At 60.9% G+C, this 53,373-nt stretch carries 48 protein-coding genes; 36 read left to right on the forward strand and 12 right to left on the reverse strand.

What is annotated here, in order from left to right; genetic code table 11:
• Window positions 1-204 precede the first annotated feature (204 nt).
• The 7 genes from AB5Y99_RS17850 (at window position 205) to AB5Y99_RS17880 (ending at window position 9,095) form a co-directional block, all read left to right on the forward strand.
• Window positions 205-711 (forward strand): NUDIX domain-containing protein, encoded by a 507-nt coding sequence (locus tag AB5Y99_RS17850; RefSeq protein WP_107683479.1) that lies wholly within the window; start codon window positions 205-207, stop codon window positions 709-711.
• A 132-nt stretch (window positions 712-843) separates the two neighbouring features.
• Window positions 844-3,006, forward strand: coding sequence for an AsmA family protein (locus AB5Y99_RS17855; protein ID WP_368210341.1), 2,163 nt, complete (start codon window positions 844-846; stop codon window positions 3,004-3,006).
• 145 nt (window positions 3,007-3,151) lie between these two features.
• A complete protein-coding gene (locus AB5Y99_RS17860) occupies window positions 3,152-4,534 on the forward strand; it encodes a DUF3404 domain-containing protein (protein ID WP_368210344.1) in 1,383 nt (460 codons plus the stop codon).
• Window positions 4,531-5,178 carry a response regulator transcription factor gene (locus AB5Y99_RS17865; protein WP_058058526.1) on the forward strand — a complete coding sequence of 216 codons (648 nt, stop codon included), beginning with the start codon at window positions 4,531-4,533 and terminating at the stop codon, window positions 5,176-5,178. The genes AB5Y99_RS17860 and AB5Y99_RS17865 overlap by 4 nt, the downstream gene beginning before the upstream one ends.
• Window positions 5,175-6,008, forward strand: a complete 834-nt coding sequence (locus AB5Y99_RS17870) for a DUF2861 family protein (protein WP_368210346.1) — start codon at window positions 5,175-5,177, stop codon at window positions 6,006-6,008. Before AB5Y99_RS17865 ends, AB5Y99_RS17870 begins: the two co-directional genes overlap by 4 nt.
• A gap of 259 nt (window positions 6,009-6,267) precedes the next feature.
• Window positions 6,268-8,469: a glycoside hydrolase gene (locus AB5Y99_RS17875; protein ID WP_368210349.1), complete on the forward strand. Its 2,202-nt coding sequence runs from the start codon at window positions 6,268-6,270 to the stop codon at window positions 8,467-8,469.
• A gap of 95 nt (window positions 8,470-8,564) precedes the next feature.
• Window positions 8,565-9,095: a GNAT family N-acetyltransferase gene (locus AB5Y99_RS17880; RefSeq protein ID WP_279505774.1), complete on the forward strand. Its 531-nt coding sequence runs from the start codon at window positions 8,565-8,567 to the stop codon at window positions 9,093-9,095.
• 88 nt (window positions 9,096-9,183) lie between these two features.
• Here the strand turns inward: AB5Y99_RS17880 and glnE are convergent, their stop codons facing one another.
• Window positions 9,184-12,057: a bifunctional [glutamate--ammonia ligase]-adenylyl-L-tyrosine phosphorylase/[glutamate--ammonia-ligase] adenylyltransferase gene (gene glnE / locus AB5Y99_RS17885; RefSeq protein ID WP_368210351.1), complete on the reverse strand. Its 2,874-nt coding sequence runs from the start codon at window positions 12,055-12,057 to the stop codon at window positions 9,184-9,186.
• 176 nt (window positions 12,058-12,233) lie between these two features.
• The gene (locus AB5Y99_RS17890; protein WP_368210353.1) at window positions 12,234-13,484 is read right to left on the reverse strand and encodes a methyl-accepting chemotaxis protein; all 1,251 of its coding nucleotides are present in this window, start codon (window positions 13,482-13,484) and stop codon (window positions 12,234-12,236) included.
• 101 nt (window positions 13,485-13,585) lie between these two features.
• Here AB5Y99_RS17890 and AB5Y99_RS17895 point away from each other — a divergent pair, with 101 nt between their 5' ends.
• The 11 genes from AB5Y99_RS17895 (at window position 13,586) to AB5Y99_RS17945 (ending at window position 27,639) form a co-directional block, all read left to right on the forward strand.
• A complete protein-coding gene (locus tag AB5Y99_RS17895; protein ID WP_005354446.1) occupies window positions 13,586-14,338 on the forward strand; it encodes a potassium channel family protein in 753 nt (250 codons plus the stop codon).
• Between the two features lie 146 nt (window positions 14,339-14,484).
• The gene (locus tag AB5Y99_RS17900; RefSeq protein ID WP_005335443.1) at window positions 14,485-15,090 is read left to right on the forward strand and encodes a TIGR04211 family SH3 domain-containing protein; all 606 of its coding nucleotides are present in this window, start codon (window positions 14,485-14,487) and stop codon (window positions 15,088-15,090) included.
• A gap of 313 nt (window positions 15,091-15,403) precedes the next feature.
• Window positions 15,404-18,568 carry a bifunctional proline dehydrogenase/L-glutamate gamma-semialdehyde dehydrogenase PutA gene (gene putA / locus AB5Y99_RS17905; protein WP_368210355.1) on the forward strand — a complete coding sequence of 1,055 codons (3,165 nt, stop codon included), beginning with the start codon at window positions 15,404-15,406 and terminating at the stop codon, window positions 18,566-18,568.
• Between the two features lie 220 nt (window positions 18,569-18,788).
• On the forward strand, window positions 18,789-19,568 hold the full coding sequence (nudC, locus tag AB5Y99_RS17910; protein ID WP_042053898.1) for an NAD(+) diphosphatase: 780 nt from the start codon (window positions 18,789-18,791) through the stop codon (window positions 19,566-19,568).
• 182 nt (window positions 19,569-19,750) lie between these two features.
• Complete coding sequence (gene hemE, locus AB5Y99_RS17915) at window positions 19,751-20,818, forward strand: uroporphyrinogen decarboxylase (RefSeq protein ID WP_368210357.1); 1,068 nt, start codon at window positions 19,751-19,753, stop codon at window positions 20,816-20,818.
• Between the two features lie 111 nt (window positions 20,819-20,929).
• The gene (locus tag AB5Y99_RS17920; protein WP_320545847.1) at window positions 20,930-21,859 is read left to right on the forward strand and encodes an ROK family protein; all 930 of its coding nucleotides are present in this window, start codon (window positions 20,930-20,932) and stop codon (window positions 21,857-21,859) included.
• A gap of 60 nt (window positions 21,860-21,919) precedes the next feature.
• Entirely contained in the window at window positions 21,920-22,930 is a 1,011-nt protein-coding gene (epd, locus tag AB5Y99_RS17925; RefSeq protein WP_368210359.1) for an erythrose-4-phosphate dehydrogenase, read from the forward strand.
• A gap of 61 nt (window positions 22,931-22,991) precedes the next feature.
• On the forward strand, window positions 22,992-24,155 hold the full coding sequence (locus tag AB5Y99_RS17930) for a phosphoglycerate kinase (protein WP_005335436.1): 1,164 nt from the start codon (window positions 22,992-22,994) through the stop codon (window positions 24,153-24,155).
• 115 nt (window positions 24,156-24,270) lie between these two features.
• On the forward strand, window positions 24,271-25,350 hold the full coding sequence (gene fbaA, locus AB5Y99_RS17935; protein ID WP_005335434.1) for a class II fructose-bisphosphate aldolase: 1,080 nt from the start codon (window positions 24,271-24,273) through the stop codon (window positions 25,348-25,350).
• 159 nt (window positions 25,351-25,509) lie between these two features.
• On the forward strand, window positions 25,510-26,814 hold the full coding sequence (locus AB5Y99_RS17940) for an NAD(P)/FAD-dependent oxidoreductase (protein ID WP_368210360.1): 1,305 nt from the start codon (window positions 25,510-25,512) through the stop codon (window positions 26,812-26,814).
• Between the two features lie 237 nt (window positions 26,815-27,051).
• On the forward strand, window positions 27,052-27,639 hold the full coding sequence (locus AB5Y99_RS17945; protein ID WP_368210361.1) for a hypothetical protein: 588 nt from the start codon (window positions 27,052-27,054) through the stop codon (window positions 27,637-27,639).
• Window positions 27,640-27,693: 54 nt separating this feature from the next.
• Here AB5Y99_RS17945 and AB5Y99_RS17950 read toward each other — a convergent pair whose 3' ends face one another.
• The 4 genes from AB5Y99_RS17950 to cutA form a co-directional block, all read right to left on the reverse strand.
• Window positions 27,694-28,107: a hypothetical protein gene (locus AB5Y99_RS17950; protein ID WP_204477674.1), complete on the reverse strand. Its 414-nt coding sequence runs from the start codon at window positions 28,105-28,107 to the stop codon at window positions 27,694-27,696.
• A gap of 70 nt (window positions 28,108-28,177) precedes the next feature.
• Window positions 28,178-28,669, reverse strand: a complete 492-nt coding sequence (locus tag AB5Y99_RS17955) for an N-acetyltransferase (protein WP_201991991.1) — start codon at window positions 28,667-28,669, stop codon at window positions 28,178-28,180.
• Complete coding sequence (locus tag AB5Y99_RS17960) at window positions 28,659-30,458, reverse strand: protein-disulfide reductase DsbD (protein WP_368210364.1); 1,800 nt, start codon at window positions 30,456-30,458, stop codon at window positions 28,659-28,661. The genes AB5Y99_RS17955 and AB5Y99_RS17960 overlap by 11 nt, the downstream gene beginning before the upstream one ends.
• The gene (gene cutA, locus AB5Y99_RS17965; RefSeq protein ID WP_127005989.1) at window positions 30,455-30,772 is read right to left on the reverse strand and encodes a divalent-cation tolerance protein CutA; all 318 of its coding nucleotides are present in this window, start codon (window positions 30,770-30,772) and stop codon (window positions 30,455-30,457) included. Before cutA ends, AB5Y99_RS17960 begins: the two co-directional genes overlap by 4 nt.
• A 244-nt stretch (window positions 30,773-31,016) precedes the next feature.
• On the opposite strand from cutA, the gene AB5Y99_RS17970 reads away from it, so the two are divergent.
• Window positions 31,017-31,373, forward strand: a complete 357-nt coding sequence (locus tag AB5Y99_RS17970; RefSeq protein ID WP_005362699.1) for a hypothetical protein — start codon at window positions 31,017-31,019, stop codon at window positions 31,371-31,373.
• Window positions 31,374-31,535: 162 nt separating this feature from the next.
• On the opposite strand, the gene AB5Y99_RS17975 is transcribed toward AB5Y99_RS17970, so the two are convergent.
• Window positions 31,536-31,982, reverse strand: a complete 447-nt coding sequence (locus AB5Y99_RS17975) for a PACE efflux transporter (RefSeq protein WP_201991994.1) — start codon at window positions 31,980-31,982, stop codon at window positions 31,536-31,538.
• Window positions 31,983-32,107: 125 nt separating this feature from the next.
• Between AB5Y99_RS17975 and AB5Y99_RS17980 the strand changes: the two genes are divergently transcribed.
• The gene (locus AB5Y99_RS17980) at window positions 32,108-32,989 is read left to right on the forward strand and encodes a LysR family transcriptional regulator (protein ID WP_368210366.1); all 882 of its coding nucleotides are present in this window, start codon (window positions 32,108-32,110) and stop codon (window positions 32,987-32,989) included.
• A 6-nt stretch (window positions 32,990-32,995) separates the two neighbouring features.
• Here the strand turns inward: AB5Y99_RS17980 and ygfZ are convergent, their stop codons facing one another.
• Window positions 32,996-33,904 carry a tRNA-modifying protein YgfZ gene (gene ygfZ / locus AB5Y99_RS17985; protein WP_204477671.1) on the reverse strand — a complete coding sequence of 303 codons (909 nt, stop codon included), beginning with the start codon at window positions 33,902-33,904 and terminating at the stop codon, window positions 32,996-32,998.
• A gap of 111 nt (window positions 33,905-34,015) precedes the next feature.
• On the opposite strand from ygfZ, the gene AB5Y99_RS17990 reads away from it, so the two are divergent.
• Both AB5Y99_RS17990 and AB5Y99_RS17995 read left to right on the forward strand, forming a co-directional pair.
• Window positions 34,016-34,285, forward strand: a complete 270-nt coding sequence (locus tag AB5Y99_RS17990) for a succinate dehydrogenase assembly factor 2 (RefSeq protein ID WP_064335569.1) — start codon at window positions 34,016-34,018, stop codon at window positions 34,283-34,285.
• 19 nt (window positions 34,286-34,304) lie between these two features.
• A complete protein-coding gene (locus tag AB5Y99_RS17995) occupies window positions 34,305-34,697 on the forward strand; it encodes a protein YgfX (protein WP_368210370.1) in 393 nt (130 codons plus the stop codon).
• 155 nt (window positions 34,698-34,852) lie between these two features.
• On the opposite strand, the gene nadB is transcribed toward AB5Y99_RS17995, so the two are convergent.
• A complete protein-coding gene (gene nadB, locus AB5Y99_RS18000) occupies window positions 34,853-36,460 on the reverse strand; it encodes an L-aspartate oxidase (RefSeq protein ID WP_005354382.1) in 1,608 nt (535 codons plus the stop codon).
• Between the two features lie 182 nt (window positions 36,461-36,642).
• On the opposite strand from nadB, the gene rpoE reads away from it, so the two are divergent.
• The 11 genes from rpoE to cysQ all read left to right on the forward strand — a co-directional run bounded on the left by rpoE (window position 36,643) and on the right by cysQ (window position 46,314).
• The gene (gene rpoE, locus AB5Y99_RS18005; protein ID WP_005335411.1) at window positions 36,643-37,224 is read left to right on the forward strand and encodes an RNA polymerase sigma factor RpoE; all 582 of its coding nucleotides are present in this window, start codon (window positions 36,643-36,645) and stop codon (window positions 37,222-37,224) included.
• A gap of 22 nt (window positions 37,225-37,246) precedes the next feature.
• Window positions 37,247-37,849 carry an RseA family anti-sigma factor gene (locus AB5Y99_RS18010; protein ID WP_005335409.1) on the forward strand — a complete coding sequence of 201 codons (603 nt, stop codon included), beginning with the start codon at window positions 37,247-37,249 and terminating at the stop codon, window positions 37,847-37,849.
• Window positions 37,850-37,870: 21 nt separating this feature from the next.
• Complete coding sequence (locus tag AB5Y99_RS18015) at window positions 37,871-38,851, forward strand: MucB/RseB C-terminal domain-containing protein (RefSeq protein WP_005335407.1); 981 nt, start codon at window positions 37,871-37,873, stop codon at window positions 38,849-38,851.
• A 93-nt stretch (window positions 38,852-38,944) separates the two neighbouring features.
• Entirely contained in the window at window positions 38,945-39,406 is a 462-nt protein-coding gene (locus tag AB5Y99_RS18020; RefSeq protein ID WP_368210376.1) for a SoxR reducing system RseC family protein, read from the forward strand.
• Window positions 39,407-39,522: 116 nt separating this feature from the next.
• Window positions 39,523-41,316, forward strand: a complete 1,794-nt coding sequence (gene lepA / locus AB5Y99_RS18025; protein WP_005335396.1) for a translation elongation factor 4 — start codon at window positions 39,523-39,525, stop codon at window positions 41,314-41,316.
• 3 nt (window positions 41,317-41,319) lie between these two features.
• Window positions 41,320-42,243, forward strand: a complete 924-nt coding sequence (gene lepB / locus AB5Y99_RS18030) for a signal peptidase I (RefSeq protein ID WP_005335395.1) — start codon at window positions 41,320-41,322, stop codon at window positions 42,241-42,243.
• A complete protein-coding gene (gene rnc / locus AB5Y99_RS18035) occupies window positions 42,244-42,915 on the forward strand; it encodes a ribonuclease III (protein WP_005335394.1) in 672 nt (223 codons plus the stop codon).
• Window positions 42,912-43,811: a GTPase Era gene (gene era, locus AB5Y99_RS18040; RefSeq protein ID WP_042053921.1), complete on the forward strand. Its 900-nt coding sequence runs from the start codon at window positions 42,912-42,914 to the stop codon at window positions 43,809-43,811. The genes rnc and era overlap by 4 nt, the downstream gene beginning before the upstream one ends.
• Entirely contained in the window at window positions 43,812-44,522 is a 711-nt protein-coding gene (gene recO / locus AB5Y99_RS18045) for a DNA repair protein RecO (RefSeq protein ID WP_005335391.1), read from the forward strand. It abuts the gene before it with no gap.
• A gap of 84 nt (window positions 44,523-44,606) precedes the next feature.
• Complete coding sequence (gene pdxJ, locus AB5Y99_RS18050) at window positions 44,607-45,344, forward strand: pyridoxine 5'-phosphate synthase (RefSeq protein WP_005340919.1); 738 nt, start codon at window positions 44,607-44,609, stop codon at window positions 45,342-45,344.
• Window positions 45,345-45,558: 214 nt separating this feature from the next.
• Window positions 45,559-46,314, forward strand: a complete 756-nt coding sequence (cysQ, locus tag AB5Y99_RS18055; RefSeq protein WP_368210378.1) for a 3'(2'),5'-bisphosphate nucleotidase CysQ — start codon at window positions 45,559-45,561, stop codon at window positions 46,312-46,314.
• A gap of 79 nt (window positions 46,315-46,393) precedes the next feature.
• On the opposite strand, the gene AB5Y99_RS18060 is transcribed toward cysQ, so the two are convergent.
• The 3 genes from AB5Y99_RS18060 to AB5Y99_RS18070 all read right to left on the reverse strand — a co-directional run bounded on the left by AB5Y99_RS18060 (window position 46,394) and on the right by AB5Y99_RS18070 (window position 48,887).
• A complete protein-coding gene (locus AB5Y99_RS18060; RefSeq protein WP_323889972.1) occupies window positions 46,394-46,690 on the reverse strand; it encodes a YciI family protein in 297 nt (98 codons plus the stop codon).
• 24 nt (window positions 46,691-46,714) lie between these two features.
• Window positions 46,715-47,266, reverse strand: a complete 552-nt coding sequence (locus tag AB5Y99_RS18065; RefSeq protein ID WP_279488322.1) for a septation protein A — start codon at window positions 47,264-47,266, stop codon at window positions 46,715-46,717.
• Between the two features lie 115 nt (window positions 47,267-47,381).
• Window positions 47,382-48,887 carry an aminotransferase class V-fold PLP-dependent enzyme gene (locus AB5Y99_RS18070; RefSeq protein ID WP_368210371.1) on the reverse strand — a complete coding sequence of 502 codons (1,506 nt, stop codon included), beginning with the start codon at window positions 48,885-48,887 and terminating at the stop codon, window positions 47,382-47,384.
• Window positions 48,888-49,062: 175 nt separating this feature from the next.
• Here AB5Y99_RS18070 and AB5Y99_RS18075 point away from each other — a divergent pair, with 175 nt between their 5' ends.
• The 3 genes from AB5Y99_RS18075 to AB5Y99_RS18085 all read left to right on the forward strand — a co-directional run.
• Window positions 49,063-49,698, forward strand: a complete 636-nt coding sequence (locus tag AB5Y99_RS18075; protein ID WP_323889981.1) for a hemolysin III family protein — start codon at window positions 49,063-49,065, stop codon at window positions 49,696-49,698.
• Window positions 49,699-49,825: 127 nt separating this feature from the next.
• Entirely contained in the window at window positions 49,826-51,487 is a 1,662-nt protein-coding gene (locus AB5Y99_RS18080) for a putative transporter (protein ID WP_005335335.1), read from the forward strand.
• A gap of 231 nt (window positions 51,488-51,718) precedes the next feature.
• A partial coding sequence (locus tag AB5Y99_RS18085) for a retention module-containing protein (RefSeq protein ID WP_368210374.1) occupies window positions 51,719-53,373 on the forward strand: 1,655 nt, incomplete at its 3' end.

The following is a 53,373-nucleotide window of genomic DNA, read 5'->3' on the forward strand; positions in this document are numbered from 1 at the left end:
CGAGAGTAGGACACTGCCAGGCACCAAATTTAAGAACCCCGCTCATCGAGCGGGGTTTTTTATTGTCTGAAAATCAGCAAATAGCCTGATAATTGCCCCGTTTTATTACTATCCCTTTGAATTCCTCGTCTTCCCCGTCTGTTTTACTCATAAAAAACGGTCGCAACAGCTTAAAATGGCGCTTTATTTCGTCGGAGATAGCCCATGTTTTGTCCAAAATGCGGCGGTCAAACCCTGCAGAGCGTCAGCCCCAAAGAGCTTCGTTGTGGCTGCGGTTTTCATTTTTTCCAGAATGTGGCGACGGCGGTAATGGTGGCGCTTTGCTGGCAGGATGAGGTGCTGGTTGCGGGGCGTGCCCGCAATCCGGGCAAGGGGTTGCTGGATCTGCCGGGAGGATTTGTCGATCCCGGCGAGTCGCTGGAGGTAGCGCTGGTGCGCGAGTTGCAGGAGGAGCTGGGACTCGATGTCAGCGCTCAACCTTTTACCTATCTTGGTTCCTTCCCCAATATCTATCCCTACGATGGCATTACCTATCACACCTGTGACACCTTCTTTGCCATCAGGCTGAGTGAAAAACCGGTCATCCAGCCGGCTGACGATGTGGCCGCCTGTCAGTGGTTGAAGATCAGCGATATCCCCTTGTCCCGCTTTGCTTTCGAGTCGACGCGCACCGCTATGGCGCGGCTGCAGCAATCCTCTTTGCAAGCCTGATCCCTGCTGATGACGATGGGGATTGGCAGCGACCATCCCTGTCTCATCCTTGTCCGCTTTTGTCTCGTAGACGCCATTCGTCAGACGGTGAGTGGTATAGTCAGCAGTGGATCCGGATTCAAGGAGCATATCGTGAAGAAGATAGTTCTCATCTTGCTCGGCATCGCCGTGGCGGCCTTGCTGGCCATAGTGACGTTGATAAGCCTTATCGACCCCAATCAATTCAAGCCCCAACTGGCTGAACAGGTGCGCAAGAGCACGGGCCGGGAACTGGTGATGGCGGGGGAGATTGACTGGCGTTTCTGGCCGAGTCTCGGCCTCTCGCTGGAGAAGGTTGCTCTGCGCAATCCGGCCGGTTTTGCCGAGCCGGATCTGGTTCGTTTCGAACAGGGGGAGGCCTCGGTTGCCCTGTTGCCGCTGCTCTCCCATCGCCTGGAGATCGGCAAGGTGACCCTGAGTGACGCCCATCTCTTTATCCAGACCAAGGCGGATGGCAGCTCCAATCTGAGCGGACTGATCAAGGATGCCACTGCTGATGCAAGCGAACCAGTCGTCCCCGCAACTCCTGCGCCAACCGCTGATAGCAAGCCCTGGCAGATCAGCTTGCAGGGTGTCGCGCTCTCCCAGGCCAGTGCGCTGGTACAGGATGATCGCAGCGGCACCTCGCTGCGACTGGATCGCCTCGATCTCGATATGGGGCAGCTGGCCACCGATCAGTGGGTACCCGTGACGCTGGCCGCCAAGGGGAGTGCCGACAAGCTCGCTTTCGACGTTAAAGGGCAGACCCAGATCAAGCTGGCGCAGGAGGTGATGGCCAGTGAACTGAAAGATCTGAGCCTCAGTGGCAGCCTGAGTGACCGGTCCCTGCGACTCGACAGTTTCTCCATCAAGGCAGACCGTCTGGCCTTGGGTGAGTGGAGCAACCTCACGTTGGCGCTGAAGGGGGCCAAGGTAGAGGGGCTGCAAGCTTCACTGGCTGGTTCGCTGGAAGGAGCACTCAAGGGACGGCTCGATAAAGAGATGAAGCTTGCCGAACTCTCCGATATGGTGCTGACCGCAGCGCTGGAAGGTGATGCGCTGCCGCGCCCGCAGATGAAGCTGAAACTGGCCGGTTTTGCCCGTGCCGAGCTCGACAAGCAATTGATTACCCTGAGCAAGCTGGTGATGAGTGCTGATGAGGCGCTGTTGAGTGGTGATGGAACCGTGCAGCTTGGCGCTGTTCCGGCAATCACCTTCGATCTCAAGGGGGAGAAGCTGGATCTCGACAAGTGGCTCGCCAAATCGGTACCGACCACGACCGCACAGGCGAAAGAGGACAAACTGGCGGTCGGTGCTTCCAATACCGCTGCAAGTGACAATAAAGCGGCAATCGGCAAGAGCGAATCTCTCTCCTCGGTTGAACCGGATCTGGGTGCGCTCAAAGGTGTGGATCTGGATGGTCGGTTGCAACTTGGCAGCCTGCGCCTGAAAGGGCTGGATCTCGGTGCTGTCGATCTGCAGGTGGTTTTGGCCAAGGGACTGCTGACGCTCAAACAGTTCAGCGCGACCGTGGCGGGCGGTCAGGTAAGCACGAAAGGGGTTCTCGACGCACGCCAGCAACCCGCCACCTACAAGGTGCACAAGCAGGTCGCCGGAGTGAACATTCGTCCCTTGCTGCAGACTCTGGCCCAGAGCGATCTGCTGGAGGGCAAGGGCGATCTCGATGTGCAGGTGCAGGGGCGCGGTCTCTCTGCGTTGGCACTGCGCAACGGGATGCGGGGCAAGGTGACCTTGAAGCTGAGCGACGGCGCCCTGCATGGCATCAACCTGCCGGAGATGATCCGCGAGGCGCGGGCCACCCTCACCGGCAAGGGGGCCGAGCAGGTGAAGGAGGCGCGCAAGACCGACTTCAGCGCCCTCACCGCCAGCTTCCAGATTGCCGATGGCATCGCCCGCAGCAAGGATATCCAGCTCTTTGCCCCCGCCTTGCGGGTCAAGGGGGAGGGGCAGACGGCGCTGGTGCCGGAGAGCCTCGACTTCCTGTTCCTCACCTCCATTGTCGAGAGCAGCAAGGGGCAGGGGGGCAAGGATGTGGACGAGCTCAAAGAGATCACCATTCCGGTGCGGATCGGCGGCCACTGGCAGGCCCCCAGCTATCAGCTCGACGTGAAGGCGCTGCTCAGCAACAACAAGCTGCTGGAGGATAAGGCGCGCAAGGAGGCTGAGCGCGGCCTCAAGAAGCTGCTGGGTGATAAGGCCGACAACGAGGCTGTCAAAGGGGTGGCTGACCAGCTGCTCAAGGGATTGTTCAAATAGGTGGCGGTTCATATGGGCTGGCGGGAGCCGCGCCAATGCCGTTAGCGGTTGACCGGATGTCAGCACCATTGAAAAATGGCGCTGACATTTTTTATGGCGCAGTGACCTGCTGCGCCTTGATCCGGAGTCCTCTCGAGTTGAACCCATGCGCCTGATCCTGCTGCTCTGCTCCCTGATCTGCTACGGCATGGCTTCTCCCGTGCTGGCCGGGCCGCTGGCAGAGCGCCTGGCGGGCGAGCTGGCCAGACAGGCTCCCGAGCAGGCGCTGCCTCTTGACGAGGTGCAGCGGCTCGACCGTCGCCTGATTGCTCCTGACTCCCTTCATCCTGCCTGGCAGCGTTATCCGCTGCGCCAGTTGCAGGCCATCTATCGCTATCAGCAGGAGTGCGGGACAGAGAAAGACTTGCCCGCCGAGTGGCTGCCACTGCTGCGGGCGCTTTGTGGCCAAGGGGCTACGCCCTCGACCCGCTGGTTTGCCGCTCACCCCATCTATCCGTTTGGTGGCTCCAGCGCTGCCCGCTGGCTGGCAGGTCATCCGGCGGCCGGGCTCGATGCTCTGCTCCATGTGCGGGAGCGGCGCGACCGGTTGGGGCTGCTTGGGGAGCTCGGCGATGACAACCTCGATGCCCTGCTGCGGGGTGAGCGCTGGCTGCTGCAATCGGGTCAGCTCTGGCTGCTTGGCGATGGGCATTGGCGCCGTTATGGCGCCGGGCAGTGGCAGCCGCTGGCCGAGCGGCTTGGTGTGACGCTGGATAGCCGGGTCGATGGCTCCTGCCAGGAGCGGATTGGGGGGATCTGCCTCAACGAGCGCCCCACGCTTGGCTGGCAGTGGTTGGCGCTGGCCAGTTCCCTTGGTTTCATCCTGCTGCTGGGGTGGGCCAGCTGGCAGCGCTGGCGCCTGCTGCGGGAGCGGCGCGTCGCGTTGCAGATGCTGACCCACGAGCTGCGTACCCCCATCATGGCGCTCTCCGGCATCAGCGAGGAGCTGCGCCACGATTTCGACCGGTTGCCCCCTTCCGCCCAGCAGAGCGTGGGGCAACTGCTGGGCAGTGTCGCCCGCCTGCATCAGCTGGCGCAGGCCAGTCGCCACTATCTGGCGGCTGAGACTCTGGAAGATGAGCGGGTGGCGGTTAGTCTCACCGAGTGGCTCACCCTGGCTTGCGAGCGGCATGACGCCATCTTCTGCCTTGAGCGGGAGATGACTCTGGCGCTCCCCTTCTACTGGCTCGATCTCGCCCTCGACAACCTGCTGCGTAACGCCAGCCAGTATGGCCGCGCGCCGGTTCGGATCTGTGCCAGCTGGCAGGCGGGGCGTTTGATCCTTGCGGTCAGCGATGGCGGCGAGCTGCCAAATTACCGGCTCGCCACCTTGCTGCACCGCGGTGCCCGCGCCGATGGTCTGGGGCTGGGGCTTGCCATCGTGCGCCATCTGCTGCGCCGTCTTGGCGGGCGCCTCACCCTATCCGGCCCGCCCACTACCTTTACCCTGACGCTGCCCTGCCAACTCTGGAGCGACCCCGAATCATGAAGACCATCTTGCTTGTCGAAGACGAGGCGCTGCTGGCGGAGAACCTGCAACGCTATCTGACCCGCGAAGGGTATCGCTGCCTCTGGTGCGACACTCTGGCTGCTGCGGAGCAGCAGTGGCTGGCGGCGGATCTGGTGCTGCTGGATCGCACCATGCCGGAGGGGGATGCCCTCGACTGGCTACCCCTGTGGCTGGCGCGCAAGGCGCTGCCGGTGATCGTGCTGACCGCCCGGGTGGAGGTGAGCGACCGGGTGGCCGGGCTCGATGCAGGGGCGCGCGACTACCTGACCAAACCCTTCTCCCACGACGAGTTGCTGGCGCGGATCCGGGCCCAGCTGCGTCAGTTGGGGGATGGCACACAGGCGGTGGGCGGCTTGCAGCTTCATCCCGCCCGGATGCAGGCGAGCTGGCAGGATGCTGAGGTGAGCTTTACCCCCACCGAGTTTGCCCTGCTCACCCTGCTGGTGCGGATGGCGGGGCGGGTGCTGAGCCGGGAGGAGATCCTCAACCGGGTGTGGGGCTATCAGGCGTTTCCCTCCACCCGCACCGTCGATACCCATATTCTGCAACTGCGCCAGAAGCTGCCCGGACTGGCCATCGAGACGGTGCGCGGCATCGGCTACCGGCTGGAGGTGCCAGCGTGAAGCGTGCAACGCTGGCTGGACAGCTGCTGGCTCTAAGCGTCGGCTTGCTGAACGCAAGCTGCGTGATGGCAACCGAACGCCTCTTGGAAACCGAACGCGCCGACCCGCTGCAACCGGCTACCTTGGCACTGTTGCAGGGGGATAACCGGCACGCCTGGCAATCTTTGCAGCAGGCGTGGCCCGCACTCAACAGCGATGCCGAGCGCCGCAACTGGCAGGGAATGCTGACTGCGCTGAGTGCCCAGCACTGCGGTAAGGATTTCCCGCTCACTCTGCCTGATGGGGTGAGCGAGCTGCGCCTTGAGCTGATCCAGCGCGATGCGCCGCTGCTGCGGGACCATCGGGTGCAGCTGACCGGGGAGGGGCCCATCACCGCCGCTGAACTTGTCGATCCCGCTGGTAGTGACCGACTGGCTGGCGCCCAGTGGGAGGCGGAAGAGAATAAAGGGGTCAGGGTCGTGGGGGCCGATCTACCGATGCCTTTACCAGTCGGGCTCTATCAGCTGCGGCTGACGGTGGCGGGCAAAGCGTGGCAGATGGCGCTGCCGCTGCCTGCAGTGCAGGATCTGGACTGGCTCTCCCGCTCGCCGCTGGCGGTGGCCAATCCCCCCGCCAATCCCGCTTCGTGCACCCCGCTCTGGCTCGATCAGGCTGTGCTGGCCCGCCCGCAATACTCCCTGCTGTGGTGGAACCGTCTGCCTCTCGATGGCAAGGTGGATTGGCCTGCCGCCACGCCCGACAGTTGGCGCACCCTCTCGCTGGTGCAAACCAGCCAGCGCGGCCAGCTGGTGTTGCAGCTGAGTCACAGTCAGGCGGGGCCGGTGGAGTGATGCCGGGGGATTGAGTCGCGGCTGGCAGCGATGGATGGGCAGCCTCAGTCACAGATTGTTTCGCTGGTGCAATAACTGTTACTTTTTGCTGATGTTATTTGCAACAATCATCCAGTGGATGGTGGTGGCTATTAAACGGGACATGGCTGAGAGGAGCCTCCGCCGCCAATCTGTGTTTAATCCTGACATTAGCCTGACAATCGCAGGCTGTTGATCTGCTGAAATGGCGATTCCCGTGTGTTATCAGGAATAACCGACCATGACTTTTCTGCCTGTGCTAACGAGCCGGATCCGCCCGCTGCTGCTGTTGATGCCGCTGTTCTCTCTGCCTGCCGAGGCGCTGACCCTGGCCAACGATCAGTGGCGTATCGAGCTGGATCCCGCCACCCTGGCGGCCGAGGCTGTGCTGCCATCTGGTAAGAACCTTGCCATCTCTGCCCCCGGCCCGCGCCAGCCGGTCACCGCCTTGCAGCAGGAGGGGGAGCGTGTCAGCTGGCTGACTCGTGCCGATGGTGAGGTGCGAGCCTCGGCCCGTCTCGAGGGCAATCGCCTGATCCTCACCCTGAGCCGTGCGAGTGCAGGCGACTTGGTGTGGCCGCGAGTGCCGGCAGGGGCGCAGGCGCTGATGCTGCCGATCCACGAGGGTTTTCGCATCCCGGTTGATCATCCCGCGTGGTGCCAGGCGCTGGCGCAGGAGTATCAGGGGATCAACACCACCGAAAACCTTACCCTGCCGCTGGTCGGGCTGGATTACGGTGATCAGCAGCTGGCGATCCTCTTTGCCAACCCCTTCAACAACCGGCTCACCTTTGCGCCCAGGAAAGATGGCATTGCCCTGACGGCGACCCATAGCGTCAATCGCCTCAATCTGGCCGACCCCTATGAGGTGGTGGTGACGCTGCAGCCGGGCAACGACTGGCTGGCGGCGGCCAAGGCCTATCGCAACTGGCTGCAGGAGCGGGGCGAGCTGGTCTCGCTCGAGAGCAAGCTGGCGGCAGTACCGGATGGCAAGCGGCTGATCGGCGCCTCTCACCTCTATCTCTGGGGCGAGCGACTGCTGGTGCCACAGGATGTGAAGAGCTGGCCCGCGCTGCGCCGCCTGATCCCCGCCGACTGGCTCAAGGGGGAGAGCAAAACGGCGCTGCAAGCTGCGGATCTCGAGCGCAACCGCTATCTGCAAAATCTGGTGCTGGCCGGAGTGGAGCAGGCGTTGGTGCTGCGCCATCCGGGTCAGCAACCGGCCGATTTCGCCGCCCGGCGCACGCTGGCGGCCACGCAACTGGGCGCTGCGCTCAACGAGCCGCAGAGCTGGGGTGATGGCAGCTCTGCCAAGATGATCGCTGCTCTCAAGCAGGCTGGACTACCCAAACTCTGGCTGGGTCTGCCCCAGTGGACCGCCGGTTTTGCTGCGCCAGAGGGGATTGAATTTGCCAAACAGGCGGGCTATCTCATCGCCCCTTACGACTCTTACGATACCGCGCTGCCGGAGGGGAATAGCCAACAGAGCTGGCTCACCGCCCAGATGGGGCAGGATAGCTATCTGCGCTGCGGCATCATGCAGGAGAACGGCCGGCGCAAGAGCGGCTTTCAAAACAGTGGCGTCTATACCAATCAGGCCTGTGTGCGCCCGGTGATGGAACAGCGCGTACCCTGGTTGCAGCAGGCGAGCCACTACAACAGCTGGTTCCTCGATGTGGCGGCGACCGGCATGGTGTTTGACGACTTCGATCCTGCCAAGCCGACCAGCCAGGCGCAGGATGCGCAAAATCGGATGGCCGGGATGGCCTGGATTGCCAAGAGTCAGGGTGTGCTGGTGGGCTCCGAGGAGGGCGGCGCGGTTGCCAACCGCACCGCGGCCTTTGCCCACGGCCCCCAGACCAGCGGTTTTGGCTGGCAGGATCCCGATATGCGCCGCAACAAGCGCTCTCCCTACTATCTGGGAGCCTGGTATCCCGACTATCAGCCCGCGTTCTTCTTTCGCCAGAGCCACCTCAAGCCCTGGTATCAGGGGCTCTACTTCGATCCGGCGCTGCGGTTGCCGCTGTTCCAGAGCGTCTTTCACGACAACATAGTGACCACCCACCACTGGACGATGGATAGCCTCAAATTCAGGGAGAGCCGTCAGGTGACCGAACTGTTGCAGCAGCTCTACAACGTGCCGCCGCTGCTCAACCTCAGTCTGGATAGTGCCAGCGTGCGTATTCCCTATCTCAAGGGGCTCGATGCCTTCTTCCGCCCGCTGCATGAGCGGCTCTACAACCAGCCGCTCACCGGTTTTCGCTGGCTCGATAAAAGAGGAGTTGTGCAGCAGAGCGAGTTTGCCGATGGTACTCGACTGATTGCCAACTTCGGTTCGGCCACCGAGCTGGCAGGGATCAAACTGGCCGCTCAAAGCGTGCTGGCGCTGCTGCCCGATGGCGGCCAGCAGCAGTTTGTCTCGCAACCGGATGGCGCCCGCTAATCTAGCGCTCTGGCTTTTATTTCATCAGAGGATGATGTGGCAGAACTTTTCATGTATAGATGAACGTTCTGCAAAATAAACGAGAGGCAGTTCTGATGATTGAGAGTGAAGTGATTAGAGAGGTAAACCATCCGGCGTGGCCGCTGGTCTGGCAGATCTATGGCGAGAGTTTTCCCCGCTACGAGCAGCGCCAGTCACAGCATCAGCCACAGAAGATGCGGGATCCTCGCTATCACTGCCAAATCTTTTATCAGGACGGCCTGCTGCTCGGTTTCATCTTCTGGTGGGCGTGCGGTGAGCAGATCTATATCGAGCATCTGGCCATCAATCCGGCGCTGCGCGGCCGCAACTACGGCAGCCGCCTGCTGGCCGAATTTTGCGAGCGGGCAGGCAAAACCGTCATTCTCGAGATCGATCCGCCAGAAGATGAGATTGCCATTCGCCGTCTGCGCTTCTATCAGGGGCTGGGTTTTTGTCTCAACGACTATGCCCATGTCCACCCGCCCTATCATCCTGACTATCAAGGTCATGCCCTGCGGGTGTTGAGCTATCCGGGGCTTCTTGAGGAAGAGGCCTATCAGCGTTTCAACCAGATGCTGGTGGAGACGGTGATGGATCACGGCTGAGCAACCGTAAGGATGCTGATTTGCCGATAAGAGCTGGGCCCGCCTGAAGCAATTCAGGCGGGCCCTTTTTCATTGCCGCTGGCGGTAATTACTCCCCCAGCAGCTTGTGCCAGACGGCGAGCACATGGCTGCGTTCGTTTTGCAGCTGATCGTCGCTCACCTTGCGGGAGATCTCCGAGAGGTTGAGGCGATGGCCGAGGTTGCGGATCTCCAGATAGGCCTGCTTCAGTCCCTCCGCCTGCTCCAGGGTCAGCACCCCCGCCATCACGCACTCGTCGAAGATGCGCACGTTATCGGACCAGCGGGTGAGGGCATCGGGCTCGCCGCAGGCGTGGGCCAACACCAGATACTGGGCGATAAACTCGATATCCACCATGCCGCCGGGGGACTGCTTGAGGTCGAACTCGTCAGCCCCCGCTTTCAGCAGGTGATCCCGCATCTTGTGGCGCATCTCGCGCACCTCGCGGGCCAGAGTCGGCAGCTCCCGCTCCCTGGCCAGCACATCGCGGCGGATGCGGGCAAACTCGGCAACGATGGCATCATCGCCATAGATGGGGCGGGCCCGCACCAGCGCCTGATGCTCCCATGTCCATGCCTCGTTTTGCTGGTACTGCTCGTAGGCCGACAGCGACGAGACCAGCAGGCCGGAGTCGCCGGAGGGGCGCAGCCGCATATCGATCTCGTAGAGAATGCCGGAGGGGGTGCGGGTGCTGAACAGGTGCAGGATCCGCTGGGCGAGGCGCAGGTAGAACTGGCGGCTGTCGATGGGCTTGCGCCCATCGGTGTAGCTGTTGGGGTCGCCGCTGTGCAGGAACACCAGATCGAGATCCGAGCCGTAACCGAGCTCGATACCGCCCAGCTTGCCATAGGCCACCACCGCAAAGCCGCGCTGGCCGCTTAACGCCACCTCGGGCGGCACCCCGTAGCGTTCGCTCATCTGGGCCCACGCCTGATTGACCACCTCTTCGGTGATCGCCTCCGCGAGCCAGGTGAGGTGGTCGCTCACCTTCATCAGCGGCAGGGCGCCGGCGATGTCGGCCGCCACGATGCGCAGCAACTGCACCTGCTTGAACTGGCGCAGCGCCTCCATCTGCTGCTCCACATCCTCCTCGGGGATGCGCAGCAGGAACTGGCGCAGCTGGGGCTTGTACTGGTCGAGCGGGGTGGGGTGGTAGAGGTGCTGGGGATCGAGCAGCTCATCCAGCAGGATGGGGTAGCGGGCCAGCTGTTCGCTCACCAGATGGCTGGCATCGCACAGCCGCACCAGCTGACGCAGGGCGCCCGGGTTTTCCGCCAGCAGTTGCAGATAGGCGCTGCGGGTGAAGATGCGGGTCAGCAGCTCACAGACCCGCTCGAACAGCCGGGCGGGCTGCTCGCTGGCGACCACCAGTCGCAGCAGCTCAGGCATCAGCCAGTCCAGCGCGATGCGCCCCTGCGGCCCCACCTGACGGCGCTTGTACTCCTCCTTGAAACGCAGCAGCGCAGCGCAGAGCGGGGCGGGCTCGGCCACCCCCTGCGCGGTCAGCAATTTTTCCAGCTCGGCGGCGTCGAGCTCGGTGCGCCACAGATCGAGCCAGAGCTGCTCCAGATGGGCGGGTGCCTCTTTCTCTTCCCCCACCACGGCGGCGAACTCTTGGTGGACGGCGGCCATCTCCTCATCCAGATAAGCCATAAAGGCGCCCCAGTCGGCAAAGCCGAGGGCCGCGATCAGCCGCTGGCGATCCCGCTCTTCGGTGGGCAGGGTCTGGGTCTGCTGATCGCCGATCTCCTGCAAGATGTTCTCGACCCGACGCAGGACGCGATAGGCCGCCAGCAGGCGATCGCAATGGGCAGATTCGAGGGCGCCACATTGGGCGATGGCGGCCAGCGCTTCGGGCAGGTGGCGCACCCGCAGCGCCGGTTCACGACCGCCGCGAATAAGCTGCAGCGCCTGGGCGATAAACTCCACTTCACGGATGCCGCCAGCCCCCAGCTTGATGTTGCCCTCCAGCCCCTTGCGGCGCACCTCGGCGGCGATCATCGCCTTCATCTGGCGCAGGCCGTCGATGACGCCAAAGTCGATATAGCGGCGAAACACAAAGGGGCGCAACATCTCGGCCAGCTCCACAGCGTGTTCGCACTGGGGCCCCAGTACCCGCGCCTTGACCATGGCGTAGCGCTCCCAGTTGCGACCGTGATGCTGGTAGTAATCCTCCATGGCTGCGAAGGAGATGGCGAGCGGCCCCGCATCGCCAAAGGGGCGTAAGCGCATATCGACCCGGAACACCTGACCATCCTGGGTGGGCTGGTGGAGGGCGTTGATGATGCGCTGGCCCAGCTTGATAAAGAACTGCTGGTTGGCGAGCTCGCGCCGTCCGCCGACCGTGTAACCGTTCTCGGGGAAGGTGAAGATAAGGTCGATATCCGAGGAGAAGTTGAGCTCGCCACCGCCGAGCTTGCCCATGCCGAGAATGAGTAGCGGCTGCGGGTTGCCATTGCCATCCATCGGGGTGCCCAGCTCGCTGCACTGTTTGGCGTAGAGCCAGTCGCGAGCGGAGCAGATGAGGGCATCCGCCAGTTTGGTGAGGTGGATAAAGCTCTCTTCCACCGCCGCATGGCCCAGCAGTTCGCGCCAGGCGATCACCAGCATGCGGCTGCGGCGGAACTGGCGCAGGATACGCTTGAGCGCCTCTTCATCGCTTACCTCGGCGAGCAGGGCGGTCAGATCGCGCTGGTAGGCGGGCCAGCGTTCGGAGCGCTCCAGATCTCCGGAGGCGAGTAGTTCGGTCAGCAACTCCGGCTGTTTGAAGAGGGAGTCGGCGACAAAATCGGAGAGGCCGAGCAGGGTCAGCAGGGTCTGGCGAACGGGCTCGGGCAGCGAGCCATAGTCGGGGGCCAGCTCGACCAGTCGCTGCCACTGGCGCTCGGCCTGTTCTTGCAGCAGGGGGGAGAGGGCGGAGAAAGAGGGAGAGTGCTGGGCCACGGTTGCCGTCCTTGTGGTTAACGAAACTGCCGGATAAAAAGCTGGCTGCCAATCTAGCACTGTCAGGCCCCCGCGTCACAGCGCAGGGGCGAGAAGCATGATCCAGAAAGGAAAATGGGTTGCTGGTGGGGATATGAAGAAAGGCCCCGCAGGGCCTTTCTGTCTATGCGCTGTGGTCACGCCAGCTTGAAGGACTGGATCTGGCTGTCGAGCTCCTTGCTGTGCTGCTCGACCAGTTCGGAGGCCTCTTGCAGTTCGCGCAGCACCACGACGGAGCCTTCGGCGATCTGCTTGACCTGCTCCAGATTGCCGCGCATCTCTTCGGCGACCGAGCTCTGCTGCTCGGAGGCCGCGGCGATGTGGCGGTTCATGTCGGCGACACCCTGTACCCGCTGCACTATGGTGGCGAGCTGGGTACCGGCCTGGGTCACCTGTTCCACCCCCTTGTCGGCCTGCTGTACGCTTTGGGCCATCAGCTCGCCAGCCTGATGGGCATTGCCCTGCAGCTGTTCGATCATCTTCTGGATTTCGACGGTGGCGGCCTGAGCCCGGTTGGCCAGTTCACGCACTTCGGAGGCCACCACGGCAAAGCCACGACCCGCTTCACCGGCGCGAGCCGCTTCGATGGCGGCGTTCAGTGCCAGCAGGTTGGTCTGCTCCGAGATGCCGCGAATGGTGTCGACCACAGAGCCAATGCGCTCGACCCCCTGCTCCACCTCGTTGACCACGGTGGCGGAGCGCTGGATGTTGCCGGAGAGGGTGTCTATGGTGCTGACGGTGTCGGCGACGCAGCGGCTCCCCTCTTCCGCCAGTTGGCTGGTTTCGGCGGTGGCGTGAGAGGCCTGATCCGCATGGGCGGCCACTTCGCGAATGGCACCGACCATCTGGCTCATGGCGCTGGCCAGCTGTTCGATCTGGGTGAACTCTTCGTTGATCGCTTCGTTGGCCTCTTCCATGCAAAGGGTCACCTGGGAGGCGATGTCGTTGAGCTCCTTGCAGGCGGCACGCTGGTTGCCAAACACCTCTTTGAGGTTCTCCTGGGAGTGGGCCACCGCCTTGGCGATGTCACCGAATTCGTCACGAGACTTGAGCAGTACCTTGTGGCTTAGGTCCCGCTTGGCGAAGCGCTCCAGCAGGCCCACCAGATAGTGCACCTGCTTGACCATCAGGCGGGAGCCGGTGAGCAGCAGGATCACGAACAGCAACCCCATGATGGCGGTCTCCATCAGGCCAGTCCAGAGCAGGCGATTGGAGATCGCATCCGCCTTGGCGGGATCGAGCCCTTCGCTGAGCAGGGTCGCTTCCAGATTGTTGGCGTCAAACCAGAGTTTTGTCAGTAGCAGGAGGGTACTGAACACCATCAGCAGCACCACTTTGGGTACCAACCGGATGTTGCTCATTCTTTTCTCCAGCAGGTTCAGCTGCATTGTCATTCTCCTTTTAAAAGCCGTTTTTTCCTTTGCCCTCAGGACTATCGGCATTATCTTCTCTTTTATTAATTTGCACTGTGCTTAAAGTTGGAAAATGTATGCGACATCACTTAACTCATCTGCGGGCGATGGATCTGCTGATGGCATTTCTGTCGATTATCTCGGTTGTGCTGGTGACGGCCCGCTGGTGGGGCCATGAGAGCCTGACACCACAGACTCTGCAGCTCTTCTATGACCTCGACAGTCTGATCTGCTACTTCTTCCTCGCGCACTTTGCTTATGGCTGGATCCGGGCCTCCGATCGCAAGGCCTATTTCAAGGCCAACTGGATCTATCTGCCGGGTAGCCTGCCGATGGCGGAGCAACTGCGCTGGGCGCGGTTGATCCAGCTGTGGCGGGTCTATCAGCTGTTCAAGGAGCACCCGGATCTCTGGGCCATGTTCCGTCGCGAGCGCAACGAGACCACCCTCTCCGGCATCCTGTTTCTGTTCTTCCTGCTGCTGGGGGTGGGCTCCGGCGTCATGTACTGGATTGAGTCAGGCCAGCCCGGCAGCCAGATTGAGACACCCTATGACGCGTTCTGGTGGACGCTGGTGACCCTCTCGACAGTGGGTTACGGGGATCTGGTGCCCAAGACCGAGGAGGGGCGCTTTGTCGCCAGCCTGCTGATCCTGTTCGGAGTGGGTCTGTTCGGTGCCATCAGCGGTTTTATGGCCAGCCTGTTTTTGCAGCCCAACAAGGGGGATGGCGAGACCGACAAGTGGCGTCATCACTACAACAACCAGCAAGAGGAGCTGCTGCGGGAGATCCGCGCCCTGCGCAGCGAGGTGCAGGAGCTGAAAAACAAGTGAGACCGCAGACGGGCAAGTTGCGAGGTGACTCGCAACTCTGCGCTCTTTATCTGGGGGGAGGTGCTTTTTCTTTGCTTGTCCTTTAACCTGCTGGCGGCTTAACATTCAACCTCTTGTCCAAACCTGAAAAAGAGAACCGATCGACCATGCGCGCCCTTCTCGGGATTTTGATCTGCTTGTGTGCCCAACAGGCACTGGCCGATACCCGTTATGTTTCAGACAACATCTTTACCTATATCCACAATGGCCCGGGTACCCAGTACCGGATCCTTGGCAGCGTCAAGGCTGGTGAACCGCTGGAGGTAAAGGCGGTGAACAGCGAGGCCGGTTTCACCCAGGTGGTGGACGGTCGTGGCCGCGAGGGGTGGATCAAAAACAGCGAACTGCAGAGCCAGATCAGCCTACGCGAGCGTCTGCCCCAGGTGGAAAAAGAGCGCGATGAGCTTAAAGATCGCCTGCAGAACCTTAACGGTGACAACGAGAAACGCTTCACCGAGAAGGATGGCCAGATCGCTGCCCAGAGCAAGGAGATCGCCGCTCTCAAGGCCCAGCTGGTCAGTCAGGGTGAGGAGATGAGCAATCTCAAAGAGCAGAATGATGCCCTGACCCAGAGCTACGACAACCAGGAGCACGACATGCAGATGGACTGGTTTATTCGTGGTGGCGCCATGGTGGGTGCCGGTATCCTGCTTGGCATCCTGCTGCCCATGCTGCCCCGTCGTCGCAGCCGCGGCGATCGCTGGATGAACTGACAGCATCTGGCTGAATGAATTGCTGAGAAGGGTCGCCGTGGCGGCCCTTCTTTTTTTGGGCGCATTGGGCGGAATGCGTGGCTGCTTTGCGATAGAGCGGCGGAGAATCGTATACAAAATGAAGTCAGATGACCCTCACGCTTGCTGGCGTATTGGCTTCAAAAGGGAATTCATGGGGGGAATGAGCGATCTTTGTTAAAGAGTGGCAACAAATTCATTTCATATAGGGTGCAACATTGTATACATTATCGGCGTTTCGGCGGCGCGTCCGCCTTTGTCGATATCAGCCCTAGGGCGTACAGGAAGACCCCATATGTTCAAAGCTACTCAAGTGCTTGCCGCTGACTATATCCCCTCCGATCTGGCCGCCCTGCGCGAAGCCATCACCCAGAACTACGTGGTGGATGAAAATGCCTATCTGGCCGAACTGTCGGCCATGCTGCCGGGGGATGGCGCCTCGCTGGAGCAGGTGACCCAGCGTGCCCGTACTCTGGTGACCAAGGTGCGCAAGGAGAGCGGCTCCGGTGACGGTATCGACGCCTTCCTGCAGGAGTACAGCCTGGATACCCAGGAGGGGATCATCCTGATGTGTCTGGCCGAGGCGCTGCTTCGGATTCCCGATGCCGAGACCGCCGACGCCCTGATCAAGGACAAGCTCTCCGGCGCCAACTGGTCATCCCATTTCCGCAAGAGCGACTCCACTCTGGTCAACGCCTCCACCTGGGGGCTGATGCTGACCGGCAAGATCATCAAGCTCGACAAAAAGCTCGACGGCAACCCGGCCAACCTGCTGGGGCGGATGGTCAACAAGCTGGGGGAGCCGGTGGTGCGCTCTGCCATGTATGCCGCCATGAAGATCATGGGCAAGCAGTTCGTACTGGGGCGTGACATGAAAGAGGCGCTCAAGGCGAGCCGCAAATCCCGCGAGCTGGGCTACACCCACACCTACGACATGCTGGGCGAGTCGGCGCTGACCATGCAGGATGCCGACAAGTATCTGACCGATTACCGCAACGCCATCGAGGCGGTGGGCAACGAGCGGATCAGCGACGGCGGCCCGGCCCCTTCCATCTCCATCAAACTCTCGGCGCTTCATCCGCGCTATGACGTGGCCAACCGCGAACGGGTGCTCGGCGAAATGTGCGAGCGGCTGGTGGGGCTGGTGCGTCTCGCCCGCGACAAGGATGTGGCCATCAGCATTGATGCCGAGGAGATGGACCGCCTCGAGCTGTCGCTGGATCTGTTCGAGCAGCTCTATCGCTCCGACGCCAACCTTGGCTGGGGCAAGCTCGGCATGGTAGTGCAGGCCTACTCCAAACGCGCCCTGCCGGTACTCTGCTGGCTCACCGCCCTGGCCCGCGAACAGGGTGACCTCATTCCGGTTCGCTTGGTAAAAGGCGCCTACTGGGACAGCGAACTGAAATATGCCCAGCAGGCGGGCCTGCCCGGCTACCCGCTCTTTACCCGCAAGGCGGGCACCGATATCTCCTACCTCGCCTGCGCCCGCTACCTGCTGAGCGAGCCGACTCGCGGTTTTATCGCCCCCCAGTTTGCCACCCACAATGCCAATACCGTGGTCAGCATTCTGGAGATGGCCGGTGATCGCCAGTTTGAATTCCAGCGTCTGCACGGCATGGGGGAGGAGCTGCACAACGCCGTGCTGAACGACAATCCCGGCCTGCACTGCCGCATCTATGCGCCGGTCGGTGCGCACAAGGATCTGCTGCCCTATCTGGTGCGCCGCCTGCTGGAGAACGGGGCCAACACCTCCTTCGTTCACAAGCTGGTGGATCCCAACACCCCGGTGGACTCGCTGGCCGAGCATCCGCTGCGCACCCTCAAGCGCTACTCCGGCTTTGCCAACGACCGCATTCCGCAGCCGGTGAACCTCTTCAGCGACCGCAAGAACTCCAGCGGCGTCAACATGAACATCCTCTCCATCCAGCGCCCCTTCTTCGCCCGCTTGAAAGAGCTGGAGAGCAAGCAGTGGCTGGCAGGGCCCATCGTCGATGGCGAGACCCTCAAGCGCAGCGAGGCACGCACCGTGTTGAGCCCGCAGGATGTGAGCCTCACCGTCGGCAAGATCCACTGGGCCGACGAGCAGGCGGTGGAACAGGCTTTGGCATCCGCCCACGCCGCCTTCCCGCGCTGGCGCGAAACCCCGGTGAGCGAGCGGGCCGCCGCGCTGGAGAAGCTGGCGGATCTGCTGGAAGCGAACCGCGAGCAGTTTGTCTCTCTCTGTACCCGCGAGGCGGGCAAGCTGCTGCAAGATGGCATCGACGAGGTGCGTGAAGCGGTGGATTTCTGCCGCTACTACGCGGTGCAGGCCCGCAGCCTGATGGGGCAGGCGACCCTGCTGCCCGGTTACACCGGTGAGCAGAACGAGCTGTTCCTGCAGGGGCGCGGCGTCTTTGTCTGCATCAGCCCGTGGAACTTCCCGTTGGCGATTTTCCTCGGCCAAATCGCTGCGGCGCTGGCCACCGGCAACACCGTCATCGCCAAACCGGCGGAGCAGACCGGCCTTATCGCCCATCTGGCGGTGACTCTGGCCCATCAGGCCGGTATTCCGGGCGACGTGCTGCAACTGTTGCCCGGTGACGGCGCCACCGTGGGGGCCAAGCTGACGGCGGATCCGCGCATCGGCGGCGTCTGCTTCACCGGCTCCACCGAGACCGCCAAGCTCATCAACATGACCCTGGCCCAGCGCGATGGCGCCATCTTGCCGCTCATCGCCGAAACCGGCGGTCAGAACGCCATGATCGTCGACTCCACCGCGCTGCCGGAGCAGGTGGTGCGCGACGTGGTAAGCGCCGCCTTCCAGAGCGCCGGTCAGCGCTGCTCGGCCCTGCGGGTGCTCTACCTGCAGGAGGAGATCGCAGAGCGGGTGCTGGAGATCCTCACCGGCGCCATGCAGGAGCTGAAAGTGGGCAACCCGGCCGAGCACAACACCGATGTCGGCCCGGTGATCGATGCCGATGCCAAGGCGGGGCTGGATGCCCACCTCGCCTACATGATCCCGCGTGCTCGCCTGATTGCCCAGGCGCCGATGCCCGCCGCGACCATGGAGGGACACTTCGTCCAGCCGACCGCGCTGGAGATCGGCTCCATCCGCGAGCTGGCCAAGGAGCAGTTCGGCCCCATCCTGCACGTGGTGCGCTACGCCACCCGGGATCTGGACAAGGTGATCAGCGACATCAACGGCACCGGCTACGGCCTGACGCTGGGGATCCACAGCCGCAACGAATCCCACGCCGAGGAGCTGGCGAGCCGCATCAACGTGGGTAACGTTTACATCAACCGCAACCAGATCGGCGCCATGGTCGGGGTGCAGCCGTTCGGCGGGCAGGGGCTCTCCGGCACCGGCCCCAAGGCGGGTGGCCCTCACTATCTCGGGCGGTTTGTTACCGAGAAGACCCGTACCATCAACACCACTGCAGTGGGCGGCAACGCCTCCCTGTTGGCGATGGGCGATGCCTGATCCGCTTCGATAGAGGCCGGATACGGGATGCCGGATAACAGCGGGCCGCCTCAGGGCGGCCCCTTTATTTGCGCCATCCGTTTTTACGAATGGGACAATCGGCCACAGCGGGGTCGTCAGCGACCCGTGCTGGTCGTAAGATGGGAGCCATTCGCGCGGCGTTTGCCCCTTGGTCGGCCAGCCGTGGTCAGGGTTCTGTTTTAACGAGAGTGTTTATCCGATGTCATTAACTGAACAAGCCCGCTGGTTCGTGCTGGGGGGCGATCATCTGGTACTGCTCGATCAGCAAGGTCAGGTGCCACAGGGCAGTAAAGCGTGTCTGCCCGCAGCGCTGGCTGACGCCCCTTTCGAGCATTTCGACGAGTGGCAGGGACTGCCCTGTTATCTGCTGGATCTGGGGGACGAGGCCGACACGAGCGCCATGAGCCCTCTGCGCCAGCTGATGGTGGCGGGGGACGAAGAGGGCTTTCGTCTCGCGGGCCGCGCCTGGCAGCTCGCCACCTTCCGCCGCACCCACCGTTTCTGCGGTGAGTGCGGCGCCCCCATGACCCCGAAGGCAGGGGAGTGGGCGCAGGTGTGCCACCATGGCCACACGGCCTATCCGCGCATCTCCCCCTGCATTATCGTGGCGGTGCGCAAGGGGCCGGAGATCCTCTTGGCGGCCCATCGCCGTCACTATCAGGCGGATGATCCCATGTATACCGTGCTGGCCGGGTTTGTGGAGGTGGGGGAGAACCTCGAGCAGTGCGTGGCACGGGAGGTGTTCGAGGAGAGCGGCATCCGGGTGCGCAATGTGCGCTATGTGGCGAGCCAGCCCTGGCCATTCCCCCACAGCCTGATGATGGGCTTTACCGCCGACTACGAGAGCGGCGAGATCCGGGTGCAGGATGACGAACTGGTGGCCGCCGCTTTCTTTGCTGCTGACCGCTTGCCGCGTTTGCCGCCCCACGGCACCATCGCCCGGCGGCTGATCGAGTGTTCGCTGGCGGGCGAGGGGTAACGAGGCGCTTATCTTTTCGCCAATCTTTTTGCACTTCTTGTTACAAGCGGGGCGGTCAGGTTTGCGCCCCTTCACATCTTTGCAACCGCGCGCCCATTTGCCACGTTTTGGGCAGTCCGCTCCGGTGGGCAAAGTGGTATTATGGCCGCCATTTTATGCATGATACGAACTCGGGAACTGGGATGAAAGAGCTGAAGAACGATCGATACCTGCGCGCTTTGCTGCGTCAGGATGTGGACATGACCCCGGTATGGATGATGCGCCAGGCTGGCCGTTATCTGCCGGAATACAAGGCGACTCGTGCCCAGGCGGGGGATTTCATGTCCCTGTGCCGCAATGCCGAGCTGGCCTGTGAAGTCACCCTGCAGCCGCTGCGCCGCTACCCGCTCGATGCCGCCATCCTCTTCTCCGACATCCTGACCGTGCCCGATGCCATGGGGCTCGGTCTCTACTTCGAGCAGGGTGAAGGCCCGCGCTTCGAGCGTCCGATCACCTCCATGGCCGACGTGCAGGCGCTGCCCATTCCGGATCCGGAAGATGAGCTGGGCTACGTGATGAACGCTGTGCGCACCATCCGCCGCGAGCTGAAGGGGGAAGTGCCGCTGATCGGCTTCTCCGGCAGCCCATGGACCCTGGCCACCTACATGGTGGAGGGGGGCAGCTCCAAGGCGTTCACCAAGATCAAGCAGATGATGTACGCGGAGCCGCAAACCCTGCACCTGCTGCTCGACAAGCTGGCCGACAGCGTGATTGCTTACCTCAACGCCCAGATCAAGGCGGGTGTGCAGGCTGTCATGGTGTTCGACACCTGGGGCGGCGTGCTCACCCCCCGCGATTACCGCGACTTCTCCCTGCAGTACATGCACAAGATTGTCGATGGCCTGATCCGCGAGCACGACGGTCGCCGCGTGCCGGTCACCCTGTTCACCAAGAACGGCGGTCAGTGGCTGGAGCAGATTGCCGCCACCGGTTGCGATGCGCTGGGTCTGGACTGGACCACCGACATCGCCGATGCCAAGCGCCGGGTCGGTGACAAGGTGGCGCTGCAGGGCAACATGGATCCCTCCATGCTCTACGCCACGCCCGCTCGCATCCGTGAAGAGGTCGCCTCCATTTTGGCCGGTTTCGGCCACGGCAATGGCCATGTATTCAACCTCGGCCACGGCATCCATCAGGATGTGAACCCGGAACACGCTGGCGTGTTCGTCAACGCGGTACACGAGCTCTCCGCCCAGTACCACGGTCGCTAAGGCCGGGGCGAGAGAAGAAGAGTGTGTTTGAAATCCGGGGCCGTCAGGCCCCGTTTTACATTGAAATAGGCGCTGCAACGACGAGAACGTGGCGCCAGTGCAGGAGGCAAGATGAGCAGCAAGTCACTGGATTGGGGTATCGATCTTGGTGGTACCAAGTGTGAATGCGTGGTGCTGGATGGCGACGAGGTGCTGCTGCGCCACCGCATCCCCACCGAGCGGGCTGGCGGTTATGAGCACATGATCGGCCAGATCGCCAAGCTGGTGGCAGAGTGCGCCGAGAAGATTGGCCAGCGCCCGGCCCTCATCGGCATGGGGACGCCGGGGGCGCGGGATCCGCAGACCGGCCTGATGAAGAACTGCAACACCACCGAGCTCAACGGCAAGCCGTTCAAGGAGGATCTGGAGCGCAAGCTGGGCGTGCCGGTGCTGATCGCCAACGACGCCAACTGCTTCGCGCTGGCAGAAACCCATCTCGGTGCAGTGCGCCAGCACCATCCCGATGCGAAAGTGGTGTTCGGCATCATCATGGGCACCGGGGTCGGCTCCGGCATCGTCATCAACGGCCGCATTCTCAATGGTCATCACGGCATCGCCGGCGAGTGGGGCCACAATGTGCTCTCCCCCGATGGCCCCGAGTGCTATTGCGGCAAGCGTGGCTGCGTCGAGACCCTGATCAGCGGCCCGGCGCTGGAGGCCTGGTACGAGGCCAAGGCCAAGCGTCGCCTCTCGCTTGCTCAAATCGCGGCCGCCACCGCCCACGATCATGTGGCCAGGCTCACCATCGACCGGCTGCATTTGCTGTTTGGTCAGGCGCTGGCCAATGTGGTCAACATTCTCGACCCGGATGTTATTGTCATCGGCGGCGGGGTGGGTAATGTGCAGAGCCTTTACAGCGCCGGACGGCAGACAATTTTGCCCTTCCTCTTTAATCCCCGCTTCAGAGCCCCCATTATTGCTCCTGCCCTTGGTGACAGTGCCGGGGTATTCGGGGCCGCACTGCTGGCCCGCGGTGAATTCAAGGAGGCCCTGCTGTCGTAGCCGGGGCTCCCGGGCGGCCGGTGCGCCGCCCTGTTGCTGGTTCAAGGAAACGGATTCTCGATGATCAAGATTGCCATCAATGGTTACGGGCGGATCGGTCGCAACGTGTTGCGAGCCCTCTATGAAAGCGGGCGCGACAAGACCATCAAGAACGTCGCCATCAACGAGCTGGCGGCCCCCGAGGCCATGGTGCACCTGACCCGTTACGATACCAGTCACGGTCGCTTCCACCATCCGGTGCAACTGGCGGGCAACAGCATGCTGGTGGGGGAGGATCTCATCTCCCTGTTTGCCGAGCGGGATCCGTCAAAGCTGCCGTGGCGGGCGCTGGGAGTCGATGTGGTGCTCGATTGCACCGGGGTGTTCGGCTCGCGGGCCGATGCCGAGCTGCATCTGGCGGCGGGGGCGGGCAAGGTGCTCTTCTCCCACCCGGCGGATGCCGATGTGGATGCCACCGTGGTCTACGGGGTCAACCATCATACCCTCACCGGAGCGGAGCGGATCGTCTCCAACGCCTCCTGTACCACCAACTGCGTGGTACCGGTGATTGAAACATTGCATCGAGAATTCGAGATAAATTGTGGTACTATTACGACAATTCATTCGGCCATGCATGATCAGCAAGTCATCGATGCCTACCACAGTGACTTGCGCCGAACCCGCGCTGCCAGTCAGTCCATCATTCCGGTGGACACCAAGCTGGCAAAGGGGCTGGAGCGTATCTTGCCCCACTTCGCCGGCAAGTTTGAGGCGATCGCGGTGCGGGTGCCGACCATCAATGTAACAGCGATGGATCTCAGTATTACTGTTCGTAAAAAAGTGACAGTTACTGACGTAAATCAAGCCCTGCAACGGGCATCCAGAGGTACATTACACGGTATTCTGGATTACACGGAAGAACCGCTGGTCTCCGTAGACTTCAATCATGATGCACACTCCTGCATCATTGATGGTACCCAGACCCGGGTGAGCGATGCCAACCTCGTCAAGATGTTGATGTGGTGCGATAACGAATGGGGCTTCGCGAACCGGATGCTGGATACCACCCGGGCCATGATGGCCGCAGGCTGAGCCTGCCCCGGGCGAAAGGTTACTGTTTTTAACATTACCTGGAAAATATAGAGGACTGAATATGTCTGTTATCAAGATGACTGACCTGGATCTGGCGGGTAAACGCGTTCTGATCCGTGCTGACCTGAACGTACCGGTAAAAGACGGCAAGGTCACCTCCGATGCACGTATCGTTGCGACTCTGCCGACCATCAAGCTGGCTCTGGAAAAGGGTGCCAAGCTGATGATCACCTCCCACCTGGGTCGTCCGACCGAGGGTGAATACAACGAAGAATTCTCCCTGGCTCCGGTTGTCAACTATCTGAAAGACGCTCTGTCCTGCCCGGTTCGCCTGGCCAAGGATTACCTGGATGGCGTAGAAGTCGCTGCCGGTGAGCTGGTTGTACTGGAAAACTGCCGTTTCAACAAAGGCGAGAAGAAGAACACCGAAGAGCTGGCCAAAAAATACGCCGCCCTGTGTGACGTCTTTGTAATGGATGCGTTCGGTACTGCTCACCGCGCCGAAGGTTCCACCTACGGTGTGGCTCAGTTCGCTCCGGTCGCCTGTGCCGGTCCGCTGCTGGCGGGTGAACTGGAAGCGCTGGGCAAAGCCATGCTGAAGCCCGAGCGCCCGATGGTTGCCATCGTTGGCGGCTCCAAGGTCTCCACCAAGCTGACCGTTCTGGAATCCCTCTCCAAAATCGCTGACCAGCTGGTTGTCGGTGGTGGCATCGCCAACACCTTCATCGCTGCTGCCGGTCACAACGTCGGCAAGTCCCTGTGCGAGCACGATCTGATCGACACCGCCAAGAAACTGGCTGCCGAGACCAACATTCCTGTGACCACCGACGTGGTTGTAGGTGCCGAGTTCTCCGAATCCACTCCGGCGACCATCAAGTCCGTCTCTGACGTGACCGACGGCGACATGATCTTCGACATCGGCCCGGATTCTGCCAAGGCCCTGGCTGACATCATCATGAACGCCAAGACCATCCTGTGGAACGGCCCGGTTGGTGTATTCGAGTTTGACCAGTTTGCTGAAGGCACCAAGGTTATCGCTGAAGCCATCGCTGCTTCTCCGGCCTTCTCCATCGCTGGCGGTGGTGACACCCTGGCTGCCATCGACAAGTTCGGCATCGCTGACAAAGTCTCCTACATCTCCACTGGCGGCGGCGCCTTCCTGGAGTTCGTAGAAGGCAAGGTACTGCCGGCTGTTGCGATTCTGGAACAGCGCGCCAAAGCCTAATTGACCCGGAACGGGGGGCAAAAGCCTCCCGTTTCGTTTATCATGTGCCCGCTGTGCCGGTTCATGATGAACCCCCCATTTTTTATTAACGGCATACGAGACAGGACGATTAAACATGTCTAAGAAAATTTTCGACTTCGTAAAACCCGGCGTGATCACTGGTGATGACGTTCAGAAAGTGTTCGCCATCGCTAAAGAGAACGGCTTTGCTCTGCCGGCCGTAAACTGCGTTGGTACCGACTCCGTGAACGCCGTACTGGAAGCTGCCGCCAAGGTTAAAGCGCCGGTTATCGTTCAGTTCTCCAACGGTGGTGCCGTGTTCACCGCCGGTAAGGGTCTGAAGCTGGAAGGTCAGAAAGCTGCCATCCTGGGTGCCATCTCCGGTGCCAAGCACGTTCACGCTGTTGCCGAAGCTTACGGCGTGCCGGTAATCCTGCACACCGACCACGCTGCCAAGAAGCTGCTGCCGTGGATCGACGGTCTGCTGGAAGCGGGCGAGAAGCACTTTGCTGAAACTGGCAAGCCGCTGTTCTCCTCCCACATGCTGGATCTGTCCGAAGAGTCTCTGGAAGAGAACATCGACATCTGCTGCGAGTACCTGACCCGCATGGCCAAGATGAACATGACTCTGGAGCTGGAACTGGGTTGCACCGGTGGCGAAGAAGACGGCGTCGACAACAGCCACATGGATCAGTCCGCTCTGTACACCCAGCCGGAAGATGTTGCTTACGCTTACGAGCGTCTGTCCAAGATCAGCCCGCGTTTCACCATCGCTGCCTCCTTCGGTAACGTACACGGTGTATACAAGCCGGGTAACGTCAAGCTGACCCCGTCCATCCTGGACGCTTCCCAGAAGTACGTTTCCGAGAAGTTCGGCATCCCTGCCAAGTCTCTGGACTTCGTATTCCACGGTGGTTCTGGTTCCACTCTGGAAGAGATCCGCGAGTCCATCTCCTACGGCGTAGTGAAGATGAACATCGACACCGACACCCAGTGGGCAACCTGGGAAGGTCTGCTGAACTTCTACAAGAAGAACGAAGCTTACCTGCAAGGCCAGCTGGGCAACCCGGAAGGCGCCGACAAGCCGAACAAGAAGTACTACGATCCGCGCGTATGGCTGCGTGAAGGTCAGACTTCCATGATCGCTCGTCTGGAGAAAGCATTCTCCGACCTGAACGCCATCGACGTACTGTAATTCGTTACAGCACCTTGATTGCATGAAAAGGCGCCCTTCGGGGCGCCTTTTGCATTTCTGTGATCCGCACCGGTTGGTGAGTGGAGGGGGAACTGGGTATTATCGAAACAACTTTGCTTATTTTATTAAACAATTTGCAACCAAGGCAGGATGCTGAGTATGCAGGCAGGAAAGCACAACGGATATCAGGAGCACGTCGCCTCCTACTACGCGGCCACCCGCAACGACTCGCAACAGTGGCCCGAGCTGGAGGGGGAGCACAAGGCTGACGTCTGCATCATCGGCGGTGGTTTTACCGGTCTCAACACCGCCATCAACCTGGCTGATGCAGGCTACAAGGTGGTGCTGTTGGAGGCCAACCGCATCGGCTGGGGCGCCTCCGGGCGTAACGGCGGCCAGCTTATTCGCGGTATCGGCCACGATACCAGCCAGTTCGCCCGCTGGATTGGTGAGGAAGGGGTACGCGAGCTCGACCTGATGGGGCTGGAGGCGGTGCAGCTGGTACGCGAGCGGGTTGAGCGTTTCAATATCGAGTGTGACCTCACCTGGGGTTACTGCGATCTGGCCACCCGTCAGCGCCATCTGGCCGGCTTCGAGGAGGATCTCGACCATCTGGCGAGCCTTGGCTATGAGCACGAACTCAAACTGGTGCCGCGGGAAGATATCCATAGCGTGGTGGGGTCGGATCGCTATATCGGCGGCCTCATCGACATGGGCTCCGGCCATCTCCATCCCCTCAATCTGGCGCTCGGCGAGGCGCGCGCCGCAGCCAGCCTCGGGGTTTCCCTGTTTGAACACTCCCGGGTGACCCATATCGATTACGGCAAGCAGGTGGAGGTGACCACCGCCCACGGCCGGGTCACTGCCGACTATCTGGTGATCGGCTGCAACGCTTACCTCAATGACCTCAATCCGGAGCTGGGAGGGCGGGTGCTGCCGGCCGGCTCCTATATCCTCGCTACCGAGGTGCTGGATCGCCGCTTGCGCCAGCGTTTGCTGCCGCAAAATATGGCGGTGTGCGATCAGAACGTGGCGCTCGACTACTACCGCCTCTCCGCCGACGGTCGCCTGCTGTTTGGCGGGGCCTGCAACTACTCGGGAAGGGATCCCCGCGACATCAAGGCCTTCATGTTGCCCAAGATGCTGCGGGTCTTCCCCGAGCTGGCTGGCACTGCCATCGAGTTTCAGTGGGGCGGGATGATCGGGATCGGTGCCAACCGGCTGCCGCAGATTGGCCGCTTGAAGGAATACCCAAACGTGCTCTACGCCCAGGCCTATTCGGGTCACGGTCTCAATGCTACCCATATGGCGGGCAAGCTGGTGGCCGAGGCGATCCGCGGCGAAAGTCGGGGTTTCGATCTCTTTGCCAGTGTGCCCCATATCACCTTCCCCGGCGGCCCGGCGCTGCGCTCCCCGCTGCTGGCACTGGGAATGTTGTGGCACCGGATGAAGGATATCTTCTGACCCCCATTGTCAGCCGGCGCAGTGCTGGCTGAACGAAGCCCCCTTGCCATCCCTTGTTTATAGCGGGTTAGCACTATCGTTCCGCCTGATAGACCAAAAGATGCATTCGCGCCAATCTCGTCTGGTTGGCGCTATCTTTTAGGTGTGAGTGCGGTTATCTGCCAAGGGGCAAGAGTTTGTCTGATTACCGGAATATTTGCCGAAAAAGGGCCAGAGGGCGGGGAGAGGAGGGCCAAGATGGAGATAAATGTGGTCGCGTCAGGCGGGCTCAGCCCGCTGGCGCAACGGCAGGGTTCTCCCGCTGTGCAGGCACAGGAGCGGGCTGCAACTTCACCATCAACGGGCAGTGACAGCCTGGTGCGCGACCTTGGCGCTGTGCTGGATGAGCTGGGGCTGTCACCGCAAGGGGAGAGCAGCGGCGGTGGCACTGTTTCAATCAGGGATTCGCTGGAGGCGTTCATCAACACCATGATGGGCTCCCTGCAACAGCAGCAGGAGCAACAGTTGGCATTGCAGCAACAACAGCGGCAAGAGCAGGAACAGCGCAAACTCGCCATCGCCGACAGCAGCGAAAACCCGCTCAAGCGGGATCTGGAGCGCCTGCTGGAGACGCTGGATCAGCAGGGCGGACAGGAAAAAGAGAGCGAGCAAGGAGCCGAGCGTGAAGCGGTCAACCCCTTGCAGAGCCAGCTGACCGAGCTGTTGGAGAGCAGTGGTGCGGCAGAGAGCGGGGTCACCCTCAAGGAGGTACTCTCAGGGTTGGCCAGCAAGCTGCCGAGCGAACCTGCCGAGCGAAAAGGGTATCGGGTCGATACCCAGGTTTGAGCTGGTTGGCAACGGTAGTCCAGTCGTTGCAGAGCATAAGGAGCGGAAAGCTCTTTATTGGGCCGGTTCCGCCAGCCGCCACCCCTGTTCGTCCTTCATCATCCACACCTTGGCCTCTTGTGGCAGCACCTGGCCCGCCTCGAACTCGCCATATTTGCGCTCGAGCTCCATCAGCCCCATCTCCTGCTGGAAGGGGCCAACCCGGTCGTAGACCAGATCCTCGTCGTGCAACACCTGCAACTGATCGAGCCCCTGCTTGAAGTGGAGCTGGTAACTCACCTTGACCAGATAGACCCCCTCCATCCGCTCCTCCTTGCCGAGGATGGTGAAGTCGCTGATATCGAACAGGTTGGCGTCTGTCTCGGCCAGTAGCTTGGCGGTGACCTGCTGGCGGATATCCTCTTCACCGGGCCCTGCACTGCAGCCATAAAGCCAGAGGGCTAGCAGGGGGATGAACCACTTTTTCATCAAAACTCCGGACAAGTGCAAAACGAGAGGGGCGATTGTGCCACGCGAATGCGCGGCGGCAAACCTCGGCTCACGGTTCCAGTGAACGTTCCAGCACGATGGCCTCGGCCCGATAACCAGCCAGCTCGCGGCGATAGCACTCGGTGAAGCCTCTGCGCAGCCAGAAGGATAGAGCACTCTCATTGCTGGCAATCACTGACAGGCGAAGCCGGGTAGCCCCCCATGAGCTTGCCAGCGTGCAGGCGTGAAGATAGAGCGACTGACCACGGCCACTCCCTTGCCAGGGTTCCCCCACCAGTAACAGACCCAGATAGGCGGTGTCTGGATTGGGGTAGCCGCGCAGCAGATCAATGACAGCGGTGAGTTCTCCCTGCTCCCAGCGGCCGATGAGATGTTTGTCGGAGAGAGGCAGGCCGGATGGGCAGGCGACAAGCTCCTCTTCTCCTGCCTGTGCAGAGAGAGGGTCATTGCTCACCGTCGCCTGATAGGAGGGGGCCTGCTCGAACAGCCGCTGCAAGGCAGGTGCATCGCTTGTCTGCAGCCGACGCAACTCAGTGTGCATCACTTACCATCTCGAGATGTTTGGCAAAGGGGATAGGCCCCATAAAACCGGTGACCCGCTGGCCTGTCAGCTCCTTGCCCTCGCGGTCGAAGAAGATGAGGGTCGGCAGTCCCAGCACATTGAGGGTGTTGAGCAGCTCGACATCGGCATCGTCGTTGGCAGTGACGTCTGCCTGCAGCAGCACCATCTGGCCGAAGCGCTCCCTCACCGCGGGATCGCTGAAGGTCTTGTGCTCGAACTCCTTGCAGGCGACGCACCAGTCGGCGTAGAGGTCGAGCAGCACCGGCTTGCCGCGAGCGGCGGCCAGCTGCACCTTGAGATCATCCAGCGTCTTGATGCGGATAAACTGCGGCGCCGTTTGACTGGCATCCGCCGTGATGGCAGCAGGGGGGGCCGGTTGCAGCAGATCCTTGCCCACAACCACGGCGCTGATCATCGCCAGCAACAGCACGAAGCCGCGCACGCTTCTGGCCACCGAGTGGGGCTGGTGCTGGTTGTGGTGATAGAGGTAGCCGCACAGCAGCAGCCCCCAGCCAAGCCAGGCGAGGGTAGTAACTTGATCGCTCCAGAGCCGTGACAGCAGCAGGATCGGCACTGCCAGCAGGGCGAAGCCAAACAGCTGCTTGATCACATCCATCCAGGCGCCCGCCTTGGGCAGCAGCTTGCCACCCGAGGTGCCGAGCAGCAGCAGCGGCAGACCCATCCCCAGTGACAGCGCATAGAGCGCCGCGCCGCCGAGCCAGAGATCGCCGCTCTGGGCCACGTAGATCAGCGCCCCCGAGAGCGGCGCCGTGGTGCAGGGGGAGCAGACCAGCCCGGAGATCATCCCCATGATGGCGACCCCGACTACCGAGCCGCCCTGCTGGCGGTTGGAGAGACCGGAGAGCCGGGTTTGCAAACTGCTCGGCAGTTGCAGGGTGTAGAGGCCGAACATGGAGAGGGCCAGCAGCACGAACATCACCGAGAGACCGATCAGCACATAGGGGTGTTGCAGCGCAGCCTGGAATTTCAGGCCCGCCGAGGCCACTACCAGCCCCAGCAGGGTGTAGGTGACCGCCATCCCCTGCACATAGACAAAGGAGAGCAGGAAGGCGCGACCGGTAGAGAGGCGATGGCCGGCACCGGCGATGATGCCGGTCAGGATTGGGTACATGGGGAAGACGCAGGGGGTGAAGGCGAGCCCCAGCCCCAGTGCGAAGAAGGCGACGATGCTGAGCCAGAACCCCTGATTGCCGAGGGCAGCGGCCAGCTGATCTTGCTGGCTAACCGGTGCGACGCTTTGTGCCGTTTCAGCAGTGGGTGCTGTGGTTGCCGTGACCAGCGGGGCCACATCGATCAGCTTGTCGGTCGGCGGGTAGCAGAGGCCGTCGGTACAGCCCTGATAGCGCACCCGCAGGGTGGCATTTTCCCCCACCTCTTTTAGCGGCACCGCGATGCTCACCTGCTGGTAGTAGACCCGGGTCTTGCCGAAGAAGTCATCCTCGTGCTCGGTGCCTTCCGGCAGGGGCGGCTCGCTGAAGGTGAGGTTGTTCCCCTTGAAACGCAGGCTGTGGCGATAGAGGTAGTAGTTGTCGGCGATGTGGAGGGTCAGCAGCAGCTGATCGCCACGCTGGTCGCTCTCGATCTGAAAGGCCTCATCGACCTGCAAAAATTTGGGCTTGGCGTTGGCTTCAATACCCAGCGAGCTGAGCAGGTCGGCGCCGCTGGCGTGGGCTGGGGCGCTGCCCACCGCTGTCATCAACAGGGCATAGAGCAGCAACAGGGGGGAGAGCAAGCGGGTGAATGTCATTCGGTCTCCCCATTGAGCCAGTCGAGATAGGCAGGTAGTCCGGCACTCACCGGCAGGGCCAGCAGCTCGGGCACCTCATAGGGGTGATTGGCTTGAATACATGCCTGCAACTCGGCAAAGCGCGATTGGCGGGATTTGATGATGAGCTGGATCTCGGTGGCGCGCTCCACCTTGCCTTGCCAACGATAGACGGAGGTAATGCCCGGCAGTTGATTGATGCAGGCGGCCAGCCGCTGGTTCAGCAGCTGCTCGCAGAGAAGGTCGGCACTGGTTTGATCTGGGCAGGTGCAGAGCACCACAATGGCGTCGGTCATAAAGCGGATCTTCACCTCGTTGGGGTAAACCGGGCAGGCGCCCTTGCCGTCTCATCCCTGTCTGCGGATGAAGGTGAAAAAAGCGCCCGAAAATCAGCGGCTACTATACCCCAGAGGCGCTTCAAATAGCATCTGTAGCCATTTGTGAGCCAGCGCCAAAAATTTGTGGGGGGCATGAGATAGACGCTGTCATGGGGACAGGGCAGAATGAGCGGGCTTGTTCCCAATTGACGTAAGGAAATGTATGACCCAACAGAATGAGCAGCAGAGAAACCGCATGTTGAGCCTGCTGCGCGAAGGTGAGCGCCGCATGTTGGTTCAATTGGCCGGGCTGCTGCGCACGACCGCCGATGAAATCAATGCCGAGCTGGAGAAAGAGGAGCTGATGGCCACCCTGGAGCAGCCCATTACAGTGGAGTATCTCAACGGCGTGGTGCAGCACCATCTGTTCGAGCGCAAACACAAGGGAGATATGGCGGTTGCCCAGCAGATCCTGAGCGATTATCAGAGCGAGCTGGAAGCGCTGCAGGCCGCCCAGGCCCAGCCTGAAGAGGCTGCCGCTGCCGACGAGAGCGGCGAAGAGCTCAAAGCCCAGGCTTGAGCGACGGGCAGGCCTGAATCCTTACCTCTGAATCAGCCGGCCTGCCAGCGCTGATCCCTCTTGCGGCCCCATCATGTCTGCCATGGTGGGGCCGTATCGTTTCTTCTGTTGCCTTCCCTCGTTGACCTTCACTTCTCGGTTTCAATCCAACTGATTCGTGCCTTAGCGCGCCTCTTGGGGCATGCCGTGCGGCACTTCGCGGGGGATGGGGAACACCTTGTCATAGCCCCAGTTGTAGACGAAGGCATAGATCAGATAGAAGACGACGAAGCCCAGATCCAGCACCAGCGCCTCCAGCAGGCTGACGCTCAGCCACCAGGACATGACCGGCAGCGCGACGAGCAGCAGACCGCCCTCAAAGCCGAAGGTATGCAGCACCCGTTGCCACAGGGTTTTGTGGGTATGGCCCTGATATTTCAGCAGCAGCTTGTCGACCCCGATGTTGTAGATGTAGTTCCAGACGGTGGCCAGCACCGAGAAGAACAGTGCCAGCGGGCCCATATGGTTGAGCCCGACCCCGGTAACCCAGCTGGCCAGCGGGGCGGCAATCAGCAGGCCAATGAATTCAAAGCCAATGGCATGGCGCAGGCGATCGTTACGGGTACGCATAAGTCACTCTCTCAATCAGGTTCATTCACGGATTGCTGGTTAATCTATAGATCTTTAGCGATAGATTCATGTTGGTATCCATCGCTAAAATAGATGGATGAGAGAGCTTGCCGGAGGGCCATAAGATGACGCCATCACTGGAACAACTGAGGATCTTGCTGGCGGCCGCCGAAACCGGCTCGTTTTCCGCTGCCGCCCGCAAGCTGGGCAAGGCGCAGTCGGTGGTGAGCAGCGCCATCGCCAATCTGGAGATCGATCTGGCGCTCACCCTGTTTGACCGCAGCGGCCGCTATCCGCAGCTGACGGAGGCGGGGGCCCGCATGGTGCAGGAGGCGGGGATCCTGCTGGCGCAGAGTGAACGATTGCAATCCATTGCCGGGGAGCTGGCGGCCGGGGTGGAGACGCGGCTCACTCTGGCCATCGATGATGACTCCCACCTCCCCTGGCTCGGCACCCTGCTGGAGGAGTTCGCCACTCGTTACCCGACCGTGGAGCTGGAGCTGCTCTTCCCGTTGATGGAGGATGTGACCGAGATGCTGGTGACTGGGCGGGCCCAGCTTGGCATCAGTTATCAGAAGGTGCATCCCCAGCGGGAGATTGTCGCCCGTTCGCTGGGGGAGGTGACCATGCCGCTGGTGGTGTCACCGGCTCATCCGCTGGCCCGCAAGCAGCCGCTGCGGGAGGTCGATCTGCAGGGAGCACGTCAGCTGATGGTGACCGGCCGACGGGAAGGGAGCGAGCGCCAGCGTTTTCGTATCTCGGCTCAGGTGTGGTGGGTCGAGGGGGATCTCGGGGTGCTGGAGCTGGTCAAACGGGGTCTTGGCTGGTCCGCTATTCCGGAATTTCTGCTGCATCAACCGCTGAAGCGGGGCGAGGTGGTGGTGCTGGAGCCCGACTTTATCGCCAGCCATGCGTTGGCGCTGGAGCTGCAGTGGCATCGCGCCCGCCCGCTGGGGCAGGCGGGGCGCTGGCTGAAGGAGGCACTGCTGGCGCGGGTGCCTCGCTAGCCGACCTTACTCGGTCAGGGCGTAAGGCAGGGGTTGCAGGGTGAGGCGGGAGCCTTCGTCCTGCTTGAGGCGGAATTGGGCGTCAGCCTCGGTATCCTTCGGCAGTACGGCGGTGAGCCACACCTGCCCGGCCTGTTGCCAGGCGTTGAGCACCATGCCGCTGCGGCGCCAGTTGTCACCCAGTTGCAGCTCAAGGGTATCGCCGCTGGTGACCGGCTCGCCGGTAGTCCCCGCCAGCAGGAACAGGGCGCGGTTGTTGGCGCCGCGATACTTGGCGCGGGCCACGGTCTCCTGTCCCATGTAGCAGCCCTTGTTGAAGCTGATGCCGTCCAGCGCCTGCAGGTTGAGCATCTGCGGGATGAACTCCCCCTGATGCACCGCTTCCATGTGTGGCAGGCCAGCCTTGATCTCGAGCCCCCACCAGAGTGACTCGTCACCTTGCGGAAGGGCGTCGGCTTGCTGATTGCTCACCAGCAGCCAGCGATCCTGCTCAATCTTCACCGCCATGCCGCCGTCGATCAGACCGCTCTGCTCAAGGCCGAACTGCGCGGCGACCCACGCATCTGTGCCCTTGCCAGCCAGACCGGTGGCGTGGCGTTCGTCGGCGGCAATCTCCACCTTGGAGAAGACGGCAAATTTCTTCAGCTCCGGCAGTTGGCGCTCCAGCACCGAAGAGCTGGTCAGTAGCAGCAGACTGTCGTCGAGGCAGAGCAGGCGGAAATTGCTCCACAGCTTGCCCTTGGGATCACAGTGGCCGCCCGGGGTCTGTTGCCCCGGTTGCAGGGCGTTGACATCACAGGTGACCTGACCTTGCAGATATTTGGCGCGATCCTGGCCGCTGATACGGGTGATGGCCAGCTTGGTCAGGGGGAAGCGGGTCGGCTCGGCAGGAAAAACAGGTGGTTGCAGGCTCACGATGGTATTCCAGAGAGAAAGTATGTGAGCTGCATGGTAAAGACGTAACTAATGTTTGTCAGCCGGAAAATCCAGCTGGTACCATCCCCCGGTCTTTGTAAGGAGAGTGCCATGTTGAGCCCAGTTGAAAAATCCCGCCTGAAGTGGGCCTGCCGTCGCGGTATGCTCGAGCTGGATGTGATCTTTATGCCCTTTTTCGAACACGAGTTCGACTCCCTGAGCGAAGCCGATCAGCAGACCTTTATCCGCCTGCTGGCGAGCGACGATCCGGATCTGTTCAAATGGTGCATGGGTCATGGTGTCCCTGCCGATCCCGCATTTGCCGCCATGATCCCGATGATCCTGGAGCGCAATCAGGCGCGCCACGACCGCCGGGGGTAATACCGTGGAGCGGGTGATCATGACGGTTCACCCCTCCCGCCATCAGCAATGTTTGCTGGTGGCCCTCTTTCTGTTGCTGCTCTGGCCGGTGGCTGGCCTGATTGCCGGTTGGCAGTGGGCGCTGTTGCTGCCCGTCTGGCTGGCGGCGCTCTGGTTGAGCTGGCGGGCGCTCGCCGAGCCCCCGTTCGAGCTTGTCTGGGATGGTCAGTGGCTACAGTGGCAAGGTTGCCGCTATCAGCTCGGCAAGAAAAGCCGCATTTTGCCCGGCGTGCTCAGGCTGGTGCTTTGCCCCGAGCCGGAAGGCTCTGAATCGGCGTCGCCACGGCAATTGTGGCTCTTCTCCGATGCCCTTCCCCCCGAACATTACCGCCTGCTGGCGCGAGCCATCCACTTTCTGCCGTCTCGGCGCTGACACCTGCTTTCCGTGATGACCATGCGCTGATTTACCGCGATAAGCTGCTGCCATGTGGCTGGCGGCACTCTTTTTGGGGCTGAAAAGCGGTTGAAAACAAGTGACCCCGCCGGGGCGGGGTCACTGATAGCTGCAACGCTTGGCAGGAAGGGGGATTAATCCCGCTCCGGGGTCAGCACGGTCGGTTTGGAGTCCGGCAGCATATCCGGATAATCCAGGTTGTAGTGCAAGCCGCGAGACTCCTTGCGCTGCAGGGCGCAGTTGACGATAAGCTCGGCCACCTGCAGCAGGTTGCGCAGCTCCAGCAGGTTGTTGGAGACGCGGAAGTTGGCGTAGTACTCCTGCACCTCCTGCTTGAGCAGGTCGATGCGGCGCTTGGCGCGGGCCAGGCGTTTGTTGGTACGCACTATCCCCACGTAGTCCCACATCATCAACCGCAGTTCGTGCCAGTTGTGCTGGATCACTACCAGTTCGTCGGAATCTTCCACCTTGCTCTCGTCCCACACCGGCAGGCGCGGCGGCTCCACACTCATCGGCAGCTTGGCCAGAATGTCGGCCCCCGCCTGATGGGCATAGACCACGCATTCCAGCAGGGAGTTGGAGGCCATACGGTTGGCGCCGTGCAGACCGGTGTAGGTCACTTCACCTATGGCGTAGAGGCCGGGGATATCGGTCTGGCCGTTGTTGTCGATCATCACGCCGCCACAGGTGTAGTGGGCGGCTGGAACGATGGGCATCGGCTCCTTGGTGATGTCGATGCCAACCGCGAGGCAGCGCTCATAAATGGTCGGAAAGTGCTTGATGATGAAGTCGGCCGGTTTGTGGCTGATGTCCAGATACATGCAGTCGGCGCCGAGTCGCTTCATCTCGTGGTCGATGGCGCGGGCGACGATATCGCGCGGCGCCAGCTCGGCCCGCTCGTCAAACTCCGGCATAAAGCGGCTGCCGTCCGGGCGGCGCAGATAGGCCCCCTCGCCACGCAGCGCTTCGGTCAGCAGGAAGTTGGGATCATCGGGGTGGAACAGGCTGGTGGGATGGAACTGGTTGAATTCCAGGTTTGCCACCCGGCAGCCAGCCCGCCATGCCATGGCGATGCCATCGCCAGAGCTCACATCCGGGTTGGAAGTGTACTGGTAGACCTTGGAGGCGCCGCCGGTGGCCAGTGCCACGAAACGGGCGCGGATCACCTCGACCTGCTCGGCGTTGCGGTTCCAGACGTAGGCGCCCAGTACCTTGTTGCCCGGCAGGTTGAGCTTGCGGGTTGTGATGAGGTCGACCGCGTTGAAGCGCTCCATCAGCTGGATATTGGGGTGGGCGCGCACCTGATCGATCAGGGTCAGTTGCACCGCCTTGCCAGTGGCATCCGCCGCGTGGAAGATGCGGCGATGGCTGTGGCCCCCTTCCCGGGTGAGGTGGTACTGGGACTCGCCGTCGGCGTTCTCCTCCTGATCGAAGGGGACCCCTTGCTGAATGAGCCACTGGATGGACTCGCGGGCGTGGCGTGCGGTGAACTCCACCACTGCCGGGTCACACAACCCGGCGCCCGCGTTGAGCGTGTCGCTCACGTGGGATTCGATGCTGTCGGTTTCGTCGAAAACGGCAGCGATGCCTCCTTGCGCATAGAAAGTGGCCCCTTCACTGATGGGCCCCTTGCTCAGAACCAGGACTTTGGCGTGGTCTGCCAATCGCAACGCGAGGGACAAACCAGCGGCACCGCTGCCAATGATCAGTACATCGCAAAGGTATTCAACACTTGCTTTCATAAGTATCATTGGCCTGGATTAAGAACTGGCACCATGGTAGCCCAAGCGAGGGCGAGGATGCAGCCTGCATCACATTTTTTTCAATTGAAGCGAACTTTCTCTGATTCTCCCTGTCTGAACTTGTGCGCTTAGGAAGGGCCGGAAAAGAAAAACGATAACCTGATGGGGGTTTTACGGCTCTGATGAGCGACCAGAATCTACTGGACGAACAGCTGGTTGAACGGGTCCAGCGCGGCGATAAAGCAGCTTTCAACCTGTTGGTAAAAAAATACCAGCATAAGGTGGTCAACCTGGTTGCCAGGTATGTCAACAATCCCGGTGATGTGCCCGATGTGGCGCAAGAGGCCTTTATAAAAGCCTACCGTGCATTGCCGACATTCCGTGGCGAAAGTGCTTTTTACACCTGGTTGTACCGAATTGCCGTGAACACGGCGAAGAATTATCTCACCTCCCAGGGGCGCAGGCCGCCCAGCAGTGATGTGGAGGCTGACGAAGCGGAGTCTTATGGTGGTGGTGAAGCCTTGCAAGAGGTCTCAACCCCTGAAAACCTGGCGCTGACTGACGAGATCAAACGCACCGTGTTTTCAGCCATAGAGGCATTGCCGGAAGACCTGAGGACAGCTATCACCCTTCGCGAACTGGAAGGGCTGAGCTACGAAGAGATTGCCGAAATCATGGATTGCCCAGTGGGTACGGTCAGATCCCGTATCTTCCGGGCGAGGGAAGCAATCGATAAAAAGCTGCAACCTCTGATCGAGAATTAACTGGGGAAAGACGGGTTAACTTATGGCAAATAAAGAGCAAATCTCTGCCCTGATGGATGGTGACCTGAGTGACGCAGAGGTACTGAACGAGCTGGAGATGGACTCCGACTTGCAAGATACCTGGGGTCGTTACCACCTGATCGGCGATGCCATGCGGGGTGATCTGCCGGTCAATCTGCAACTGGATCTCAGTGACAGCATCATGGCTGCGCTGGAGGATGAGCCCACCATACTGGCACCCAAGCCGGTCGAGACGGCTCCCGTGCTGCAACCTGCCGTTGCACCGGTCAAGACAGATTCTAATGTGGTTCCGTTGTTCCGCCGTGTCGGTCAGCAACTGGGTCAATATGCCATTGCGGCATCTGTGGCCGCTGCCGTCATCTTCGGGGTGCAGCAGTATCAGGGACAGGATGGCGTTCCGGCCAATCCGGTGCTCAATACCATTCCAATCGGTGGCAGTGCGGCGCCTGTGAGTGTTCACTATCCGCAACAGGACGGTGCCCGTGCCCGTCAGCAGGGGCTGACCGAACAGCAGATGCAGGAGCAGCGGGAGCGGATCAACGCCTTCCTGCGTGACCACCAGTTGCAGCAGCGCCTGTTGCAAGACAGACAGATCCAACAATAACGAATTGTCAGGGATACAAACGTGCGCCAGTCCAGCCGTATTTTGCTGGCCTCTCTCCTGCTGATCAGTGCCAAGGCCTCGGCCGACGATAAGTCGGCCGAGGCCTTGTTGCAGCAGATGCAGAGTGCCGTGCAGCAACAGAATTTCGAGTTGTCCATGGTCAAGGCCCGTCAGGGGCGTCTTGAACCGATCCGGATCAGCCATGCCGTGATCAACGGCAAGGAAGTGGCCCACCTCAGTTACCTCGACGGTAAGGCGATCGAGTATCTCCAGCGCCAGAACGAATACACCTTTTTTGAAAACAGCCACGATCCCTATACCCTGAAGGATGCCCGCTTCCCCGGCATCTGGTCGACCCTGGTGAAGATGCCGCTGGCACAGGTGCTGGAGAGCTATGATCCTGTGCTGGCCGGCCGCAGCCGGGTTGCCGGTGTGGTGGCGCAGGTGGTGAGGCTGGTGCCTAAAGAGGCCGATAAATATGGTTTCGTGCTCTGGATTGACGAGCAGAGCCACTTGCTGCTGCGGATCGACATGGTCGAGCGGGAAGGCAATCTGGTGGAGCAGGTACTTGGTGTCGAACTGGATCTGCAGAGCAAACCGGCCCCCTGGCTGGTGAAGCTGGCCAACAGCAAGCAGCCTCCGGCGCTGGCGCTGGAGGATGCCTATCCGGCGCCGCAACAGCAGTTGAACTGGCAGATCACCTGGTTGCCCGATGGCTTCAAGGTGCTGTCGCAAGACCGGCACCAGCTGGTGACCACCAGTATGCCGGTGGATTACATGATGCTCTCCGACGGGCTGGTGGATCTCTCGGTTTACGTCTCCCGGGTCGATCCCAAGCAGGCGGTGCGCCAGCAGCTGATCCGCCAGGGGGCGACCTCGCTGGTGAGCTATGTCAACGAGGTAGGCGTCGAGATCACCGTGGTCGGGGAAGTGCCTGCCGAGACAGCCAAACGGATTGCCGAGTCGGTCCAGCCGCTGGCCCGCAACGAAGCAGTGCAGTAACGGGGGATGCGGGGTTGTTTCCCGCTTGCCGAGCGTGGTGTGTCGTGGTCAGATCCCCTGATTGTGTGAACCCGAGGTGTTGCCGTGAATGAGATGAGTGAAGAGCTGGCGACCGTGGTGGCCATTGAGGATGACCATGCCTGGGTGGAGTGCGAGCGTCGCTCCGCCTGCAGTGGTTGTCAGCAGCAATCCAACTGCGGCACCGGCACCGTGGCCAAGGCATTTCCCCTGAAAGCTCCCCGCTTGCGGGTCAGGCTGACCGCTGAGGTGCGGGTTGGCCAGCAAGTGAGGCTCGGTATCCCGCAGGAGAGTCTGCTGCGCGGGGCTGCGCTGGTCTATGTGCTGCCGCTTTTCTGCCTGTTGGCCGGCGCCTTGCTGGGGCAGCTCTGGCTGGCACCGCTGCTCTCGGGCGGGGAGGGAATTACCATTCTCTGCTGCCTGCTGGGGGGCGTGCTGGGCTTTTTACTGGTTCGTTACTTTTCCAACCGCCTGGATCAGGGGCGTTACGGCCCACAGATGCTCGGCGTGGTCGTCCCTGTCCGCATCCTCCCCTGACTGAACAGGCGCTATTTCACTGGCGCTGGCGACTAAAGAATGGCCGTCAGCCGGGTTATCCAGTAAAATCGCGCCTCCATAACTGACCTTAACTAATTTTGAGTGACTCTTGCTCGATGAAACACATTCGTAACTTTTCGATTATTGCGCACATCGACCACGGTAAATCGACCCTGTCGGACCGTCTGATCCAGACTTGCGGTGGCTTGTCCGACCGCGAGATGCAGGCTCAGGTGCTTGACTCCATGGATCTGGAGCGCGAGCGCGGCATTACCATCAAAGCACAGAGTGTGACCCTGAACTACCAGGCACAAGACGGTAACACCTACCAGCTGAACTTTATCGACACCCCGGGCCACGTGGATTTCTCCTACGAAGTCTCCCGCTCTTTGGCGGCCTGTGAAGGGGCGCTGCTGGTGGTGGATGCCGGCCAGGGGGTTGAGGCACAGACTCTGGCCAACTGCTATACCGCCATGGAAATGGATCTGGAAGTGGTGCCGGTGCTGAACAAGATTGACCTGCCGGCCGCAGAACCCGAGCGGGTTGCCGAGGAGATCGAAGACATCGTCGGTATCGATGCGGTTGATGCGGTGCGCTGCTCCGCCAAGACCGGCCTGGGTGTTGACCTGGTGCTGGAAGAGATCGTAGCCAAGATCCCGGCGCCGGAAGGTGACCCGGATGCCCCGCTGCAGGCGTTGATCATCGACTCCTGGTTCGACTCCTATCTGGGCGTTGTCTCTTTGGTGCGGATCAAGAACGGTTCCCTGAAGAAGAACGACAAGATCAAGGTGATGAGCACCGGTCAGGTGTGGGGTGTCGATCGTATCGGTATCTTCACGCCCAAGCAGGTGGATACCCAGGGTCTGGGTTGCGGCGAGGTAGGTTGGGTTGTCTGCGGTATCAAGGACATCCACGGCGCGCCGGTGGGCGATACCCTGACTCAGGCCAAGAACGGTGCCGACAAGGCGCTGGCTGGCTTCAAGAAGGTGAAGCCGCAGGTTTATGCGGGTCTGTTCCCTATCTCCAGCGATGACTACGAGTCGTTCCGTGACGCCCTCGACAAGCTCTCCCTGAACGATGCCTCCCTGTTCTTCGAACCGGAGAGCTCCACTGCGCTGGGCTTCGGCTTCCGTTGTGGCTTCCTCGGCATGCTGCACATGGAGATCATTCAGGAGCGTCTGGAGCGTGAATACGATCTGGATCTGATCACCACGGCGCCGACCGTAGTGTACGAGATCGAGCTGACCGACGGCTCCACCATCCATATCGACAGCCCGGCCCAGATGCCCGCCATCACCAGCATCAAGGAGATGCGCGAGCCGATCGCCGAGTGTCATATCCTGCTGCCGCAGGAGTACATGGGCAACGTGATCACCCTCTGTATCGAGAAGCGTGGCGTGCAGACCAACATGGTCTACCACGGCAAGCAGGTGGCGCTAACCTATGAAATCCCGATGGCGGAAGTGGTGCTCGACTTCTTCGACCGTCTGAAATCCACCAGTCGCGGTTACGCCTCGCTGGACTACGGCTTCAAGCGTTTCGAAACCTCCGACATGGTCCGTCTGGACATCATGATCAACGGTGAGCGCGTCGATGCCCTGGCCATCATCACCCACAAGGACAACGCCCAGTATCGCGGTCGTCAGGTGGTGGAGAAGATGCGTGAGCTGATCCCGCGCCAGATGTTCGATATCGCCATTCAGGCGGCCATCGGCAACCAGATCATCGCTCGCAGCACCGTCAAGGCGTTGCGTAAAGACGTAACCGCCAAGTGTTACGGTGGTGACGTGAGTCGTAAGAAGAAACTGCTGAACAAGCAGAAAGAAGGTAAGAAGCGGATGAAGTCCCTCGGCCGTGTCGACGTGCCGCAGGAAGCCTTCCTCGCGATTCTCCACGTCGGAAAGGATTAATAGATGGCAAGCACGTTTTCCCTGATCCTGGTGGTGGTCTGCGCGATCACCGGTGTTATCTGGTGTCTGGACAAGATGATTTGGTCCAAGCAGCGCGCCGCCAAGATTGCCGTGGCTCGTGCCCATGGCGGTGCCCACCTGGATGAGAAGACCCTGGCCAAGGTCGCCCCTGTGCCGGTCTGGATTGAACAGACCGCCGGGGTCTTCCCGGTCATCACCTTTGTGCTGATCCTGCGTTCGTTCATTTTTGAACCGTTCCAGATCCCGTCAGGTTCCATGATGCCCACCCTGCTGGTGGGCGACTTCATCCTGGTGGAAAAATTTGCCTATGGTCTGCGGGATCCGGTGACCAACACCAAGTTCCTCGAGACCGGCGAGCCCAAGCGTGGCGACGTGGTGGTGTTCAAGTATCCCCTTGAACCGCGCGTTGACTACATCAAGCGGGTGGTCGGCATGCCGGGTGATCGGGTTATCTATCGCAACAAGGAGCTGATGATCCGGCCCAAGTGCGAAGAGCAGGAAGGGAAAACGTGCCCGGGCTTCAAGAAGCTCGACGTCAAGTTTGAACAAAGAGGCGAATTTACCCAGATGGGGATCCCCCTTGACCGCTATACCGAGCAGTTGGGTGATGTCTCCCACGAGACCCTGCGCAATCCGCTGATGCCCGACATGGTTGGCCGTTACTATCGCCAGCCCGGCACCTATCCCGACGAGTGGGTGGTACCGGAAGGCCAGTATTTCGTGATGGGTGACAACCGCGACAACAGTACCGACAGCCGCTTCTGGGGCTTTGTGCCCGAGCAGAATCTGGTCGGCAAGGCGGTCGCTATCTGGATAAGTTTTGAATTCGAGCGCGAAGAAGGCTCCCTGCTGCCAAGTTGGGTACCGACAGGTGTGCGCTTCAACCGCATTGGCGGAATCAAGTAAATGAATATCAAGATGAACAGACTGCAGTCCCGTCTCGGGCATGTCTTTGCGGATCTGGAACTGCTGACCCGCGCGCTGACTCACCGCAGCGCCGGTTCCCGTCACAATGAGCGACTGGAATTTCTGGGTGACTCCATTTTGAGTCTGGTGATTGCCGACGATCTGTTCCACCGCTTCCCGCAAGCGGCGGAAGGGGATCTCAGCCGGATGCGCGCCACCCTGGTGCGCGAGAAGACCCTGGCCGAACTGGGCCGGGAGTTCGACCTCGGGGATCACCTGATCCTCGGTCCCGGCGAACTCAAGAGCGGCGGTTTTCGCCGCGAATCCATTCTGGCCGATACGGTCGAGGCGGTGATCGGTGCCGTCTATCTGGATACCAATCTTGAGACGGTGCGGACACTGCTGCTGAGCTGGTACGCCAGCCGCCTGGAAGAGATCAAGCCGGGCATCGAGCAGAAAGATCCCAAGACCCGTCTGCAAGAAATTTTGCAGGGAAGCCGCAAATCCCTGCCGACCTACACCGTGACCAACGTCAAGGGCGAGGCCCACAACCAGGAGTTCACTGTCCAGTGTGACGTGGAAGGTCTGGATGGTCCCCTCGTCGGGGTCGGCACCAGCCGTCGCAAGGCCGAACAGGCCGCGGCGCAGCAAGCATTGGAAAAACTGTCATGACAGATACCACCTACTGCGGCTTTGTCGCCATCGTGGGCCGCCCGAATGTGGGCAAGTCCACCCTGCTCAACAAGCTGCTTGGCCAGAAGGTCAGCATCACCTCGAAGAAGCCCCAGACCACCCGTCACCGGATTTTGGGGATCGACACCGAGGAGAACTACCAGACCATTTATGTGGATACCCCGGGTCTGCACATTGAAGAGAAACGGGCCATCAACCGCCTGATGAACCGTGCCGCCACCAGTTCGCTGGGTGATGTGGCCATGGTGGTGTTCATGGTCGACGGTACCCACTGGACCAAAGATGACGAGATGGTGCTGGGCAAGCTGCGCAATCTCAAGTGCCCTGTGGTGCTGGCGGTCAACAAGATCGACAACGTCAAAGAGAAAGAAGATCTGCTGCCCCACCTCGAGTGGCTGGGCCAACAGATGAACTTCGCCCATATTCTGCCCATCAGTGCCGAAAAGGGCACCAACGTGGAGAAGATCCGCGAGTGGGCCAAGGATCTGCTGCCGGAAAACGTCCACTTCTTCCCGGAAGATTACGTGACTGACCGCTCCTCCCGCTTTATGGCCTCCGAAATCATCCGCGAGAAGCTGATGCGCTTCACCGGTGAGGAGCTGCCCTACTCGGTGACGGTGGAGATCGAGCGCTTCAAGGTGGAAGAGAACGGCCTCTACCACATCCACGGCCTGATCCTGGTCGAGCGCGATGGCCAGAAGAAGATGGTCATCGGCAACAAGGGCGAGAAGATCAAGACCATAGGCACCGAAGCGCGCCTCGATATGGAACGTCTGTTCCAGAACAAGGTGCACCTCGAGCTGTGGGTCAAGGTCAAATCCGGTTGGGCTGACGATGAGCGCGCCCTGCGCAGCCTCGGGTATGGCGACGACTGATTGCTGACCCCGGCTTTCGTCATCCACAGTCGGCCCTATCGGGAGACCAGCCAGCTGGTCGAGGTCTTCACCCAGGATAGTGGCCGATTTACTCTGGTGGCTCGCGGTTCTCGCGGGCCACGCTCCCCTCTCAAGGGGCTGCTGCAACCCTTTACCCTGCTCACCATCGCCTGGCGCGGCAAGGGGGATCTCAAGAACCTCACCCAGGTCGAATGCCCGGATCACTCCCTGCGTCTCGGTGGCGATCGCCTCTTCTACGGCCTCTATCTCAACGAGTTGGTCTACTACCTGCTGGAAGCGCACACCCCGTTCCCCGAAGTATTCGACGCCTATGCTCGTGCCATCATGGCGCTGGCCGACGGCGAGACGCCGGAGCTGCCGCTGCGTCGCTTCGAGTTCCTGCTGTTGCAGGCGCTCGGTTATGCGGTGGATTTCGAATACACGGCGGACGACGAGTCGCCCATCGAGCCGACCCTGCTCTATGGCTTCGAGCGTGAATTGGGCTTTGTTGCTTGCGAGCGGGCGCCGGATCCCCGTACCCTGTTTCTCGGTGCCCACCTGCTCGCCTTTGCCGAGGGACGTTTCGATACCCCTCCCTTGCTGCAGGCGGCCAAACGTTTCAGCCGATTGGCACTGCAACCCTATCTGGGCAAGCGCCAGCTAAAGAGCCGGGAGCTGTTTTTAAAACGCAAAGCCAGTATGCAAGGCTGACACAGATTACAGACATACGGATATTGGCGCGGTGTTATTCGCTGACCGCGCAGTCAACAGATGAAGCCTTTCAAGGAGTTCTCAATGAGTGAAATCTATCTGGGTGTGAACATCGACCATATCGCCACCCTGCGCAACGCCCGTGGCACCCAGTATCCTGATCCGGTACAGGCCGCGTTCGTGGCCGAGCAGGCCGGGGCCGATGGCATTACCGTGCATCTGCGTGAAGATCGCCGCCACATCACCGACCGCGATGTGGAGATCCTGCGCCAGACTATCCAGACCAGAATGAACCTGGAGATGGCAGTGACCGAAGAGATGATCGGCATCGCCTGCCGCATCAAGCCCCACTTCGTCTGTCTGGTGCCGGAGAAGCGCACCGAAGTGACCACTGAGGGCGGTCTGGACGTGGCCGGTCAGCTGGCCAAGGTGACTGACGCTGTTGCCCGTCTCTCCGCTGTGGGGGCCCAGGTTTCGCTCTTTATCGATGCCGATCCCATCCAGATCGATGCGGCTGCCGAGAGTGGCGCCCCCTTTATCGAGATCCATACCGGCCGTTACGCCGATGCCACCACCGATGCCGAGCGTAACGCCGAGTTCAAGCGCATCGCCGCCGGTGCCTCCTATGCCGCTGGCAAGGGCTTGAAGGTCAATGCCGGTCACGGCCTGCACTACCACAACGTCAAGGCCATCGCCGCCATCCCCGAGCTCTATGAGCTCAACATCGGCCACGCCATCATCGGCCGCGCCGCCTTCGATGGCCTGGCCAAGGCCGTGAGCGATATGCGCCTGCTGATGCAGGAAGCCCGTCAGGGGATCTGAGTTGCAAAATAGGCCCGCGGCCTGAGACTGGCCGCTAGAAATAACAAGGGACGCCACGGCGTCCTTTGTTATTTCAGGTGTTGTTCAAGTGAGGACAATGGGCTGGCGGCCACCGAGCTGTAATAACCCAGCACAATCGGCTATAAGCAGTTGATGTCAAAAGGGTTACACTGGTTGACCCTGTGAGTTGGACGAGATTGTTATGGATCATCCCCTGTACCACCCCGATATCACCGAACTTGAACCTGTCGCCCGCGCGGCGGGGGCGGCCATCATGGCCATCTACAGCCAGCCCTTCGCTGTGGAGTACAAGAGCGACGAGAGTCCGCTGACCGCGGCCGACAAGGGGGCTCATGAGGTGATAGTGCAGGCGTTGGCACGGCTGACTCCTGATATCCCTGTGCTGTCGGAGGAGTCAGGGCCCGAGGTGATGGCGGTGCGTCATTGCTGGTCCCGCTACTGGCTGGTGGATCCCCTCGACGGCACCAAGGAGTTTGTCTCGCGCAACGGCGAGTTCACCGTCAATATCGCGCTGATTGAAGGGGGGGCGCCGCGTTGGGGGCTGGTCTATGCCCCTGTGCTGGACAAGCTCTGGTATGGCGGAAAGGGTCTCGGTGCCTGGCGCATCGCCGATGGCAAGCGCGAGCCTATCCAGACCCGGCCTCATCGTGAAGGCGAGGCGTGGCGAGTGGTGGGCAGTCGCAACCACCTGTCGCAGGAGACCCTCGATTTCTTGGCTCCTTTTGGCGAGCTCGAGCTGGTCTCCATGGGCAGCTCCCTCAAGTTCTGCATTATTGCCGAGGGGGGCGCCGAGCTCTATCCGCGCCTCGCCCCCACCTGCGAGTGGGATACCGGCGCTGCGCAGGCGGTGCTGGAGGGGGCCGGTGGCAGCGTCACCCAACTCGATGGCTCGTCCCTTGTCTACAATAAGCCCGATATTCTCAACCCCTGGTTTGTCGCTAGGGCGTAAGCCTGATGTCGGGATGCAAAAAGGCCGGACTGGAGTGAACTTCCAGTCCGGCCTTTTTTATTTCGCTATGCGCTTCGGGTCAGAAGACCTTTTTGAACGGCTTGATGGTGACCTTGGCGTAAACACCGGCGGTCACATAAGGGTCGGCATCGGCCCAGGTTTGGGCGTCAGCCAGCGAGGCAAACTCGGCGATGACGGTGCTGCCGGTAAAGCCTGCATCAGCCGGATCCTCGGCATCGATAGCCGGGTTGGGGCCGGCGGTCAGCAGGCGACCCTCATCCTGCAGGGCTTGCAGTCGGGCCAGATGGGCAGGGCGAACCTGCTTGCGCAGTGGCAGGCTATCGGGGACATCTTCGGAGTAGATGAGATACCACATGAGAGGATCCTTTTCTGATGAGGGTTATTTTTTCAGCTGCTCTTTTTGTTCAGCCGGAATGTGGCGGTAGAGATAGATGCCGCTCAGCAGGGTAAAGACCAGCGTCATCCCCAGCAGGCCGAACACCTTGAAGTTGACCCACATCTCTTGCGGCATGTTGAATGCCACGTAGAGGTTGAGCAGACCACAGACGGTAAAGAAGCCGACCCAGCCGAGATTGACCTTGTCCCAGACTGCATCGGGCGCTTGCAGCTCCTTGGCCAGCATCTGTTTGATCAGATTCTTGCCAAAGCCGTAGCGGCTGATGAGCAGACCCAGTGCGAACAGCACATTGATGACAGTCACTTTCCACTTGATGAAGGTGTCATCGTGGAAAAACACGGTGAGGCCGCCGAAGAAGCCAACCAGCAGGAAGGTAAAGAGCTGCATCTTCTCGACCTTGCGGTAGCGGATCCAGCTATAGGCGAGTTGCAGACCGGTGACCACCACCAGTGCGCCGGTAGCCATGTAGATGTCGTAAAACTTGTAGACCGCAAAGAAAACGATAAGTGGAATAAATTCAATAAATTGCTTCATGTCTGGCGCGTAGCCCTCAAGAATGGATCTCAAAATTTTGTCCAGTTTACCTGCCCGATGGGCAACGGCAAATGAATAAGACCGCCCAATTTACGTCCAGTTCCCTGGCTCGGCGCTAGCCAAATAGCTGGCGGGCAAGGGGCTCGCCCAGCCGTTTTTGATCCGCCAGCAGGTCGCGGATATGGCGCTCTTCAATCAGAGGGTTGAGCAGCACGGCGCGCAGCAGGGTGAGCGGTTGGGCACCGTAGCGTACCACCGCTCGTTGGGTGCGGGAGACAAAGCTGTGCCCCTCGGCCCGCTGGGCTTTTTGCAGTGCCACGTTGAAGTCGTTGAGCTGCGCGTTGGCCGCTTCGTCCAGTGCTTTGCCCTGCAGATGGGGCGGGATGCAGCGGTAGGAGAGCAGGTTCATCACCGGTGCCGACATCAACTCGAAGGCGGGGTCGCTTTCGATGAGCTCGGCCATCAGCCGGGCGCGGTCGTAGTTGGCTTCGATAAGCTCGGCGTAGCCTTGCTGGCCGAAGAGTTGGAAAGCGGCATCCAGATAGAGGGCATTGGCCGGGCGGGTGCCCTCCAGGGTAAAGCGACCCTGATCGAACGAGGTGGCGCGAATGGCGTAGGGCGCCTCTCGTTTGACTGCCATCATCAGGTCGGGCTGGCGGCAGAGCAGCATGCCGGTACCGAGCGGCACCAGCAGTTGCTTGTGGCCATCCAGGGTGACGGTATCGGCGCGCTCGATCCCGGCTAGCAGGTTTTGATAGCGGGGGGAGAAGAGGGTCGGGCCGCCCCAGGCGGCATCCACGTGGAAGTGGATCTGCTCGCGCTCGGCGATGGCCGCCAGTTCTGGTAGCGGATCGATGGAGCCAAAGTCAGTACTGCCCGCCACGCCGATCAGCGCCAGCACCTTGAGTTTCTGTTCCTTGCACTGGATCAGTGCCTGCTCCAGCGCAGCCAGACTGAGCCGGTTCTGCTCGTCAGTCTCAAGGCGCCAGACGCTGCGGGCGCCCAATCCCAGCAGATCCATCCCCTTGTCGAAGGAGTAGTGCATCAGGCGGGAGCCCAGAATGACGGCGCCGCGATAGCCCTGCTCATAGAGGGCGAACAGGTTGTCGCCACAGGCGCTGTTGCGGGCCAGCCAGAGGGCGGTGATGTTGGCGATGGTGCCACCGCTGGTCATGACGCCGAGGGCGGCATCCTTGGCATGCATCTGCTCGCCGTAGAAGGCATCATCCCTGCCATAGATGAGGCGGTGCAGCTTGGCCAGCACCTCCCGCTCCAGAAAGCTGAGCAGGCGGGAGGACTCCATCTTCATCGGATTCTGGTTCAGCATCACCAGCAGGCGTGACAGCTCGGCGGTATAGGCCGGCAGTGGCGCCGTCATGTGGCCCATGTAGCGTGGTGAGGTGAGGTGTGAGGCTCCGGGCACCAGAGTAGCCAGCCGCGCCAGATACTCCTCGATAGGTTGGCCGACTGCTGGCATGCGGGATTGATCGAGCTGGTGGGTGAACAGGTCGCGCTGGTAGGGGGCCTGACTGTCGTCGGAGTGGTGAAAGCTCTCCAGCAAGGTGTTCATCGCCTCGCCAAAGGCGGGATCCGCTTGTGCAAACAGCTCAGTCAACTTCATCAGGTTCTCCAGACCAGGTCACCGGGGTAGGTGTCTATGCCGCTTGTCTCGGGCATCGGCGGCAGAGCATACACCAAAGGTTGGCAGGTGACAGCCACTCCATTTTTTAAGCGAACACTTGTACTCCGAAATGGCGCTGGGTAGAGTGAGCCACAGTTATTGTGGAGTCGATGTTATGAGTGGTGTGATGGATTACTCCCCCCGGGAGGAGTTGGCAAACCGGCTGAGTCATGGTGCGGGATTGTTGCTGGGGATTGTCGGGCTGGTGCTGTTGCTCATCAAGGGATGGAGTCAGGGTACACAGGCGCTGGTGAGCTACAGCCTTTATGGCGGAAGTCTGGTGCTGCTCTATCTCGCCTCGACCCTCTATCACAGCATGGCGGAAGGGCGGGCCAGACGCTGGTGCAAGGTGTTTGATCACTGCGCCATCTATCTGCTGATTGCCGGCACCTATACCCCCTTCCTGCTAGTCGCGTTAGACACGCCGCTGGCGAAGGGGTTGATGGTGGTGATCTGGGCCCTGGCGCTGGCTGGCGTGGTGTTCAAGCTGGTGTTTATCAACCGCTTCAAGAAGTTGTCGCTTTTTACCTACCTGATGCTGGGTTGGCTGTCGCTGGTGGTCATCTACCAACTCTATATCCATCTGGCCGGTGAGGGGCTGCTGCTGCTCGGGCTTGGCGGCCTTATCTACAGCCTCGGGGTCATCTTCTATGTGGCCAAGCAGATCCCCTATAACCATGCCATCTGGCATCTCTTTGTGCTGGGTGGCAGCGTTTGTCACTTTATGGCCATTTACGGCTACGTCGCCTAACGTCTTGCAACTAGCCCTTAATTGGTATTTTTAGCGCGTAAAAGGATAAATTCGTGCGGTATCACACAGTTGGCATCAGCGTTTGCTGACAAGCTAGGGCCAGTTCAATTCGCAAAGGATGCACGAAATGAGTGAAATCGCGCTTTCCATCAGCATGTTGTCGCTGGTGGCAGTGCTAGGACTCTGGCTGGGAAACTGGCGAGTCTATGGCGTTGGCTTGGGAATAGGGGGGGTGCTGTTCGGCGGCATCATAGTGGGTCACTTTGCAGGCGCCTCCGATCTCGCGCTGGATGCACAAACGCTTCACTTTATTCAAGAATTTGGCCTGATCCTGTTTGTCTATACCATCGGCATTCAGGTCGGGCCGGGTTTCTTCTCGTCATTGCGCAGTTCGGGTCTCAAACTCAACGCCTTTGCCGCTTTGCTGGTCATCCTTGGCTGCGTGGTGGCCGCTGGCTTGCATCAATTTTTCGATGTGCCGTTGCCGGTCATTCTGGGGGTATTCTCCGGTGCCGTCACCAATACGCCATCTCTCGGTGCGGGCCAGCAGATCCTGGCCGAGCTGGGCGCCGCGCCCGGTTCTACCGGCCTGATGGGGATGGGCTATGCGGTTGCCTATCCGTTTGGTATCTGTGGCATTTTGCTCACCATGTGGCTGGTCAGGGTCTTCTTTCGCATCAAGATCGACGATGAAGCCGCCCAGTTCGAGCTACAAACCGGTAAAACCAAGGAGAGCTTGCAGACCATCAACATCGCGGTGCGCAACCCCAATATGCACGGCCTGATGCTGAGCGAGATCCCGAGTCTCGACGAGTCTGATGTCATCTGTTCACGGCTCAAACGGGGCGACGAGCTGATGGTGCCACGGCCGGAATCCCGTATCGAACTGGGTGACTTGTTACATCTGGTGGGTGAGCGCCACGCGCTGCACAAGGTGTTGCTGGTGTTGGGGGAGGAGGTGGAGACCTCGCTCTCGACCCGGGGCACCGATCTGCGCGTCGAGCGAGTAGTGGTGACCAACGAGCAGGTTCTTGGCAAGAAGATCCGCGATCTGGACATTAAACAGCGCTATGACGTGGTGATCTCGCGCCTCAACCGTGCCGGTATCGAACTGGTGCCGACCAGCCAGACAAGCCTGCAGTTTGGTGACATCCTCAACCTAGTTGGCCGTCTCGATGCCATCGAAGCTGTCACCAATGTGGTCGGCAACGTGCAACAAAAGCTGCAACAGGTGCAGATGTTGCCGGTATTTATCGGGATTGGCCTTGGCGTATTGCTCGGCTCCATCCCCTTCTACCTGCCCGGTTTCCCGGCCGCTCTCAAATTGGGTCTGGCGGGTGGGCCGCTGGTGGTGGCGCTGATCCTGTCGCGGATCGGCAGCATCGGCAAGCTCTACTGGTTTATGCCACCCAGCGCCAACCTGGCGCTGCGGGAGATCGGGATCGTGCTGTTTCTGGCGGTGGTCGGCTTCAAGTCCGGTGCCGGCTTCGTCGATACCCTGATCAACGGTGATGGCCCAGCCTGGATGCTCTACGGTATGGCGATTACCCTGATCCCGCTGCTGGTAGTCGGTGTGCTGGCGCGCCTCTACGGCAAGATGAACTACCTGACCCTGTGCGGTTTACTGGCCGGCTCCATGACAGATCCTCCCGCGCTGGCCTTTGCCAACGCAATGCACCCGACCAGTGGCGCCAGTGCGCTCTCATATGCCACTGTCTACCCGCTGGTGATGTTCCTGCGGATCATCTCGCCACAGTTGCTGGCTATCATCCTCTGGGCGGGAGCCTAGGGTTAATCCTGACGGGAGCATGCTTTGTCATGCTCCCGTCATCATTCTGTAATTTATTGATAATTTTGGTTTTTGCTATTCTCGTAACCTCGCTTTATACACTTCTGTCTGGCTGAACAGTTCAGCCTCAAATCGGTCTATCCTTTCGAATTTTCGAGCTGGTTATTTTTCCCCTCAGTCTGCAAAGTAGGCTGTGGCTTATTGCATTCAAATCAGGATTCAGGAGAGAACATGATCACCAATGCCGTTACCTTGGAACAGGGCGTAACCGTAACCCAACTCAAAGGACAAATTTATCTGGTTGCCGCAGATGGCAGCCGGAAGCTGTTGGCTGAAGGTGATGTGCTGCCGAAAGGGGCGGTGATCATGTCGCCGGATGGCGCCAGTTTCATGGGCGGCGGACAGTCGTTCAATGTGCAACCAGCCAGCGAGCAGAGTGAGCCTGCCGAAGAGGGGGATGCTCCCCAGCTGGCGCAAAACGGCGCTGCAGGTACTCCTGATGATATCAATGCCTTGCAACAGGCGATCTTGGGTGGGGCTGACCCGACTCAGGCCTTTGAAGCCTCTGCAGCCGGCGGTGCACCTGCCGCCGGCGGTGGCGGTATTGGGGGCGTCGCCGGTGCCAGTGGCAACGGCGGTTTTGTCACCATCGACCGTACCGGTTCCGCAACCATTGCTGAAGCCACCTTCGATACCACCTACAACGCCAATGGTGAGCTACCGCTTGGTGCTGCTGGCGAAGATGAGGTATTTGACCTGACTCCGCCCACCATCTCCGTCGTTGCGCCAGATAACACCAATGACACCACTCCGACCCTGACCGGAACCACGGATGCTCCTGCTGGCAGCACTGTGACCTTGCTGGTCACCGACGCAAACGGTAATCAACAAACCCTGACCGCGATCGTCACACCCACTGGCACCTTCACTGTGGATGTGGTTACCCCCTTGGCTGAAGGCTCTTATACCGTCACTGCCACAGTGACCGATCCGGCGGGGAATACAGGTAGTGCTACTGATTCAGGGAGTGTGGATGTAACCGCTCCAGTGATCACCGTCGATGCGCCGGACAACAGCAACGACACCACCCCGACCATTACCGGTACGACGGATGCCCCGGCGGGCAGCACTGTTACCTTGGTCGTGACCGATGCCAATGGCACTCAACAAACCCTGACTGCCACCGTGCAACCGGGTGGTGGTTACAGCGTGGATGTCACCACCCCGTTGGCGGAAGGCAGCTATCAGGTGACGGCCAGCGTCACCGATCCGGCTGGCAACACCGGCACTGCGACCGACGATGGTAGCGTGGATAGCAAGGCCCCTAACCTGACCATCGCACTTGATGCCAATATCACCGACGACGATGTCATCAACGCCGCCGAAGCGGGTCAGCAGATCCCGGTCAGTGGCACCGTGAGCGGCGAGTTCAAGGTAGGCGACATCGTTACCCTGACCGTCAATAACACCGCATACACCGGTCCGGTGGACGCCAATGGCCGCTTCACCATCTTGGTGGCGGGCAGTGACCTAGTGGCCGATAAAGACCAGAGCATCGATGCCAGCGTGACCAGCACCGATGCGGCGGGCAACAGTGCCACTGCGACCGACAGCGAAGGCTACAGCTTGGATACTGCCGCCCCGAGCGTGGTGGTCAACATCGTTGACGACAAGCTGACCGTGGGCGAGACCAGCGAGGTCACCTTCACCTTCAGCGAGCAGGTCAAGGGCTTCGAAGTGGGCGACCTGACCGTGGTGGGCGGCACTGTTACCGACCTCAAGACCACTGACGGCGGCAAGACCTGGACCGGCACCTTCACGCCGACCCCGGGCTTCGAAGGCACTGCCAGCGTCACCGTGAACGAGGGCAGCTACACCGACCTGGC

Origin of the sequence: Aeromonas sp. R4-2 (assembly GCF_040908295.1) — a bacterium.
Classification (GTDB): Bacteria; Pseudomonadota; Gammaproteobacteria; order Enterobacterales; family Aeromonadaceae; genus Aeromonas; species Aeromonas veronii.

Bases quoted from the DNA above. Each gene is read 5' to 3' on its own strand.
- AB5Y99_RS17850 (WP_107683479.1), top strand. From the start codon at position 205: ATGTTTTGTCCAAAATGCGGCGGTCAAACCCTGCAGAGCGTCAGCCCC.
- AB5Y99_RS17860 (WP_368210344.1), top strand. From the start codon at position 3,152: ATGCGCCTGATCCTGCTGCTCTGCTCCCTGATCTGCTACGGCATGGCT.
- AB5Y99_RS17865 (WP_058058526.1), top strand. From the start codon at position 4,531: ATGAAGACCATCTTGCTTGTCGAAGACGAGGCGCTGCTGGCGGAGAAC.
- AB5Y99_RS17875 (WP_368210349.1), top strand. From the start codon at position 6,268: ATGACTTTTCTGCCTGTGCTAACGAGCCGGATCCGCCCGCTGCTGCTG.
- AB5Y99_RS17880 (WP_279505774.1), top strand. From the start codon at position 8,565: ATGATTGAGAGTGAAGTGATTAGAGAGGTAAACCATCCGGCGTGGCCG.
- AB5Y99_RS17890 (WP_368210353.1), bottom strand. From the start codon at position 13,484: ATGCAGCTGAACCTGCTGGAGAAAAGAATGAGCAACATCCGGTTGGTA.
- AB5Y99_RS17895 (WP_005354446.1), top strand. From the start codon at position 13,586: ATGCGACATCACTTAACTCATCTGCGGGCGATGGATCTGCTGATGGCA.
- AB5Y99_RS17900 (WP_005335443.1), top strand. From the start codon at position 14,485: ATGCGCGCCCTTCTCGGGATTTTGATCTGCTTGTGTGCCCAACAGGCA.
- putA (WP_368210355.1), top strand. From the start codon at position 15,404: ATGTTCAAAGCTACTCAAGTGCTTGCCGCTGACTATATCCCCTCCGAT.
- nudC (WP_042053898.1), top strand. From the start codon at position 18,789: ATGTCATTAACTGAACAAGCCCGCTGGTTCGTGCTGGGGGGCGATCAT.
- hemE (WP_368210357.1), top strand. From the start codon at position 19,751: ATGAAAGAGCTGAAGAACGATCGATACCTGCGCGCTTTGCTGCGTCAG.
- AB5Y99_RS17920 (WP_320545847.1), top strand. From the start codon at position 20,930: ATGAGCAGCAAGTCACTGGATTGGGGTATCGATCTTGGTGGTACCAAG.
- epd (WP_368210359.1), top strand. From the start codon at position 21,920: ATGATCAAGATTGCCATCAATGGTTACGGGCGGATCGGTCGCAACGTG.
- AB5Y99_RS17930 (WP_005335436.1), top strand. From the start codon at position 22,992: ATGTCTGTTATCAAGATGACTGACCTGGATCTGGCGGGTAAACGCGTT.
- fbaA (WP_005335434.1), top strand. From the start codon at position 24,271: ATGTCTAAGAAAATTTTCGACTTCGTAAAACCCGGCGTGATCACTGGT.
- AB5Y99_RS17940 (WP_368210360.1), top strand. From the start codon at position 25,510: ATGCAGGCAGGAAAGCACAACGGATATCAGGAGCACGTCGCCTCCTAC.
- AB5Y99_RS17945 (WP_368210361.1), top strand. From the start codon at position 27,052: ATGGAGATAAATGTGGTCGCGTCAGGCGGGCTCAGCCCGCTGGCGCAA.
- AB5Y99_RS17950 (WP_204477674.1), bottom strand. From the start codon at position 28,107: ATGAAAAAGTGGTTCATCCCCCTGCTAGCCCTCTGGCTTTATGGCTGC.
- AB5Y99_RS17955 (WP_201991991.1), bottom strand. From the start codon at position 28,669: ATGCACACTGAGTTGCGTCGGCTGCAGACAAGCGATGCACCTGCCTTG.
- AB5Y99_RS17960 (WP_368210364.1), bottom strand. From the start codon at position 30,458: ATGACATTCACCCGCTTGCTCTCCCCCCTGTTGCTGCTCTATGCCCTG.
- cutA (WP_127005989.1), bottom strand. From the start codon at position 30,772: ATGACCGACGCCATTGTGGTGCTCTGCACCTGCCCAGATCAAACCAGT.
- AB5Y99_RS17970 (WP_005362699.1), top strand. From the start codon at position 31,017: ATGACCCAACAGAATGAGCAGCAGAGAAACCGCATGTTGAGCCTGCTG.
- AB5Y99_RS17975 (WP_201991994.1), bottom strand. From the start codon at position 31,982: ATGCGTACCCGTAACGATCGCCTGCGCCATGCCATTGGCTTTGAATTC.
- AB5Y99_RS17980 (WP_368210366.1), top strand. From the start codon at position 32,108: ATGACGCCATCACTGGAACAACTGAGGATCTTGCTGGCGGCCGCCGAA.
- AB5Y99_RS17990 (WP_064335569.1), top strand. From the start codon at position 34,016: ATGTTGAGCCCAGTTGAAAAATCCCGCCTGAAGTGGGCCTGCCGTCGC.
- AB5Y99_RS17995 (WP_368210370.1), top strand. From the start codon at position 34,305: ATGACGGTTCACCCCTCCCGCCATCAGCAATGTTTGCTGGTGGCCCTC.
- nadB (WP_005354382.1), bottom strand. From the start codon at position 36,460: ATGAAAGCAAGTGTTGAATACCTTTGCGATGTACTGATCATTGGCAGC.
- rpoE (WP_005335411.1), top strand. From the start codon at position 36,643: ATGAGCGACCAGAATCTACTGGACGAACAGCTGGTTGAACGGGTCCAG.
- AB5Y99_RS18010 (WP_005335409.1), top strand. From the start codon at position 37,247: ATGGCAAATAAAGAGCAAATCTCTGCCCTGATGGATGGTGACCTGAGT.
- AB5Y99_RS18020 (WP_368210376.1), top strand. From the start codon at position 38,945: ATGAGTGAAGAGCTGGCGACCGTGGTGGCCATTGAGGATGACCATGCC.
- lepA (WP_005335396.1), top strand. From the start codon at position 39,523: ATGAAACACATTCGTAACTTTTCGATTATTGCGCACATCGACCACGGT.
- lepB (WP_005335395.1), top strand. From the start codon at position 41,320: ATGGCAAGCACGTTTTCCCTGATCCTGGTGGTGGTCTGCGCGATCACC.
- rnc (WP_005335394.1), top strand. From the start codon at position 42,244: ATGAATATCAAGATGAACAGACTGCAGTCCCGTCTCGGGCATGTCTTT.
- era (WP_042053921.1), top strand. From the start codon at position 42,912: ATGACAGATACCACCTACTGCGGCTTTGTCGCCATCGTGGGCCGCCCG.
- pdxJ (WP_005340919.1), top strand. From the start codon at position 44,607: ATGAGTGAAATCTATCTGGGTGTGAACATCGACCATATCGCCACCCTG.
- AB5Y99_RS18060 (WP_323889972.1), bottom strand. From the start codon at position 46,690: ATGTGGTATCTCATCTACTCCGAAGATGTCCCCGATAGCCTGCCACTG.
- AB5Y99_RS18065 (WP_279488322.1), bottom strand. From the start codon at position 47,266: ATGAAGCAATTTATTGAATTTATTCCACTTATCGTTTTCTTTGCGGTC.
- AB5Y99_RS18070 (WP_368210371.1), bottom strand. From the start codon at position 48,887: ATGAAGTTGACTGAGCTGTTTGCACAAGCGGATCCCGCCTTTGGCGAG.
- AB5Y99_RS18075 (WP_323889981.1), top strand. From the start codon at position 49,063: ATGAGTGGTGTGATGGATTACTCCCCCCGGGAGGAGTTGGCAAACCGG.
- AB5Y99_RS18080 (WP_005335335.1), top strand. From the start codon at position 49,826: ATGAGTGAAATCGCGCTTTCCATCAGCATGTTGTCGCTGGTGGCAGTG.